The organism is Nocardia noduli, assembly GCF_019038455.1.
In the GTDB taxonomy this organism is placed as follows: domain Bacteria; phylum Actinomycetota; class Actinomycetes; order Mycobacteriales; family Mycobacteriaceae; genus Nocardia; species Nocardia noduli.
Genome location: NZ_JAFMPL010000025.1, coordinates 1 through 56,514 on the forward strand (window position 1 = coordinate 1; position 56,514 = coordinate 56,514).

The 56,514-nt window shown below is 68.2% G+C and carries 57 protein-coding genes and 1 pseudogene (1 of these 58 only partly in view); 29 read left to right on the forward strand and 29 right to left on the reverse strand.

Annotated elements, in window-relative coordinates:
* The 3 genes from JZ792_RS16385 to JZ792_RS16395 all read left to right on the forward strand — a co-directional run.
* A partial coding sequence (locus tag JZ792_RS16385; protein WP_216911329.1) for a PIG-L deacetylase family protein occupies positions 1-511 on the forward strand: 511 nt, incomplete at its 5' end.
* Positions 508-1,086 (forward strand): class I SAM-dependent methyltransferase, encoded by a 579-nt coding sequence (locus JZ792_RS16390; RefSeq protein ID WP_216911330.1) that lies wholly within the window; start codon positions 508-510, stop codon positions 1,084-1,086. The genes JZ792_RS16385 and JZ792_RS16390, both read left to right, overlap by 4 nt.
* Before the next feature lie 118 nt (positions 1,087-1,204).
* Complete coding sequence (locus JZ792_RS16395) at positions 1,205-1,918, forward strand: inositol monophosphatase family protein (protein ID WP_216911331.1); 714 nt, start codon at positions 1,205-1,207, stop codon at positions 1,916-1,918.
* A gap of 30 nt (positions 1,919-1,948) precedes the next feature.
* Here the strand turns inward: JZ792_RS16395 and JZ792_RS16400 are convergent, their stop codons facing one another.
* Entirely contained in the window at positions 1,949-2,695 is a 747-nt protein-coding gene (locus tag JZ792_RS16400; RefSeq protein ID WP_216911332.1) for an SDR family oxidoreductase, read from the reverse strand.
* Positions 2,696-3,277: 582 nt separating this feature from the next.
* Here JZ792_RS16400 and JZ792_RS16405 point away from each other — a divergent pair.
* The 7 genes from JZ792_RS16405 (at position 3,278) to JZ792_RS16435 (ending at position 10,902) form a co-directional block, all read left to right on the forward strand.
* Positions 3,278-4,903, forward strand: coding sequence for an ABC-F family ATP-binding cassette domain-containing protein (locus JZ792_RS16405; protein ID WP_216911333.1), 1,626 nt, complete (start codon positions 3,278-3,280; stop codon positions 4,901-4,903).
* Positions 4,904-5,001: 98 nt separating this feature from the next.
* A complete protein-coding gene (locus JZ792_RS16410) occupies positions 5,002-7,746 on the forward strand; it encodes a helix-turn-helix transcriptional regulator (RefSeq protein WP_216911334.1) in 2,745 nt (914 codons plus the stop codon).
* Between the two features lie 331 nt (positions 7,747-8,077).
* Positions 8,078-8,506, forward strand: coding sequence for a hypothetical protein (locus JZ792_RS16415; protein ID WP_216911335.1), 429 nt, complete (start codon positions 8,078-8,080; stop codon positions 8,504-8,506).
* 62 nt (positions 8,507-8,568) lie between these two features.
* Positions 8,569-9,396 carry an SDR family NAD(P)-dependent oxidoreductase gene (locus JZ792_RS16420; RefSeq protein WP_216911336.1) on the forward strand — a complete coding sequence of 276 codons (828 nt, stop codon included), beginning with the start codon at positions 8,569-8,571 and terminating at the stop codon, positions 9,394-9,396.
* A gap of 111 nt (positions 9,397-9,507) precedes the next feature.
* Complete coding sequence (locus tag JZ792_RS16425) at positions 9,508-9,729, forward strand: hypothetical protein (RefSeq protein WP_216911337.1); 222 nt, start codon at positions 9,508-9,510, stop codon at positions 9,727-9,729.
* A 22-nt stretch (positions 9,730-9,751) separates the two neighbouring features.
* Positions 9,752-10,606, forward strand: coding sequence for an ABC transporter permease (locus JZ792_RS16430; protein WP_308165326.1), 855 nt, complete (start codon positions 9,752-9,754; stop codon positions 10,604-10,606).
* Complete coding sequence (locus JZ792_RS16435; protein ID WP_216911338.1) at positions 10,603-10,902, forward strand: hypothetical protein; 300 nt, start codon at positions 10,603-10,605, stop codon at positions 10,900-10,902. Before JZ792_RS16430 ends, JZ792_RS16435 begins: the two co-directional genes overlap by 4 nt.
* A 1,114-nt stretch (positions 10,903-12,016) precedes the next feature.
* Here JZ792_RS16435 and JZ792_RS16440 read toward each other — a convergent pair.
* The 5 genes from JZ792_RS16440 to JZ792_RS16460 form a co-directional block, all read right to left on the reverse strand.
* Positions 12,017-12,676 carry a response regulator gene (locus JZ792_RS16440; RefSeq protein WP_216911339.1) on the reverse strand — a complete coding sequence of 220 codons (660 nt, stop codon included), beginning with the start codon at positions 12,674-12,676 and terminating at the stop codon, positions 12,017-12,019.
* Entirely contained in the window at positions 12,673-13,788 is a 1,116-nt protein-coding gene (locus JZ792_RS16445) for a sensor histidine kinase (protein ID WP_216911340.1), read from the reverse strand. The genes JZ792_RS16440 and JZ792_RS16445 overlap by 4 nt, the downstream gene beginning before the upstream one ends.
* Complete coding sequence (locus tag JZ792_RS16450) at positions 13,785-14,525, reverse strand: ABC transporter permease subunit (protein ID WP_216911341.1); 741 nt, start codon at positions 14,523-14,525, stop codon at positions 13,785-13,787. Before JZ792_RS16450 ends, JZ792_RS16445 begins: the two co-directional genes overlap by 4 nt.
* Positions 14,525-15,433, reverse strand: a complete 909-nt coding sequence (locus JZ792_RS16455; RefSeq protein ID WP_216911342.1) for an ABC transporter ATP-binding protein — start codon at positions 15,431-15,433, stop codon at positions 14,525-14,527. The genes JZ792_RS16450 and JZ792_RS16455 overlap by 1 nt, the downstream gene beginning before the upstream one ends.
* 101 nt (positions 15,434-15,534) lie before the next feature.
* On the reverse strand, positions 15,535-16,047 hold the full coding sequence (locus JZ792_RS16460) for an alpha/beta fold hydrolase (RefSeq protein ID WP_216911343.1): 513 nt from the start codon (positions 16,045-16,047) through the stop codon (positions 15,535-15,537).
* 187 nt (positions 16,048-16,234) lie between these two features.
* Here JZ792_RS16460 and JZ792_RS16465 point away from each other — a divergent pair, with 187 nt between their 5' ends.
* On the forward strand, positions 16,235-18,439 hold the full coding sequence (locus JZ792_RS16465; RefSeq protein WP_216911344.1) for a molybdopterin-dependent oxidoreductase: 2,205 nt from the start codon (positions 16,235-16,237) through the stop codon (positions 18,437-18,439).
* Between the two features lie 3 nt (positions 18,440-18,442).
* On the opposite strand, the gene JZ792_RS16470 is transcribed toward JZ792_RS16465, so the two are convergent.
* On the reverse strand, positions 18,443-18,829 hold the full coding sequence (locus tag JZ792_RS16470) for a hypothetical protein (protein WP_216911345.1): 387 nt from the start codon (positions 18,827-18,829) through the stop codon (positions 18,443-18,445).
* A gap of 90 nt (positions 18,830-18,919) precedes the next feature.
* Positions 18,920-19,813 carry an alpha/beta fold hydrolase gene (locus JZ792_RS16475; protein ID WP_216911346.1) on the reverse strand — a complete coding sequence of 298 codons (894 nt, stop codon included), beginning with the start codon at positions 19,811-19,813 and terminating at the stop codon, positions 18,920-18,922.
* A 189-nt stretch (positions 19,814-20,002) separates the two neighbouring features.
* On the opposite strand from JZ792_RS16475, the gene JZ792_RS16480 reads away from it, so the two are divergent.
* Entirely contained in the window at positions 20,003-21,865 is a 1,863-nt protein-coding gene (locus tag JZ792_RS16480) for a Na+/H+ antiporter (protein WP_216911347.1), read from the forward strand.
* Positions 21,866-21,905: 40 nt separating this feature from the next.
* Here JZ792_RS16480 and JZ792_RS16485 read toward each other — a convergent pair whose 3' ends face one another.
* The gene (locus tag JZ792_RS16485; RefSeq protein WP_216911348.1) at positions 21,906-22,454 is read right to left on the reverse strand and encodes a TetR/AcrR family transcriptional regulator; all 549 of its coding nucleotides are present in this window, start codon (positions 22,452-22,454) and stop codon (positions 21,906-21,908) included.
* Positions 22,455-22,657: 203 nt separating this feature from the next.
* Between JZ792_RS16485 and JZ792_RS16490 the strand changes: the two genes are divergently transcribed.
* Both JZ792_RS16490 and JZ792_RS16495 read left to right on the forward strand, forming a co-directional pair.
* Entirely contained in the window at positions 22,658-23,302 is a 645-nt protein-coding gene (locus JZ792_RS16490; protein ID WP_216911349.1) for a TetR/AcrR family transcriptional regulator, read from the forward strand.
* Between the two features lie 47 nt (positions 23,303-23,349).
* A complete protein-coding gene (locus JZ792_RS16495; RefSeq protein WP_216911350.1) occupies positions 23,350-24,006 on the forward strand; it encodes an enoyl-CoA hydratase-related protein in 657 nt (218 codons plus the stop codon).
* 30 nt (positions 24,007-24,036) lie between these two features.
* On the opposite strand, the gene JZ792_RS16500 is transcribed toward JZ792_RS16495, so the two are convergent.
* Positions 24,037-24,750, reverse strand: coding sequence for a dienelactone hydrolase family protein (locus JZ792_RS16500; RefSeq protein WP_216911351.1), 714 nt, complete (start codon positions 24,748-24,750; stop codon positions 24,037-24,039).
* A 141-nt stretch (positions 24,751-24,891) separates the two neighbouring features.
* Between JZ792_RS16500 and JZ792_RS16505 the strand changes: the two genes are divergently transcribed.
* Positions 24,892-25,380 carry an FBP domain-containing protein gene (locus JZ792_RS16505; RefSeq protein WP_216911352.1) on the forward strand — a complete coding sequence of 163 codons (489 nt, stop codon included), beginning with the start codon at positions 24,892-24,894 and terminating at the stop codon, positions 25,378-25,380.
* 220 nt (positions 25,381-25,600) lie between these two features.
* Here JZ792_RS16505 and JZ792_RS16510 read toward each other — a convergent pair.
* The 4 genes and pseudogenes from JZ792_RS16510 to JZ792_RS16525 all read right to left on the reverse strand — a co-directional run.
* Positions 25,601-26,560 (reverse strand): annotated as a pseudogene (locus JZ792_RS16510) (alpha/beta fold hydrolase); the annotation flags it as partial.
* A 10-nt stretch (positions 26,561-26,570) separates the two neighbouring features.
* Positions 26,571-27,962 (reverse strand): RNA polymerase sigma factor, encoded by a 1,392-nt coding sequence (locus JZ792_RS16515; protein ID WP_438804337.1) that lies wholly within the window; start codon positions 27,960-27,962, stop codon positions 26,571-26,573.
* A complete protein-coding gene (locus JZ792_RS16520) occupies positions 27,959-28,315 on the reverse strand; it encodes a YciI family protein (protein WP_216911354.1) in 357 nt (118 codons plus the stop codon). Before JZ792_RS16520 ends, JZ792_RS16515 begins: the two co-directional genes overlap by 4 nt.
* Entirely contained in the window at positions 28,312-28,692 is a 381-nt protein-coding gene (locus JZ792_RS16525) for a YciI family protein (RefSeq protein WP_216911355.1), read from the reverse strand. Before JZ792_RS16525 ends, JZ792_RS16520 begins: the two co-directional genes overlap by 4 nt.
* Positions 28,693-28,871: 179 nt before the next feature.
* Here JZ792_RS16525 and JZ792_RS16530 point away from each other — a divergent pair, with 179 nt between their 5' ends.
* Entirely contained in the window at positions 28,872-29,831 is a 960-nt protein-coding gene (locus JZ792_RS16530; protein ID WP_216911356.1) for a TIGR03619 family F420-dependent LLM class oxidoreductase, read from the forward strand.
* Positions 29,832-29,860: 29 nt separating this feature from the next.
* Here JZ792_RS16530 and JZ792_RS16535 read toward each other — a convergent pair whose 3' ends face one another.
* The gene (locus tag JZ792_RS16535; protein ID WP_216911402.1) at positions 29,861-30,802 is read right to left on the reverse strand and encodes an ATP-dependent DNA ligase; all 942 of its coding nucleotides are present in this window, start codon (positions 30,800-30,802) and stop codon (positions 29,861-29,863) included.
* A 305-nt stretch (positions 30,803-31,107) separates the two neighbouring features.
* Here JZ792_RS16535 and JZ792_RS16540 point away from each other — a divergent pair, with 305 nt between their 5' ends.
* Both JZ792_RS16540 and JZ792_RS16545 read left to right on the forward strand, forming a co-directional pair.
* Entirely contained in the window at positions 31,108-31,782 is a 675-nt protein-coding gene (locus JZ792_RS16540; protein ID WP_216911357.1) for a GAP family protein, read from the forward strand.
* A gap of 53 nt (positions 31,783-31,835) precedes the next feature.
* On the forward strand, positions 31,836-32,129 hold the full coding sequence (locus JZ792_RS16545) for a hypothetical protein (RefSeq protein WP_216911358.1): 294 nt from the start codon (positions 31,836-31,838) through the stop codon (positions 32,127-32,129).
* 143 nt (positions 32,130-32,272) lie between these two features.
* On the opposite strand, the gene mshC is transcribed toward JZ792_RS16545, so the two are convergent.
* The 5 genes from mshC to JZ792_RS16570 form a co-directional block, all read right to left on the reverse strand.
* Positions 32,273-33,511 carry a cysteine--1-D-myo-inosityl 2-amino-2-deoxy-alpha-D-glucopyranoside ligase gene (mshC, locus tag JZ792_RS16550; RefSeq protein WP_216911359.1) on the reverse strand — a complete coding sequence of 413 codons (1,239 nt, stop codon included), beginning with the start codon at positions 33,509-33,511 and terminating at the stop codon, positions 32,273-32,275.
* A 427-nt stretch (positions 33,512-33,938) separates the two neighbouring features.
* Positions 33,939-34,778, reverse strand: coding sequence for an SCO1664 family protein (locus JZ792_RS16555; protein ID WP_438804338.1), 840 nt, complete (start codon positions 34,776-34,778; stop codon positions 33,939-33,941).
* Between the two features lie 3 nt (positions 34,779-34,781).
* On the reverse strand, positions 34,782-35,366 hold the full coding sequence (locus JZ792_RS16560) for a DUF3090 domain-containing protein (protein ID WP_109525945.1): 585 nt from the start codon (positions 35,364-35,366) through the stop codon (positions 34,782-34,784).
* Positions 35,367-35,449: 83 nt separating this feature from the next.
* Positions 35,450-36,181: a histidine phosphatase family protein gene (locus JZ792_RS16565; protein ID WP_216911360.1), complete on the reverse strand. Its 732-nt coding sequence runs from the start codon at positions 36,179-36,181 to the stop codon at positions 35,450-35,452.
* Positions 36,182-36,233: 52 nt separating this feature from the next.
* Positions 36,234-37,169 carry an undecaprenyl-diphosphate phosphatase gene (locus JZ792_RS16570; protein ID WP_216911361.1) on the reverse strand — a complete coding sequence of 312 codons (936 nt, stop codon included), beginning with the start codon at positions 37,167-37,169 and terminating at the stop codon, positions 36,234-36,236.
* Between the two features lie 470 nt (positions 37,170-37,639).
* Between JZ792_RS16570 and JZ792_RS16575 the strand changes: the two genes are divergently transcribed.
* The 4 genes from JZ792_RS16575 to JZ792_RS16590 are packed head-to-tail and all read left to right on the forward strand — an operon-like array spanning position 37,640 to position 41,734.
* Positions 37,640-38,620, forward strand: a complete 981-nt coding sequence (locus tag JZ792_RS16575; RefSeq protein ID WP_216911362.1) for an aldo/keto reductase — start codon at positions 37,640-37,642, stop codon at positions 38,618-38,620.
* Positions 38,621-38,640: 20 nt separating this feature from the next.
* Positions 38,641-39,714, forward strand: coding sequence for a heme/hemin ABC transporter substrate-binding protein (locus JZ792_RS16580; protein ID WP_216911363.1), 1,074 nt, complete (start codon positions 38,641-38,643; stop codon positions 39,712-39,714).
* The gene (locus tag JZ792_RS16585) at positions 39,711-40,883 is read left to right on the forward strand and encodes a FecCD family ABC transporter permease (protein WP_254189922.1); all 1,173 of its coding nucleotides are present in this window, start codon (positions 39,711-39,713) and stop codon (positions 40,881-40,883) included. Before JZ792_RS16580 ends, JZ792_RS16585 begins: the two co-directional genes overlap by 4 nt.
* The gene (locus tag JZ792_RS16590; RefSeq protein WP_216911404.1) at positions 40,874-41,734 is read left to right on the forward strand and encodes a heme ABC transporter ATP-binding protein; all 861 of its coding nucleotides are present in this window, start codon (positions 40,874-40,876) and stop codon (positions 41,732-41,734) included. The genes JZ792_RS16585 and JZ792_RS16590 overlap by 10 nt, the downstream gene beginning before the upstream one ends.
* 22 nt (positions 41,735-41,756) lie before the next feature.
* Here the strand turns inward: JZ792_RS16590 and JZ792_RS16595 are convergent, their stop codons facing one another.
* Genes JZ792_RS16595 through JZ792_RS16610 form a run of 4 tightly spaced genes read right to left on the reverse strand, consistent with a single transcriptional unit; the run spans position 41,757 to position 45,194 of the window.
* Positions 41,757-42,143 carry a YrdB family protein gene (locus JZ792_RS16595; RefSeq protein WP_216911364.1) on the reverse strand — a complete coding sequence of 129 codons (387 nt, stop codon included), beginning with the start codon at positions 42,141-42,143 and terminating at the stop codon, positions 41,757-41,759.
* An 11-nt stretch (positions 42,144-42,154) separates the two neighbouring features.
* Entirely contained in the window at positions 42,155-44,296 is a 2,142-nt protein-coding gene (locus JZ792_RS16600) for an MMPL family transporter (protein WP_216911365.1), read from the reverse strand.
* 7 nt (positions 44,297-44,303) lie between these two features.
* Positions 44,304-44,831 carry a WKL family lipoprotein gene (locus JZ792_RS16605; protein WP_216911366.1) on the reverse strand — a complete coding sequence of 176 codons (528 nt, stop codon included), beginning with the start codon at positions 44,829-44,831 and terminating at the stop codon, positions 44,304-44,306.
* Between the two features lie 6 nt (positions 44,832-44,837).
* Positions 44,838-45,194, reverse strand: a complete 357-nt coding sequence (locus tag JZ792_RS16610) for a hypothetical protein (RefSeq protein ID WP_216911367.1) — start codon at positions 45,192-45,194, stop codon at positions 44,838-44,840.
* 205 nt (positions 45,195-45,399) lie between these two features.
* Between JZ792_RS16610 and JZ792_RS16615 the strand changes: the two genes are divergently transcribed.
* The 3 genes from JZ792_RS16615 to JZ792_RS16625 are packed head-to-tail and all read left to right on the forward strand — an operon-like array spanning position 45,400 to position 47,759.
* Entirely contained in the window at positions 45,400-46,425 is a 1,026-nt protein-coding gene (locus JZ792_RS16615) for a hypothetical protein (protein WP_216911368.1), read from the forward strand.
* Positions 46,426-46,674, forward strand: coding sequence for a DUF5703 family protein (locus tag JZ792_RS16620; RefSeq protein WP_109525935.1), 249 nt, complete (start codon positions 46,426-46,428; stop codon positions 46,672-46,674). It abuts the gene before it with no gap.
* Between the two features lie 8 nt (positions 46,675-46,682).
* Complete coding sequence (locus JZ792_RS16625) at positions 46,683-47,759, forward strand: quinone-dependent dihydroorotate dehydrogenase (protein WP_216911369.1); 1,077 nt, start codon at positions 46,683-46,685, stop codon at positions 47,757-47,759.
* A 5-nt stretch (positions 47,760-47,764) separates the two neighbouring features.
* Here the strand turns inward: JZ792_RS16625 and JZ792_RS16630 are convergent, their stop codons facing one another.
* A complete protein-coding gene (locus JZ792_RS16630; RefSeq protein ID WP_216911370.1) occupies positions 47,765-48,106 on the reverse strand; it encodes a hypothetical protein in 342 nt (113 codons plus the stop codon).
* 551 nt (positions 48,107-48,657) lie between these two features.
* On the opposite strand from JZ792_RS16630, the gene JZ792_RS16635 reads away from it, so the two are divergent.
* The gene (locus JZ792_RS16635; protein WP_216911371.1) at positions 48,658-50,142 is read left to right on the forward strand and encodes a PfkB family carbohydrate kinase; all 1,485 of its coding nucleotides are present in this window, start codon (positions 48,658-48,660) and stop codon (positions 50,140-50,142) included.
* A gap of 34 nt (positions 50,143-50,176) precedes the next feature.
* Here the strand turns inward: JZ792_RS16635 and JZ792_RS16640 are convergent, their stop codons facing one another.
* Together JZ792_RS16640 and JZ792_RS16645 are read right to left on the reverse strand one after the other, a co-directional pair.
* Positions 50,177-50,485: a hypothetical protein gene (locus JZ792_RS16640; RefSeq protein ID WP_216911372.1), complete on the reverse strand. Its 309-nt coding sequence runs from the start codon at positions 50,483-50,485 to the stop codon at positions 50,177-50,179.
* On the reverse strand, positions 50,485-50,757 hold the full coding sequence (locus JZ792_RS16645) for a hypothetical protein (RefSeq protein ID WP_109525932.1): 273 nt from the start codon (positions 50,755-50,757) through the stop codon (positions 50,485-50,487). Before JZ792_RS16645 ends, JZ792_RS16640 begins: the two co-directional genes overlap by 1 nt.
* 463 nt (positions 50,758-51,220) lie before the next feature.
* On the opposite strand from JZ792_RS16645, the gene JZ792_RS16650 reads away from it, so the two are divergent.
* The 3 genes from JZ792_RS16650 (at position 51,221) to JZ792_RS16660 (ending at position 55,507) form a co-directional block, all read left to right on the forward strand.
* Positions 51,221-52,726: a PfkB family carbohydrate kinase gene (locus JZ792_RS16650; RefSeq protein ID WP_216911373.1), complete on the forward strand. Its 1,506-nt coding sequence runs from the start codon at positions 51,221-51,223 to the stop codon at positions 52,724-52,726.
* A 131-nt stretch (positions 52,727-52,857) separates the two neighbouring features.
* The gene (locus JZ792_RS16655) at positions 52,858-53,454 is read left to right on the forward strand and encodes a GTP cyclohydrolase II (RefSeq protein ID WP_254189923.1); all 597 of its coding nucleotides are present in this window, start codon (positions 52,858-52,860) and stop codon (positions 53,452-53,454) included.
* A 223-nt stretch (positions 53,455-53,677) separates the two neighbouring features.
* Positions 53,678-55,507 carry an AMP-dependent synthetase/ligase gene (locus JZ792_RS16660; RefSeq protein ID WP_216911374.1) on the forward strand — a complete coding sequence of 610 codons (1,830 nt, stop codon included), beginning with the start codon at positions 53,678-53,680 and terminating at the stop codon, positions 55,505-55,507.
* A 54-nt stretch (positions 55,508-55,561) separates the two neighbouring features.
* Here JZ792_RS16660 and JZ792_RS16665 read toward each other — a convergent pair whose 3' ends face one another.
* Positions 55,562-56,098, reverse strand: a complete 537-nt coding sequence (locus tag JZ792_RS16665) for a YbhB/YbcL family Raf kinase inhibitor-like protein (protein ID WP_216911375.1) — start codon at positions 56,096-56,098, stop codon at positions 55,562-55,564.
* Between the two features lie 45 nt (positions 56,099-56,143).
* Positions 56,144-56,514: the end of a M20/M25/M40 family metallo-hydrolase gene (locus JZ792_RS16670; protein WP_216911376.1), read on the reverse strand. It continues 994 nt past the right edge of the window; 371 of the gene's 1,365 nt are visible here — the last part of the coding sequence; its start codon lies beyond the right edge, outside the window; the stop codon is at positions 56,144-56,146.

Sequence of the window (56,514 nt, forward strand, 5' to 3'; positions counted from 1 at the left end):
CACCGGCTCCCCCACCCGCACACCGGCCGATCTGGCCGCGGTGCGCCGACAAGAGTCCGAGCGGGCCGCCCGGGTGCTCGGCATCGACGACATCACCCACCTGGGGCTACCGGACGGGCGGGTCGGCGACAACGAGGACCGGCTCGTCGCCCTGCTGAGCGAGCGGATCACGGTCGGCGCGACCGTGGCCGCACCGCTGCGCGACGACGGACATCCCGACCACGAAGCGACCGCACGCGCGGCCATCACGGCCGCACGCCGGCGTGGCGCCCGCGTCATCGAATATCCGATCTGGATGTGGCACTGGTCATTTCCCGCCGACCCCGCCATCGACTGGCCGCGCGCACGACGACTGGAACTACCGTCGACCACCGCCGCGCGCAAACGCGAAGCCGCCGAACACTTCCGGACCCAGACCGAGCCGCTGTCACCCGCTCCGGCCGACCGCGCCGTCCTCCCACCCCATGTTCTCGAACGCCTCCTCGGCCTGGACGAGGTCGTACTGCTATGAGTCCCCGCAGCGATCCGGAATTCTTCGACGCCAAATACCGGGCAGATCCCGACCCCTGGAATTTCGACACCGACTGGTACGAGATCCGCAAACGCACCCTCCTACTGGCGATGCTGCCGCACCCCCACTATCGGGCCGCGCTCGAACCCGGCTGCGCCAACGGACACATCACCACCGAACTCGCCCGACGATGCGACCATGTGACAGCGACCGACATCGCACCGCGCGCCGTGGAATTGACCCGCGCCCGCTGTCGCCAACAACCCAACGTCGACGTCCGAAACTGGGGCCTGGGCCGAATGTGGCACTGGGAGAGGATCTTCGACCTCGTCCTCCTCAGCGAAGTCGCCTACTACCTCCCCACCGACGCGCTCACCCTCGCGATCGAAGACATGGCCGCACACCTCCGACCGCACACCACCGTCGTCCTCTCCCACTGGCGTCACACCGAGAAGGACCACCATCTCGACGGCGACGAGGCGACCGGGATCGCGCTCGCCGCCTTGCCGCACCGATCCGTGGCGCGATATGTCGATGACGATGTGCGCATCGAAGTGGTCACCACGGTCCCGTGAATCCGCCACGTGAACACCCACGGTGGGCATATCACCGAACAGCCGACCAGACAGGGTGATAGAACCATTTGCGGCAGGTGGGGAGTTCTCGATCCCGATAGCGAACGGTAGGAACCGCGTGGACGATCATGATCTGGCAGCAGCGCTCGCGGCTGAGGCCGGGGAATTACTGTGCGATATTCGCGCGGAAGGTGGCGAGGTCGGCGACCGGCGCGCCAACGCGTTGCTGCTGGAACGGCTGGCTCGGGAGCGGCCCGACGACGCGGTGCTGTCGGAGGAGGCGCCCGACGATCCGATTCGCCTCACCCGATCGCGGGTGTGGATCGTCGATCCGCTCGACGGGACCCGCGAATACGGCGAGCCGCCGAGGCAGGACTGGGCCGTGCACGTCGCCCTCGCGGTCGACGGAGTGGCGGTCGTGGGCGCGGTCGCGCTGCCCGCGGTCGGGCTGGTGTTGCATACCGGCTCGGCTCCCGCGCTTCCGGTGGCCGGGCCGGGACCGATCCGGGTCGCGGTCTCGCGGAGCAGGCAGTCCGAGCAGGTGAAACACCTGGTCGACGCGCTGGGCGCGACCACGGTGCCGATGGGGTCGGCGGGGGCCAAGGCCATGGCCGTCGTGCGCGGTGACGCCGACGTGTACGCCCATTCCGGTGGCCAGTACGAATGGGATTCCTGCGCACCGGTCGCGGTCGCGGCGGCCGCGGGACTGCACGTCTCGCGTCTGGACGGGTCGCCGCTGCGCTACAACCGCCCCGACCCCTACCTGCCGGACCTGCTCATCTGCCGACCCGAGCTGGCCGACGACGTCCTGGCGCACGTGCGAGGCCACTGATCCACGGCGCCAAGCCCGCGCGATGTCCGCTCAGACCAGGCCGCCGTTGATCCGAATATTCTGGCCGTTGACCCAGTGCCCGGCCGGACCGGCCAGGAACGCGACGACTTCGGCGATATCGGCCGGGGTGCCGAGCCGTTCGAGCGGGACAGCGGCGGCAAGTCGTGCCACGGTCTGCTCGTCCTTCCCGTCCAGGAACAGTTCCGTGGCGGTGGGGCCGGGCGCGACGGCGTTGACCGTCACGTCGCGGCCGCGCAATTCGCGGGCCAGGATCATGGTGATCGCCTCCACCGCGCCCTTGCTGGCGGCGTAGGCGCTGTATTCCGGGAACGAGGTGCCCACGACCGAGGTCGAGAAGTTGATGATCGCCCCGCCCGGGCGCACCCGGCGGGCGGCCTGCTGATCGACGACGAAGGTGCCGCGGATATTGGTGCGATGCAGGTCGTCGAGTGCGGCCAGGTCGAGGTCGACCAGTGGGCCGAGCACCATGCGGCCCGCGGCGTGCACGACGACGTCGACGCCGCCGAAGGTTTCCTCGGCACGGTCGAAGACGGCGGCGACGGCGACCTCGTCCGCGACGTCTGCCCGCACGGCGATCGCGGTACCGCTCTCGGCCGCCACGGCGGCGACCGCGTCCTCGGCGCCGGACTTGCTCCCGGCGTAGTTCACCACGACGCGGTACCCGTCCCTGGCCAGCCGTTCGACGGTCTGCCTGCCAATGCCCCGCGATCCGCCGGTGACCACGGCGACCCGGTCGACGTGCTGATCATCGGTCATCAAGCGCCTCGTCTCTGTCGGTCGAACACGCGATTGCGGCCGGTCGATCGGTCCGATGCCCGGTGACCATTCTGCGCGTCGCGTCGGCGTCGGTCCACCGTCGGAGAACTCCGAGGCGGCTCCCGCGCAGCGCCGACGACCCCGTCGGCCATCGGAGCGGCGATGTTAGAGTTCGCTCGTGCTCATCGAGGTCGACAGACTCTAGCCGCCACTCGAGGCGGCGGACCCGGGTTGTGCGTTCACCGTGGTGGTGAACGTGTGCAGGCGCGTGCCCTCTTCCGGAGGCGCGACCGCCGACTCGGTCCCGGATCTGCACCGATGCTCACCTGGCGATAGGCCCGATCCCGGCGCCGATCAGCCACGGGAAATCCACCATCGCGCCCTGTCCCCGTCGCCCGGGTTCCCGATCCTTCGCACGGTATTCGCCTGTCGCACTTGTGATTCCGCCATCGGAACATCACCCGGGCGAGACCGCGCGCATCACCTTCCCGAACATCGTCCGGTGCCGCTTCCGCACGCGCGCAGTGCGCCACCCGGGCGAGAACTCGACTGCCCGCACGCGGGCACAAGGAGACAAACGGCATGCCGACCTCATCTGGCATTTCCCTACAGAACGTGTCGTTCGAATGGCCGGACGGCACCACCGCCCTGCACCGGATCGACGGCTTCCTCCCGAACGGGCGTACCGGTGTGGTCGGACGCAACGGCGCGGGCAAATCGACGCTGCTGCGCCTGATCGCGGGGATTCTCACGCCCACCTCCGGGCGTATCGACGTCGCGGGATCCGTCGGATACCTGCCGCAGACATTGACGCTCGGCGTCGACGACACGATCGCGGACCTGCTCGGCATCGCCGACGCGCTCGCCGCCCTCCACGCGATCGAATCCGGCGACGCGGGCGAACACCATTTCGAGGCGATCGGCGACGACTGGGACCTCGAGGCCCGCGCCGAATCAGCCTTGCACGAGATCGGTTTCGGCGCCGCCGATCTCGATCGCCGGGTGGGTGAGATCTCGGGCGGCGAGGCCGTCCTCGTCGCGATCACCGGACTGCGCCTGCGACGCGCCGCCGTCACCCTGCTCGATGAGCCGACGAACAATCTCGATCGCGCGGGACGCGCCCGATTGGCGACCTTCGTCGATTCCTGGCCGGGAGCCTTGGTCGTGGTCAGCCACGATCGCGAACTGCTGGAACGGATGGACCACACCGCGGAGCTGCACGTCGGACGACTGGAGATCTTCGGCGGGCCCTACAGCGCGTGGAAGCACCACGTCGAACAGCGAACGGCCGCGGCCGAGCAGGCCGCCCGCTCCGCCGCGCAGACGCTCAAAGTCGAGAAACGCCAACGGATCGAGGCCGAGACCAAACTCGCCCGCCGGGAACGCTCCGCCAAGGCGACACAGCGACACGGCGGCATCCCGCGCATTCTGGCGGGCAACCGCGCGAGTAAGGCACAGAATTCGGCGGCGACACTGCGCGGCGACCACGACGCGAAGGTGCGCACCGCCGAACAGGCGCTCGACGCGGCAGCCGCACGGGTGCGCCGCGAGGAACACATCCATCTCGAACTGCCCGATCCCGACGTGCCCGCGGGCAGGCGCATCGCCGAACTCCGGGACGGGTCGAGCACCATCGTGGTCCAGGGGCCGGAACGGGTCGCGCTCGTGGGCCCCAACGGCGCCGGGAAGACGACCCTGATCGAGACTCTGCTCGGCATGCGGACCCCGACGACGGGACGTCCGAGCGGCACCCTGTTCACCGACCGGGTCGGCTACCTGCCACAGCGACTGGACGGACTCGTCGAACACGACAGCGCCGTGGAGAACGTGCACGCCGTGGCGACGGCAACCCCGCCCGCGACCATCCGCAATCAACTGGCCCGGCTGCTGCTGCGCGGCGACAGCGTCGACCGGCCGGTGTCGACATTGTCGGGCGGTGAACGTTTCCGGGTCTCGCTGGCGCGGCTGCTGCTCGCCGATCCACCCGCCCAGCTGCTGATACTCGACGAGCCGACCAACAACCTCGACATCGCCAGTGTCGAGCAGTTGGTGGCGGCGCTGGCCGACTATCGGGGCGCGATCCTGGTCGTCGGTCACGACGAGGCGTTCCTCGCCGACATCGGGACCGACATCGTCGTCGAGATCGGCGCGGACGGCGGTCTGCGCCGACTCACCCCGGACGAGGCGTTCGGCGACCGACCGGCGTAATCCCCCGCCACGGCTCGATCGGCCGTGACCGGCTCGCGAGTAGGGTCCACCACGGGGACCAGCCGTCCCCCGTGGACCCGGAGGAGGAGTGCCGCATCATGTCGCTGTTCGGGCGTGACACCGAGCTGAAAGACCTGGCCGCACTCCTCTACGGTCCGCACGACCGCGGTGGCGCCCTGATCGTGGGCGAAGCGGGAATCGGCAAATCCGCGCTGGCGGAGGAGACGGTCGCGGCCGCGGCCGTCGCGGGTGTACGGGTGCTGCGCACCGCGGGAACCGAAGCCGAGCAGTATTTCGGCTACGCCGGATTGCATCGACTGCTGCACCCGCTGCGGGGCGCGTTCGACACCCTGCCGAAACGCCAATACGACGCACTGGCAGCCGCTTTCGGCCTCGCGGACACCGCGGACGAGCCGAGCGTCTACCTGGTCGCGCTCGCGACGCTGACACTGCTGGTCGACGCGGGCGCCGAGCGTCCGCTGCTCGTCGTCGCCGAGGACGTGCAGTGGCTCGACGCGGCCACCGTCGAGGTGATCGCCTTCCTGTCGCGGCGCATCGATACCGAGCCCGTCGTCGTGATCGCCACGCTGCGCGCCGGCGGTTCCTCGGCCCTCGACGACACCGGATTGACCCCGGTGCGTCTGGAAGGTCTGTCCGACGAACACGCGAGGGCCCTGCTGAACGTCACCGCGCCGGGACTTACGGCGCCGGTCCGTGACCGGCTGCTGGCCGAGGCGGCCGGAAATCCACTCGCGCTGACCGAACTGGCCTCTGCCGCCGCCGATCTCGATGAACTTCCGACAGCGATGCCACTCACCGAACGGTTGCGCCGCGCATTCGCCGCCCGAGGTCTCGCACTCCCCGAGTCGACCCGTTCGGCACTGCTCGTCGCCGCGCTGAACGACAGCGATTCGATCGCCGAGACGCTGGCCGCGACCGCCGCCGTCGTCGGGTCCGCGCCGAGCGAAGGCGAAACCCTCGGCCCCGCGATCGACGCCGGGATGGTCACCGCCGACGCGGGCACCGTGACCTTCCGGCATCCGCTGATGCGGTCGGCGATCATCTCCTCGGCCACCGACGAGCAGCGCGGGCGGGTGCACTCGGCGCTCGCCGAGATCCTCGGTCACACGCCGGACCGTCGCATCTGGCATCGGGCCGCGAGTGTGTCCGGTCCCGACGAACAGGTGGCGGTCGAACTGGACGGCGTCGCCGAACGAGCCAGACATCCCGGTGCCGCGGTCGCGGCCCGGCAACGGGCGGCCGAGCTGAGCGCCGACGCGGGCCGACGCGTGGATCGCCTACTCGAAGCGGCGGAGGCGGCAGTGCAGGCCGGGCGTCGCGACACCGCCGAACAGTTGGTGCGCACCACGGGCACACTGTCGCCGACGCCGAGGCAGCACGCCACCGCGCACTGGCTGCTCAGCGGATTCGAGGACGGACTGCGCGAAGATCTCTCCCGCATCGGCGAATTGGCCACATTGGCGAGTTCGGTCGCCGCCGACGGCTACACCGACGCGGCGATGCGCATCCTCTGGGGTGCCGCGATGCGCTGTTTCTGGTCCGAGCCCGGCGCCGATATCCGACGGAGATTGCTCGCCGTCGCCGACGGCCTTCCCGTGCCCGACGATGATCCGCGACTGGTCGCGGTCGCCGCCTACGTCGCGCCCGTCGAGCGCGGAGCTCGCGTGCTGGGACATCTGCGCGTGTTGGCCGCCGATACCGGACGCGATCCGGAGGTCGACCGGTTCCTCGGTAGCGCGGCGTTGCAGGTCGGCGCGTTCGACCTCGCCGCCCGTTTCGCGGCCGCGGCCGCACCCGGACTGCGCGCCGGGGGCCGACTCGGGGCGCTGCCGCGTGCGCTCACCGTGCTGGCGTGGAGTTCGGCGCGCCTCGGCGATCTCGCCGCCGCGGCGCCCGTCGCGGCGGAGGCCGAAGCACTCGCCCAGGAGACCGGCCAACCGTTCATGCACGGGCTCGCCGTCGCGGTGCGCGCCGAGATCGCCGCGCTGCACGGCGACTACGCGCGGTCGGCGACCCTCGCCGCGGACGCCGAACGCATCGGACTCGCGGCGGGCGCGCGGCCGGTGCTGGCCACCGCCGCTCTGGCGCGCGGACTGGCGGCGCTGGGTGAGGGCCGGTTCGACGACGCCTTCGCCGAATTGCGCCGGATACACGACCCGGCCGATCCCGCCTACACACCCGCGCTGCGCTCGTACTTCCTCGCCGAACTGACCGAGGCCGCGGTGCGCGGCGGGCAGTCCGACGCCGTGCGGGAGCTGTTGGCCGAGCTGGAACCGACCACGAGGACGACGCCGTCACCCGCGTTGCACATCGGATTCCGCTACGCGCGCGCCCTGCTCGCCACCGAGGACGCCGAGGGCTTGTTCACCGCGGCACTGGCCGCCGATCTCACCGGCTGGCCCGCCGAACGCGCCCGGCTACAGCTGGCCTACGGCGAATGGCTGCGCAGGCAACGCAGGGTGGTCGAATCCCGCGCCCGCCTGCGCGCCGCCAGGCAGACTTTCGACGCACTCGGCTTCGCCGCCTGGAGCGAACGAGCCCGGCTCGAATTGCGCGGCGCGGGCGAGTCCAGTCCGGACCGAAGCCCCGACGCGGGCGAACGGCTGACCCCGCACGAATTCAGCATCGCGCGACTGGCGGCCCAGGGCCTGACGAACCGGGAGATCGGACAGCGACTGTTCCTGTCGCACCGCACCGTCAGCACCCACCTGCACCGGATCTTCCCCAAACTCGGAGTCAGCTCACGGACCGATCTGGCCGCACTCCTCCCCGACCCGCCGGGTACGCCGCAACGACCACTCGTGGGCGATGACGGACGGTGACGTCCGCGGGTGACTACGTCATCCGACGCCACCGCGCGCCCACCGGTGTCGTCGGCCGGTTCGACCCCTGTCCGGCACATCTTCGGCGGGCTGATCCGGCACGATGCCCGATCCGGCACTCGACCTCGACACGCCGGACATGACCGAGCCGTTCATCCGATCGGCCGCGACAGGCGGCGAAGATACGTCATCGCGGCGTCATCCGACGGATTCGCCGGGGTGTCCGAAAGAGCGATGCTCGACAGGCATCCGGACCCACCGCCCGGAACCGCAGACGACATCAACCCGGTCCGACGACACGGCCGCGACCACCATTTTCGAGGAGCACGCCATGACCACCGTCCGTTTCCACCTCGTGTCGACCCTGTCCCCGGCCGAGGTCGTCCAGGTGCTCACCGACTTCGGACCCACCCGCGCCGACACGTGGCCGACGATCGACGCCGACCATTTCGTCGTCCACGACCGTGGCGAGAGCTGGGCCGAGGTCACCGAGGGCACCGCGGCGGCCTGGGAACGCGCCCGCTACGAATGGGATCCGGCCCGGGGCATCGTCACCATCGCGACCCTGGATTCCAAACTCTTCGGCGCGGGCGGCGGCTGGGTCTTCCTGGCACGCCGCGAATCGGCGGGCACCCGCGTCGACGTCGAACTGACGCGCACGCCACGCGCCGTCAAAGGCAAGGTGCTGGCGGCGCTGCTGCCCCTGGTCGGTCCGTCCGCCCTGCGCAAATCCTTCGCGGGTCCGCTGCGCGCGGCCTGACACCCGGTCGGAACCCCGGACAAGCCACCACCGGTTGGTGGCCCGACGAAACGGAGAAAGCTGTGGCGAAAACGTGGCTCGTCACCGGAACCTCACGAGGGTTCGGCCGTGAGCTCGCCCGAGCCGTCCTCACGCGCGGTGACAACCTCGTCGCGACCGCGCGGCGACCGGAAGAACTGACCTTCGTCGGCGACAACGTTCGCACGTTCGAACTCGATGTCACCGACGCGAACGCGGCACGTGCCGCCGTCGACTTCACCCTTGCCGAATTCGGCGCCCTCGACGTGGTGGTCAACAACGCTGGGTACGCGAACAGCGCGCCCATCGAGGAGATGGACGACACCGACTTCCGGAATCAGATCGAAACGAATTTCTTCGGCGTGGTCAACCTCACCCGCGCCGCACTGCCCGTGCTGCGACGACAGCGCTCGGGGTGGTTCGTGCAGTTCTCCTCCGTCGGCGGACGTGTCGGCGGCACACCGGGCATGGGCGCCTACCAGTCCGCGAAATTCGCCGTGGAGGGCTTCTCGGAGGTGCTGGCCAACGAGGTACGGCCCTTCGGCGTGCAGGTCCTGATCGTCGAGCCTGGAGCCTTTCGCACCGACTGGCAGGGTTCGTCGATGCGGTTACCCGCCGTGGGAGCCGACTACGAGTCCACCGTGGGCGAGATCAACCGCTACCGGCGCGACAACGACGGCACGCAGCCGGGCGATCCCGCTCGCGCGGCGAACGTGATCATCGATGTGATCGAATCCGACGATCCCCCACGACGACTTCTCCTCGGCGCCGGGGCCGTCGAGATGGCCCGCGAATCGTCCGTCGAACGCGCGGCGGAGGCCGAGAGGTGGGCGGCCATGAGCCGATCCGCGGACTTTCCCGCCGAACGGTAGCGATCGGCGCCGAACTCGATCTCGCCGTCCGCGGGGCGGCGGCACCCGGTCCGCGCCGGAGCCGAGTTCTGTGGGTCGGTGACCTCACGATGTGCAGGAGGTGGTAGACCATTGTTCCCCGAGGACTGGCTCCCGGCCGAAGGTGATGTGCACCTGCGTATCTGGCTGGACGAGATGTGCGCCGACTACACGGCCAGCGTCGAGGCGGCACGACATCTGATCCGCGACTGGTGGCGAAGGCATTGGTGCACAATCGAATTGGTTCGGCCGACCGGCGGCGGCCATCATCCGTTCCCACGCCTGCCGTACGAGCGACTGTTCCTCGAACCATGAGCGCGTCGCGGACGGTCGCGCGGTGAACACGGTGGCGACGCCCGGGGTGGCTCTCGTGGTCCTGTGCGCGGTCATGGTCGCGGCGACCGCCGTGGTGTACCGGGTGGCTCGATTGGGATCGGTCACGGTGGCCCCCGCCGCCGCGCTGCGCGGGGCCGCCCAACTCACCGCGGTGGCGTTTATCCTGGCGGCGGCACTGGCGCATCTGTGGTCCTCGATCGCGGTGCTGGTGGTGATGTTCGGCGCCGCGGTGGCGACCTCGGCGCGCAGGGCGGATGCGGGATGGTCGGCGATATGGCTGACCCTCGCACTGGGCGCCGGACTCACGGCCGTGCTTCCGGCCATGCTGCTCAGCGGGGTGGTTCCGCTCGAGGGCGTCGCGCTGGTCCCGATCGGGGGAATCGTGCTCGGCGGCACCATGAGCGCGACATCGCTGGCGGCGCGAAAGGCACTGGACACGATCGAACAGCGTTGGGGCGAGGTGGAGGCCGCGCTGAGCCTCGGACTGTCCGAACGCGACGCACGACTGGAGGTCGTCCGCGCCACCGCCGCCGACGCGCTGCTGCCCGGCGTCGATCAGATGCGCACGGTCGGATTGGTCACGTTACCGGGCGCTTTCGTCGGCGTACTCGTCGCGAGCGGTTCCGCGACGCAGGCGGGAGCCGTGCAGATCCTGGTACTCGTCGGCCTGCTGCTCGCCCAGTCCTGCGCTGTCGCCGTCACAATCGAGCTGATCGCCCGCGTCAAGGTACACCGCTCTGCGGCGCATCCCGGCGTCCGACCGCGAGCAGCCTCGAGGAAACCGCCGCCCACGCCTGTGTTTGGGGCGCTCGTGCCCGGGTATCGCGGCGCGACACAGTCGAGCCGATCGGGATGAGTATGGCGAACAGGGAACTCGCGGTCACGGTGACCATGGACGAACACGACTGGCTTCTGCTCGAGCAAGCGGCCGACTGCGCCGGAATGACGGTACCGGCCTATATCAGTTGGAACGCCCGCCTCCTGGCCCAACAGGCACGGCCCGGCGCGGGCGCTGCGCGTCGACGCCTGCCCGCACGCGCACGGCGCGCTCGTAGGGTGGCCGACGAGACCGAGGAACAAGCATGGGCGCAATCGTTCTCCGAGCGTTTGACCCGCCGCACGGACCTCTACCGCGACGAACCGTACCGCTGATTCCGGCTCGGATATCAGCGCCACGTATGCACCAGGTATTGCGCGTGTCACTCCGAAGTTGCCGTCGACGGCACCGTAATGATCTTCACCGAGGCCCGAACCGCTCCGGCCTAAGTCGCCCACCCGGTGTCGAACCGCGCCGCCCGGTCCGATCCGTCGGCCGCGACCCACCCGGCTCCCGACGCGAAACCAATTGCCCCCACGGCACGTCGACCGGTCGGGTGGGCTCCCGAACACGCGAATATCGCGAATGCGCCGCGATTCGGGTATCAGTTACGATGATGCATCATGATTCACAGTCGTACAGCTGGCATTTCAGTTGCCAGGTGTTTACGGTGAATGGTGTTGGTATTCCAGCATTGCTCGATCTCTGGAAAGGAGGGCTTCATGGTCTTCACCCTTCGTGTACCGAGTGCCATTGCCCAAAGGCCCACCTGGTCACGTGTCGTCTCGATCCTCGGAAGCGCGTCCGCGCCGCGGACTCCGTCGACGGCGAACGAATCCGCCCACGTCACGGTCGGTATTCGCGAGACCGCCGCCCACTGAGGTCGCACCGAGGGCAGCGCACGCGATTCGTCCGTGTACCAGCCGAACTCGGGAATTCCGCAGCACAGACGCCGGGCGAGCCCCGCAACGGTGCGATCGCCGCCACGTCGACACCGCGCGACCTCATCCCGCCTATCACGACCCCGCTCGAAATATTCGAGCGGGGTTCGCGCATTCCACCAACCCCCGAACCGGGTTCCGCGCGGTCGGCAGCTCCGCGTCGAGACCGATGCCCGCACCGGCAGCATGGGCCCGGCGCGACAATACGGTCGTACTAGGCGAACTCAGCCCACACGCCCGGATCACCCTGCCCACAGAGCCGTCTCGACATCTTCCGGCACATCGTTGCATTCGACGCATCCACGCGTGCCGTGCCGGAATATCGACCACGACAACGGTGCATCGAATGTCGAAACGATACCGGGACGTCACGATTCGGCATCGATGTCGTTGGCGCACCGCGAGATCGATCCGCCCACGACCGGTTCTCGCTCGAACACTTGCCGGCCACTCGACGTCGACATGCTCGCGGCCGCGGGATCTGTTGCCACATGAAGATTCGCCGCGGTCAGCCCGGTTGTACGAGTCTGGTTTCATAGGCGTAGATCGCCGCCTGTGTGCGATCACGCAGGCGCAATTTGTCCAGGACGCGCCCGACGTGGGTTTTCACGGTCTGCTCGGATATGACCAGTTCCGCGGCGATTTCGGCATTGGAAAGACCGCGTGCGATCAAGGTCAGCACGGTGGTCTCGCGCGCGGTCAGTCGCGCAGGCGGCGCGACCTCCGGTCTGTGGCCGGGCGGGCGACGGGCGATCTCGGCCAAAAGCCTGCGGGTGACCGAGGGCGCGAGCATGGCCTCACCCCGGGTCACGACGCGGATCGCTTCGGCCAGAGCGGACGCGGAAGCATCCTTGAGCAGAAATCCACTGGCACCGGCCCGCAACGCCGCATAGACGTATTCGTCGAGATCGAAGGTGGTGAGCATGATGATCTTCGCGGAATTGCCCGAAACGGTCAGCCGCTCGGTCGCCGCCACGCCGTCCAGGACCGGCATGCGCACGTCCATGAGGACGATGTCGGGTCGCAGTTCTTCGGCGGCATCGACAGCCGCGGCGCCGTCGACGGCCTGACCGACCACCTCGATTCCCGGTTGGGCGTCGATCAGTACCGCGAGTCCTTCCCGCACCAAACGCTGATCGTCGGCGATCAGCACGCGGATCGTGGTCATCGCGGGTCCGTGACCGGCAGCGTCGCGGCCACCCGGAACTGTCCGCTGGGCGTCGGGCCGACGGTCATGGTGCCGCCGTGCAACGAAACACGTTCACGCATACCGATCAGCCCATGACCCGCGCCGGAGTCGATGACCGGCACGCCGTCGTTGTCGACTTCGATGCGCACCTCGTCATCGGCCACCACGACACACACCCGGATCGCGGTGCCGGGAGCGTGCCGGACCGCATTGCTCATCGCCTCCTGCACGATTCGATACGCCGACAGTTCGACACCGGGGGTCAGCGACTCATACCTTCCGCTGACTTCCATGTCGACGCTGGTTCCGGTAGCGCGCACGGAGTCGGCCAATCGGTCCACCTCCGCCAGGGTCGGTTGCGGCAGGACCCCCGTGTCCTCGGAACGCAGTACGCCCAGTATCCGCCTCATCTCGCCCAACGCGGTGACCGCGCTTTCGCGAATGGCCACCAGTGTCTGCGGTGTCGTCGCCGGATCCCGGAACCGCGCCGCCTCGGCCTGGATCGCGATCACCGACATATGGTGTGCCACCACGTCGTGGAGTTCGCGGGCGATTTTCGCCCGTTCGGCCAGCACCGCCGAATGTGCGCGTTCGTGGCGCAGACTGCGCCGCGCCGCGGTCAGCCCGTGCACCGCGGCCCCGGCGACCATGACGAGGCCTGCCAGCACACCCAGTTCCAGCACACCCGAAATTCCGTCGGGTGGCCGCATTCCGACCGCCAGCGCCCCGCCTGCGGCGACCGTCGCGGCCCAACATCCCGCCGCGCCCCGCACACCGACCCGCAGCGACACCACACCGAGGACGATCAGGTAGCTGTTGAACATCGCGTCGACCCACAGGCTCCCACTCACCCACACCGAGGACGACACGACGGCGGCTGTCGACGTCGCCCACGCGGCGGGCGGCACCCGCAATGCGAGCACCACCGACAATGCCTGTACCAGCGCGGCGCCGAGCGCTTGCCGGTCCGACAGGGCGGTGTCGGAGTCCAAGGTGTGCAACACGATCGCGAAGACCCCCACCGCCGCCGCCAGGGTGGCAGCGACGAGTGCCGCACCGGGTGCCGACGCTGCCACGACGTGGCGTTTCATACGTCCCTGGCCTCGAACAGCCGGACCGCGCCCACGAATCCGATCACGACGAATCCGCACAGCGCCACGAGGGCACCCCACCCGCCGAGCCACCCGGCCGCGACGGTGGGCGCGTCCGAACCGCTCGCCAATTCGGCGACCACGGCCGCCGGGCCGGAACCCGAAATCCAGCGCCCCGACTCTCCGAACAGCGGACCGATCAGATCCGGCAGGATCGGCACGGCGAGCATGATCGCCACCGCAGCGGCCGAGCTGCGCACGAGCGCGGCGACCGCCACACCGAGGCAGGCCGACGCGGTGTAGCAGAACGCGATACCGAACAGTGCGGGAAAGACCGCGCCGGTCGGATATCTCGTCGAGTCGAGCACCGCCCTCCCGAGCAGCACCGCCGCACCGGTGGCCGCGCAACCGACGATCGTCGCGACCGACGCCGCCACCGCCGCTTTCGCGCCGAGCACGACGAAACGACGCGGGGTCGCCGCCAGCACCGCGCGCATCGTTCCCGCCGAATACTCCGTAGTCACCAGCAGCGCGCCCCACCCGCCGATCAGAGCGACGCCCAGCACGGCACCGCTCGACGCACCGCCGAAAACGGTGTCGTCGGGCGGCAGACTCTCGGTCAGCCCGACCAGGACAGCGACCGCGGGAGCGACGCAGAACGCGATCACCGGCAGCACGGCCAGCGAACGGACCGAGACCATCTTGGCCACCTCGGACCGGATCTGCGCCCACCACATCACGCCACCTCCCCATGTCGGTACTGCCCGTGCGGTGCGACCATCTCGGTGTAGACGTCTTCGAGCGTCGCCCGGACCGTTGCCAATTCGGTGACGACGATGCCGAGTTCGACGGCCCTGGCACCGATAGTCGCCACCGGTAACCCGTGCACCAGCAGTCCGTCGCCGTCACGTTCGACAGTCGCGCCGTCCACGATCAGCGCCGCCGTCAGGCGATCGTCCGCGAGACTGCGAACGCGGACGGTGTGCGGCGAATGCCTGGCGAGGAAATCCGCCATCGGTTCGTCGGCCAGTATTCTGCCCGCCCCGATGACCAGTAGACGATCGGCGCTCGATTGCATTTCACTCATGACGTGACCGGCGACCAATACCGTGCGGCCCTGCGCCGCCATCTCGTGTAGCAGCGTGCGCAGCCATCGGATGCCTTCGGTGTCGAGCCCGTTCATCGGCTCGTCCAGGATCAGTATCTCCGGATCCCCCAGCAGCGCCGCCGCGATACCGAGTCGCTGCCGCATACCGAGCGAGAACCCGCCGACCCGACGCCGTGCGACCGATGTCAATCCCACGAGTTCGAGCACTTCGTCGACACGCCGGGCACGGATCGCGTTGCTGTGCGCGAGCATCACCAGGTGCGCCCGCGCGGTGCGCCCGCCGTGCACCGCGCCCGCGTCGAGCAGCGCGCCGACGGTGCGCAGCGGGTGACGCAATTCGCGATAGTGCCGCCCGCCGACGCGTACCGCGCCCGCACTCGGACGGTCGAGGTCCAGCATCATTCGCATGGTCGTCGATTTGCCGGACCCGTTCGGACCGAGAAATCCGGTCACCGTGCCCGGGCCGACCCGGAACGTCACACCGGACACCGCCGGTGTGCCGCCGAAGACTTTCGTGAGATTCGTTGCCTCGATCACCCGGTCAACGCTAGAAAACCGGGAACGCGAGCACATCCCGCGCGGGAGTGGTTTCCTGATGTCCCTCTCAGGTATCACACGCGCCCGGCGCTCCGGTTGGCTCAGTTCTTCCGGAAATGGGTCAGGAGGTATTCGGCGACCGTTCCCGGACGTTCGGCCTGGAGGAAATGGCCGCATCGGGGTATGAGCACCGATTCCGCGCCGACGCTGTCGGACAGCGCCCGCTGCAAGCAGGGATGCACGCATCCGTCGTCGGCGCCCGCGAGAGCCAGGGTGGGCAGGGCGGCGGGTGGGGCGGTGAGTACCCGGTAGAAATCGCGGGTTTCGGGGCGGTGCGCGCGAAACAGCGCGCGGTAGTACCTGGTGGTGGCCCAGCCGAGGCGACGGTCGTTGAAGACGGCGCGGACCGGGGCGAATTGGGTTTCGGTGAACGCCCATCCCGGCGACCAACGCGACCAGAGCGCGCGCACGAGCGCCGCGTCCGAACGCGCGAGCAGGCGCGGCGACAGCCCGGACTGCGTCAGACCGATATAGGACGACATCACCGCCTGTTTCGGCAGATACGGCAGCGAACGCGCCCCAGTCGTGGCCGACCAGATGCGCGGGCGCGCCACCGAGGCAGCGGTGCCAGATCGCGATGTCCTCGGCCGCGGCGGGTATGTCGTAGCGCGCGCCGCGGTCGTAGCCGCCGAGCCTGTCCGGGTGACACACCGGCAGATCATCGGCCGAAACCGGGCCCGGGGACTTCGGTGCGCGCGGTAGCCTGTTGGCAAGCGACTCCAGAAGAAGAGGCACTAACTTATGGGCGCCACAACGATTGCGCGACAATGCACTCTGTGTGAAGCACACTGCGGAATTCTGGTCAGCGTCGAAGACGATCGGGTCACGCGGATCGAAGGTAACCCCGACGATGTGCTGTCCAAGGGCTACATCTGCCCGAAGGCGACGGCGATGGGCGGGCTGCACCACGATCCCGATCGATTGCGCACGCCGGTGCGCCGGGTCGGTGACGGATTCGAACCGATCGGGTGGGACGAGGCGTTCCGGGAGATCGGCCGACGTCTGCGCCGCGTGCGCGCCGAACACGGAAACAGCGCCATCGGCATGTACCTCGGCAATCCCGCCGCGCACAGTTCGTCGGTGATCTACGGCGGCCTGCTGCGCATGGTGCTGCTGACCAAGAATTTCTACACCGCCTCCTCCATCGACCAGTTCCCGCAGGAATTCGTGGCGTGGCGGATGTTCGGATCGAATGTGCTGATGCCGGTCACCGATATCGACCGCACCCACCGCCTGGTGGTGCTCGGCGCGAATCCCGCGGTGTCGAACGGGTCGATCACGACCATGCCCGGCGCGAAACAGCGCATCAAGGATGTCCGAGGTCGGGGCGGGACCGTGGTGGTCATCGATCCCCGCCGCACCGAGACCGCGCGCCTGGCCGACGAACACGTCGCGGTCACGCCGGGCGGTGACCCCTACCTGCTGCTCGCGATGCTGCACGTGCTCGTCACCGAGAAATTGTGCGACGAGCGCAGGATCGCCGCCATGTGCTCGGGTTGGGGCGATATCAGGGCCCTGGTCGCGGGTTTCACACCGGAACAGGCGGCCCCGCACGCGGGCGTCGACGCCGACACGATCCGACGGCTGGCGCGCGACCACGCGGCCGCGCCGTCCGCGGTGATGTACGGCCGGATCGGGGTCTGCCAGACGGTGACCGGCACGCTCACCCACTGGCTCATCAACACCATCAACGCCGTCACCGGAAATCTCGACCGGCCGGGCGGGCAGATGTTCACCACGCCGCCGGTGGACGCGACACGCTTCGGCAAATACCTGCCGGTCGCGCACGGGGCCTGGACCGATGATTCGGGCACCTTCAAATCGTTCCGGTCGGAACTGCCGGTGGGGGCGCTCGCCGATCAGATCCTCGGCGACGGCGACACCAAGATCCGCGCGATGATCACCTACGCGGGCAATCCCGTGCTGTCGACACCTCAGCGCGGGCGACTCGCCTCGGCGCTGGACACGCTCGATTTCTATGTGGCCGTCGATATGTATGTCACCGAGACCAGCAGGCACGCCGACATCATCCTGCCGCCGATCTCACCCCTGGAACGCGAAGACCTCGACATTCTGATGCCGGTGTTCAGCGTGCGCAACAATCTGCGCTACAACCGACGGGTCTTCGAACCGCCCGCGGACGGCTTGGAGGACTGGGAGATCATGGCGCGGCTGGTGAGCGAGCTGCTGCCGCTGCCTGCTCGCGCGCTGACCACCCGGTTCGTGAACTCTCTGTTCGACAAAGTGAGTCCGCTGCGCCTGTCGGCGCTGGGGATCGCGGCCGGTCCGTACGGGGTACTGCGACGTGGGCCGTCCGGGCTCACGGTCGCCAAGGTGCGCGAGAGCGCGGGCGGCATCGATCTCGGACCGCTGCTGCCGAGGCTGCGCACGCTCATCGGCACCCGCGACCGCAAGGTGCGCTTGGCTCCCGAGGATTTCGTGACCGCCGCGGCGGCGCTCATCGAGTCGGCCGGCGACGAACCGGGCGCGGTCCACATCGCGGACGGATTCGACCTGAGACTGATCGGCCGCCGCCACCTGCGCAGCAACAATTCGTGGCTGCACAACCTTCCGTCCATGATGAAGGGCCGCCCACGCTGCACCGCGCTGATGCATTCCGGCGACGCCGCCGATCGCGGACTCGATGACGGCGCACCGGTGACCGTCACCTCGAAACACGGCGCGATCGTGGTGCCGCTGGAGATCAGCGACGACATCCGGCGCGGCACGGTGGCGATACCGCACGGGTGGGGTCACGCCGAACCCGGTGTCGGCTGGTCGGTGGCGGCGGCGCAGCCGGGCGCGAACGTCAATCTGTTGCACGATCCCGCGGCCGTGGACACTTTCTCCGGAAACGCGGCGGTCAACAGCACGTGGGTGGCGGTGAACGCCGCGCCGCCGCAGACCGCCTCCACGACCGTGACCGCGGTGTCGACGGTCGGGTGATCGTCACACCGTAGCCACGGTCACCCGGTAGGCGACACGGATCTCACGTCCGATATGCGCGCCGCCGAACAGATTCAGCCATTTGCTCGTGCCGCCGCGCGGATCGGGCAGGTAGGCGGCGCGTACCCATTCGACCCCGAACGGGTACGCCCCGGATGCGGCGGTGGCGGTGCCCGTCATCAATGACGCCTCGGCCCAGACGCGCGGCTCGTCGGCGTCACCGATGAGCGGTGGCGCGTCGGGCAGGGCGAACCCGAACGAGTCGGCGGGCGCACCCGAGGACTGGAACATGATGCCGGTCACGAACATGCGCACGGTTCCGCTGTACACCAGACAGTCCGGCGTCAACTGGAGAGGCAGGGCGGGCTGCAGTTCGAAACGGAACGCCATGTGCCGACTGTACGACGACCGGCGGCGATTGTCCGGACAAACAGCCGCGCCCTATGCCGAATAGCGCACGGGGGCACGGTAACTCGCGATTCACCGCACCCGTGTGCCGTGGAACTCCAGGATCGCCTGCAATGTCTGCTCCGCGGCCTCCAACTGGGGGTAGTGCCCGACCTCGGGCAGTTCGACCACGTCCGGGTCCGGGATCAGTTCGCGATACCGCTCGACCATGTGCGCGCCGGACACCGGATCGAGCGATCCGTCGATCAGGCGTAGCGGCACGGTCGTCTCACGCAGCGCGCCCACCCATCGCTCACGAAACTTCCTGCGTTCGGCCATGTACCGGATCAACTTGTGCCCGTTACGTTTTCCGTGCTTGCTGCACCAGAGAATCCAGAACTGGGCGAGTGCCTCGGCGTCGGGTTTGGTCTCCGGACCGAAAACCCCGGCCAGGCTGCGCGCGAAGGTGCGTTCGGAGCCGAGCACACCCACCAGCGGACCGGCCGGGCCCGCGAGCAGTCGTTGCACCGGGCGCGGACGATGTGTCTCCGGGAAGAGTCCGCCGTTGAGCAGGCAGACCGATTCGACGACGAGGGAATCGTCACCGTGGCCGCGGCGGTCGTCGGCGCGAGCGAGCAGTTCCTGCGCCACGGTGTCGCCGTAATCGTGCGCCAGGATGTGGTAGCGACCGATCCCGTGTTCGCGGAGCAACTGTTCGTGCAGGTCGGCCTGATCGGCGATGGTGTAGTCGTAGTTGCGGGGTTTGGCCGACCAGCCGAAGCCGATCATGTCGGCGGCGATCACCCGGGCGAATCGGGTGCACAGGCCCGGCCAGATCGCGTGCCAGTCCCAGGACGCGGTCGGGAAACCGTGGATACAGAGTAGGACGTCACCGTCGGTTCCGGTGCCGCCGTCACGCCAGAAGATCTGATGGCCGCGATGGGTGAATCGGCGTCCGGTAGCCCGCCAGGATGCGAATTCCTCCATTCTTGCCTCCTTGTATGTACCGACTTCGACTTGGTGTACCGATAAGCATCGCGCGCGCGTCCCCGCCGCCACAGCGGTTCGGGCGGACGCGGCGGATGTCGTTCAGTGGATCGAATTCGTCGGCGACGCACCCGCCGTTTGCCAGGCGCTGCCGGTCGCCGACTCGCGAAGATCATCGGCTCTGGAAGAATGCGACCGGTGCATGTCGCGATCGAGCTGGTTGCCCTTGTTGCCACGGCGACGGCCCTGGCAGCGCTCGCGCGGCGGTTCGGGATATCCGAACCGCTCGTGCTGACGCTCGCCGGGGTTGCCGCGTCGTATCTGCCGTTCGTCCCCGAGGTTCATCTCGATCCGGAGATAGTACTGCTCGGACTGCTGCCGCCGTTGCTTTATACGGCGGCGATCCGAACCTCGCTCGTCGATTTCCGTGCCGATATGCGCAATATCGCGCTGCTGTCGGTCGGATTGGTGTTGTTCAGCGCCTTCGCGGTCGGCGTCGTCGTGTGGTGGTTGCTTCCGGTGCCGTTCGCGGTCGCCGTCGCACTCGGCGCGGTGGTGGCCCCGCCCGACGCGGTCGCCGCGACGGCGGTGGCGCGACGGATCGGGATGCCGCGGCGGATCGTCACCCTGCTCGAGGGCGAATCGCTGTTCAACGACGCGACGGCGCTGGTGACGCTGCGTACCGCCATCGCGGCCGCGGCGGGCACCTACGAGATGTGGCGCGCCGGGCTCGACTTCCTGGTGGCCGCGGGTGGTGGCGCGGCTGTCGGTGTCGCGGTGGCCTATCTGCTCGCGCTGTTGCGGCGGCGGATCTCCGATCCGGTACTCGACACCACGCTGTCGTTCCTCGCGCCGTTCCTGGCGTATCTGCCCGCCGAGGAGTTGGGCGCGTCCGGTGTCATCGCGGTGGTCGTCTGCGGCATCATCCTCGGGCACAACGCCCCGGTCTGGCAGAGCGCGGCCTCGCGTATCGCCGAACGCACCAACTGGAACACCATCCAGTTCATCCTGGAGAGTTCGGTCTTCCTCATCATCGGCCTACAGGTGCGGGCGATCCTGGAGGGTGCGTGGTCCAGCGGGCTCGATCGCGGCACACTCGTCGTCACGGCGGTCGCGGTGCTGGCGACGGTCGTACTAGCCCGTCCGCTCTGGATATTCCCGTGGGCGCTGCTGTGGCGGGTGACCGGCAGCGACGACACACCGATGACCTATCCGGCGGTGGTGTCGTGGGCGGGGATGCGCGGTGTGGTCACGCTGGCGGCGGTCCTGCTGCTGCCCGAGGACACCCCGCAGCTTCCCGTCCTGAAGATGCTCGCCCTGGTCGTGGTCGCGGGAACGCTACTGCTACAGGGGACTTCGCTGCCGTGGCTGGTGCGATTGCTGAAATTGCGCGGTCCGAGCCGGGCCGAGGACGCGCTACAGAAGGCGAGTCTGCTCCAGCAGGCGGTGTCGGCGGGGCTGGCGGAACTGGATCGGCGGATCACCCCGGAGACACCGGAGGCGGTCGTCCTGTCGTTGCGCGAGCGTGTCACCTGGCAGACCAACGCCGCCTGGGAGCGGCTGGGCCGGTCCGAATCCGAACAGGTGACGCCGACCGCCGAATACCGTCGCCTGCGGTTGGCGATGTTGCGCGTCGAGCGGGAAACCGTACTGCGGGTGCGTGATTCGGGCACCCTCGACTACGAGATCCTGCAACATGTGCTGGCCAGGCTCGATCTGGAGGAATCCATGATCGACCGGTTCGACGAGGCCGAGGAGGAAACCGCCGAGACGCTGAGCGGGCCGGGCACGACGGAGAACTGCGAGCACCTGCTCGCCGCACCGATGTTCTTGCGCCAGGACGGACCGGACGAATGCGCCGAATGTCTGGCCGAGGGTCTGGTCTGGGTGCATCTGCGCATGTGCCTGACGTGCGGGCATATCGCCTGCTGCGATTCCTCGCCGGGAAATCACGCGACGGTGCATTACGGCTCCACCGCGCATCCGGTGATGCGCAGCGTGGAGCCCGGCGAAGCGTGGCGGTGGTGCTACGCAGACGAACTATTGGGCTGAACGGTTCGTAACCTGTTGTGCCACTTCGGTCGTCGTCCGGTCAGCGGCGCGCGTAGGAATAGATGAGCCTGGCGTATTGCGCGAGGAGTTGTTCCAACGACACGTCCTCGCCGCGCGCGGTGAGCTGCTGGTGGCCGACCAGCATCGCCATGCCAAGCGAGGTCACGACAGCGGTGGTCTCGTCGTCGCCGACGACGCCCTTGATCGCCTTGTGCACGGTGCGGCGACGGGATTCGTCGACTCGCTTGAGCGCCAGGCCGACCGACTCGTCGTTGCCCGCCCACGCCCTGATGGCGGCCTCGGCCGCGTGATGCAGGCCCGAGGCCAGATCCGACATCGCGCGGATGTCGTCGTCGGGGTTGCCCTGGTTGAACCGCAGCGTGCGCAGGATCAGCACCTGGCGGTTCTCCCAGTGCTCGAGCAGTGCGTCGACGAAACCCTGCCAGCTGCCGAAGTGGTGGTAGAACGACCCGCTGGTGACGCCGAGTCTGCGGCACAGCACCCCGATATTGAGGCCCTTGAAGCCGAGTTCGGCCAGCACCGCCAGTGCGGTGTCGAAGTACTGCTCCTTGGTGACCACTCGTGACATTCGGGTGCCGTTCTGTGCGTGCGGACGGGGGGCAGAGGCCCGAACAGTACCCCATCGTACTGTCCGCGTATTCACACATAACGAAATCGATGGTGCGCCTCTTCGAGCCGCCGAGTTAGCTGTTACCGAATGAAATATCCAGCGCCAGTAGACAAGAGGAGTCGATTTTTATAACAGAGCAACTGCTCTGTTATAGTCGTGCCATGCCCCGCCCCCGGATCCACGACCCCCGCGCCGTCCTCGACGCCGCGGAGTCGATCGCCGCGCGATCCGGACCCGCCGCCGTCACGATTCGCGCCGTCGCCCAGGCCACCGGCATGTCCAACGGCGCGCTCTACCACAACTTCGGATCACGGGCGGAAGTACTGGGCCACACCTGGTTACGCGCCGCGCGGCGCTTTCTCGCCGTGCAGACGGAACTGGTCGAGCCGGACGATGCCGCCGCGCCTTCCGGGCGGCGGCACCCCGCCGATTCACCCGACGCCGCCGTCGAGGCGATCGTCGCCGCGGCGCTGGCACCGGCGGTGTTCACCGAGCGATTCCCGGATTCGTCCCGCCTGCTGCTCACGGTGTCGCGGGAGCAGTTGCTCGACGAGGAACTACCCGAGGCGCTCGCCGCCGAACTCGCCGACGCCGACAAGGCGCTGGTGCGACTACTGGTCCGATTGGCGCGCCGACTGTGGGGGCGCGGTGACCGGCGCGCCGTCGCGGTCGTCACCACCTGCGTGGTCGACCTGCCCACCGCGATCCTGCTGCGTCGCGAACGCCTGGCCGACCCGTTCGCCCTCGAACAACTCGGCGCCGCCGTGCGTGCCGTACTCGCCGTCGGACCTCCGCCCCGATCCTGAACGACCAGTCCCCCATCGACTTTCGCCCACGACACACAGGAGTGCACATGACCGGCCTCGATTACCACGACAAGATCGCCGTCCTCGACCTCGGCGCCGACGAGAACCGTTTCTCGCCGGATTTCCTCGACGAGGTGAACGCCCATCTCGACACCGTCCTCGCCGACGGAGCCACGGGCCTGGTGACGACCGCGAGCGGCAAGTTCTACTCCAACGGACTCGACCTGGACTGGCTCGGCGCCAACGCGGACCGCACCTCCTGGTACGTGGGCCGGGTGCAGGCGCTGTTCGCCCGCGTTCTCACCCTGCCGATCCCGACCGCGGCGGCCCTTCCCGGCCACGCGTTCGGCGCGGGCGCGATGCTGGCCATCGCCCACGACTACCGGGTGATGCGCGCCGACCGCGGCTACTTCTGCTTTCCCGAGGTCGACATCCACATCCCGTTCACCCCGGGAATGGCCGCGCTCGTGCAGGCCAAGCTGTCACCGAAGACGGCCGTCGCGTCCATGACGACCGGTCGCCGCTTCGGTGGCGCCGACGCCTCCGCGGTCGACATCGTCGACGCTACGGCCGGTGAGGGCGAGGTCACCACCGCGGCCATCGCGATGCTCGCGCCGTTGGGCGCGAAGGACCAGGCCACACTCGGCGCGATCAAGAACACGATGTTCGCGTCGGCGGCGGCGGCATTGACCGCCGATTCCTAGCCGCGCGAACAACTGCTCGGGCGCGTCGTGTCATTCCGGGGAATCTCCCGGTGTCGAGGTGAGGTGGGTGTCGAAGAAGTCGAAGATGCGACGCCAGGCATCCCTGGTCGCGTCCTCGTCGTGGCCGATTCCCGCCACCCGGAGCAGTCGATCACCGGGAAAGACGTTCGCGAATCCGTGCGTCACGCCGGGATAGGTCTTGATGTCGTGGGCGACGCCCTGCGCGGTGAGCACGGCATCGAGGCGGTCCGCGGCCCCGATCAACGACGGATCGAGCGCGGCGTAACTGGCCACCACCGGGCAGGAGCCCTCCAGTAGTTCGCGGTAGTCGCCGTACAGACCGGGATAGAACGGGGCCGAGGCGTCGAAACCGCGCGGCGCGGTCAGCAGCGCGAATCCACCGCCGAGGCAGAATCCGATGACGGCGGTGCGTCCGGTGCACTGCGGATCGGCGACGAGATGGTCGCGAGCACGCAGGATATCGCGGACCGGCGCACCGGAGCCGGTGAACATCAGGGCACGCACGATCGCCCGGATACAGCGAACATGTCCGCGCGAGAACAGATTCGGCGCCACCGCGAGATAGCCGTAGTCGGCGAGCATCTCGACGGTGCCGCGGACATCCGCGTTCGGCCCCAAGGCGTCGTGCAGCACGACCACGCCCGGCCAGGGACCGTCACCGGTCGGGCGCGCCACGATCGCTTCGATGGGTCCGTCGGGCGCGTCGAGCACGATGGTGTTCATATCCCCCGAACCTATTGGACTGTCTCAGACGTGTACAGCGCGACATACCCGATTCGGTGCGGCGGAAAATGCTTTGTCCCGGGGCCGGACCGGCCGTAACGTCTTGGGGGTTTGTCCACCGACCGAAAGGATCGATACAGCATGGAACCCGTCACCGAACGCGACATCAGGTCGTCGTTCGTCAACTGCTCGAAGGGGGACGCGAAGCGACTACCGGTGCCGAGGGATCTCGACGATCGTCCCTGGGACGACCTCGATTTCCTCGGCTGGAGCGATCCCTCGCTACCCGGCCGCTGCTATCTGGTCACCCCGAACGACGAGGGACTCGTCGGCGTCGCGTTGCGCTACGAAACAGGCGGCTCGGGCCGCACCCAGATGTGCGCGATCTGCCTGACCAGCCACACCGGCGGCGGTGTGTCGCTGCTCACCGCGGCCAAGGCGGGCGAATCCGGGCGGCGCGGCAATTCGATCGGCACCTACATGTGTACCGATCTGGCCTGTTCGCTCTACGCCCGCGGGATCAAGAAGCCCGCGCTGGGCAACCGCTATCGCGAGGATCTGACGCCGGAGGCCAAGATCGATCGCGTCGTCGTGAATCTGAACGCCTTCCTCACGCGCCTCTACGCCTGAGCCACCCCGCGGCCACGCCGCCCACCCGAACGGAGGTAGATGCCATGTGCCGACACTCAGCGACGGGGCAGAGCCCGCACCCCGGGCCACGAAATTCCCGGGGTGCCACCGGCTCCTCGTCGGTCGAGAAGGCCCGGTCGTACCGGACCCTCTCGTGCGCCGAGGATCACCCGAACGGATTTCCGCGTACACGAGAGCAATTCGCGCCGGCCCGTGCGGGTCACAAGTGGTCCGCGTCGATGATCGCCCGGGCGAACTGGCGTGGGGCCTCCTGCGGGACGTTGTGTCCGATGCCGTCCAGGACGCGGTGTTCGTATTCTCCGGTGAACTTGTCACGGTAGGTCTTGCCGTCTCGGGCGGCGCCGTCGAAGTCGCTGGCCAGGGTGATCGCCGGAACGGAGATGGCGGGTCCCGTCGCGAGCAGGCGCTCGTAGGCGTCGTATCGAGGTTCACCCGGTGCGAGGGTCAAGCGCCATCGGTAGTTGGAGATGACGACGTCGACGTGGTCCGGATTGTCGAAGGCCGCGGCACTGCGGTCATAGGTGGCATCGTCGAAATTCCACCGGGGCGAAGCACGGTTCCAGATGAGCCTGTTGAACTCGTACCGGTTGCGGGTGTAGCCGAGGCGGCCCCGTTCGGTGGCGAAATAGTACTGATACCACCAGCCGAGTTCGGCTTCCGGCGACAGTGGTTGCCGCTGCGCCACCTGCTCGGTGACGATATATCCGCTCACCGCGACGATCGCCTTGCAGCGCTGCGGCCACAATGCCGCGATGATGTCGACAGCTCTTGCGCCCCAATCGAATCCACCGAGCACGGCGCTGTCGATGCGCAATGCGTCCATGAAAGCGACGATGTCGCGGGCGATCGCCGACTGCTGACCGTTGCGGACGGCCAGCGGCGACAGAAAAGTGGTCGGGCCGTAGCCGCGCAGGAACGGGACGAGCACCCTGTACCCGGCGTCTGCCAGCAGCGGGCCCACCTCGGCGTAGCTGTGCGGGTCGTAGGGCCAGCCGTGCAGCAGGATGACGGGCCGCCCGGTGGCGGGACCGAATTCGGCGTAACCGACGTCGAGCACACCGGCCTCGATCTGCTTGATCGGACCGAGGGTCGCGAAGGCTGGTGTCATCGACATGGTTGGCATCCTTGGAAGCTGAGTGTTCGGCGCGCGAGCAGGGTCGGGTCAGCAACTAGGACAGGTCATCTCGATGAAATGTGACATCGCCCCGCGTGGCCTCTTCGGACAGGCGAGGCACGCGGCGGAGGTCGCCGAGCGCGACATCGGCAGCCGCGCTGTCTTCGGTGTCGCGACCGGCCCGGTCGAAGGTGGCGGTGCCAGTGCGCAGCCGGTCGGCCCGATCGAGCAGGTAGCGCTGTTCGGGCAGGCTCGTGGTCCGTCGCGCGGCGGCGAGGTAGGTGTCGTAGGCGCGGGAGTTGTCGCCGCTCAACTCCAGCAGGTGCGCGCGGACCGCGTACAGGCGATGATGTCCGGCCATCCGGGCGTCGGTGTCCAAACCGTCCAGCAGTTCCAGACCGGCGTGCGGGCCGTCCGTCATCGCGACGGCCACGGCGTGGTTGAGCGTCACCATCGGGTTCGGCGCGATGCGGCCGAGGATTCCGTAGAGCGTGCGGATCTGCTTCCAGTCGGTGTCCTCGGCGCGCGGCGCCTCGACGTGCAGCGCCGCGATCGCGGCCTGGAGTTGGTACGGTCCGAGCGCCGAGCGCCGCATGGCGTCGGTGACCAGCGCCACGCCTTCCTCGATCGCCTCGGTGTCCCAGTGGGAGCGATCCTGTTCGGCGAGCGGGATCAGACCGCCGTCGGCGTCGACGCGTGCCTGTCGGCGTGCGTCGGTCATCAGCATCAACGCGAGGAGGCCCGCCACCTCGCCGTCGTCGGGGAGTGCGTGGTGCACCGCGCGGGTGAGTCGGATCGCCTCGGAGGTCAGGTCGTCGCGCCGCAGATCGGGGCCGGAACTCGCGGTGTAGCCCTCGTTGAAGATCAGATACAGCACGTGCAGGACGGCGCCCAACCGTTCGGCGTATTCCTCACCCTCGGGCATCCGGAAGCTCGACCCCGCGGCCCGAATCCGCTGTTTGGCGCGACTGATCCGCGGTCCCATCGTCGCCTCCGGCACGAGGAAGGCACGCGCTATCTCGGCGGTTCCGAGTCCACCGACCGCGCGCAGGGTGAGCGCGATCCGCGACGCTTCGGTCAACGTCGGATGGCAACACAGGAACAGCAGGGTCAGCGTGTCGTCGCGGTCGCCGGGACCGGTTTCGTCGGGTGGTGGGGCGAGAAGCGCTTCCGGGCCGTCGCGGACGGCGGCGACCTCCTCGCGTCGGCGACGCGCTTGTTCACTGCGGACGTGGTCGACCACTCGGCGGGAGGCGACCGTGACCAGCCAGGCCCGCGGGTCCTCGGGCGTCCCGTCGACCGGCCACTGCTTCACGGCCGCCACCAGCGCTTCCTGGACGGCGTCCTCGCAGGTGTCGAACGCGTCGTATCGACGCAGCAGCGCCCCGAGGACCCGCGGCGCCAGCTCGCGCAGCAGGATTCCCAGATCCTCGGGGGCCACCGTCACATCTCCCAGCCCGCGGCGCTCATCAGCGGCCGTATCTCCACCGCGTGCAGTCGCGTCGCCGGATGCGAGGCGGCCAGTTCCACCGCACGCGCGAGATCCTCGCAGCCGAGCACGTAGCAGCTCGTCGCGTAGGTCGCCCCGACGTACGGTCCGTCGGAGACGAGCAGAGCGCCGTCGCGGGATCGGACGACCGTGTTCGTCGACGGGTCGGCGAACACGTGTGCGTCGACCAGTTCGCCCGACCTCGCCACCGTGGCGGCGAACTCCTCGTCGTCGGCGGCACGGACGCGGTGCGGCACGGCCGGTGCGTCCGGGTCCACCGCGTCCAGGTACACGTTCAGCAAGAACTTCACGGCATGTCCAGATCGGCCCGATCACTGGAGAAGACCACCTGGCGCACCTCTATGCCGAGTCCTTCCACCGCGGCGTCCGGGATCATCCCGGCCAGTTCCAGCGCGCGCTCCCGGCTCTCGCACTCGACCAGGTAATAGCCGCCCAGGTGCTCCTTGGCCTCCAGGTAGGGGCCGTCGGTCACCGTCCGCGCACCGTTCCTGACGCCGACAACGACAGTGTCGGAGATATCGGCCAACGCGGCGGTGCCGAGCATCTCCCCGGACTCCTTGATGGTGTCCATGAACGCGCCGTGCCCGCTCATGACCTCCTGGCGCTCGGCGTCTGTGAGCGCGTCCCAGATCAGCGGATTCATATGCATGATCAGCATGAACTTCATCGTGTCTCTTCCCTTGCCGATGCGGTGCCCCGACGGCCCCGCTCACCGATGAGTCGTAGCGGCCGCATCGATCTTGACATCCGCCTCGAATTCGATCGGCGCAAGTTTCGCGGGTTCGTTCCGACCTCGATAGGGGCGACGCTCAGGACGCCCACATCCCACCGAAGCGGAGAATCACGATGAACGTTCCGAGAATTGGTATCGGCCTGCCGACTTTCGGCCCGCACGCCGGTCCCGACGCGATCACCCTGGTGGCCCGCGCGGCAGAGCGCTTCGGCTATCACGCCGTGTCGGTCAGCGAACGGCTTCTCATGCCGGTGTCGCCGACCACGGCACTCAAGGACGGCCTGCCCGAATCGCACGTGTGGGATCCGTTGGAGGCCCTGACGTGGGCCGCCGCGCACACCGACCGGATCCGCGTGATGTCCGGAGTCGTGAACTCGATCTTCCAGCCACCGATCGTGCTCGCGCGCAGACTCGCCACCCTCGATCGTCTGTCCCGAGGTCGACTCGACGCCGGTATCGGACAGGGCGGCGGAGGCACGGCCGACTCGTCCTGGATGATCCCGGAAGAATTCGAGGCGGCGGGTGTTCCGCTCGATCGCCGCGGTGCCGGGTTCGTCGAGCACGTCGCGGCGATGCGCGCCTGCTGGCGCAGCGACCCGGTGGAGTTCGACGGCGCGTATTACCGCATTCCGAACGCCGCGGTCGGCCCCAAACCGTGGGCGGACACGATCCCGCTGTATTTCGGCGCGATGGTCCGCTCGACGATCGAACGGGCGGCGACCCTCGCGGACGGATTCGTCACCGTCGCGCTGGACTGGGACGAGACCCGCACCAGAGTCGGCTGGTATCGGGACGCGGGAGGTAGCGGAACCGTCGTCGTCAACACCTTCCAGCTCTACCCCGGCGGTGAACCCGACAGCCCGACCATGTTCATCGACGCCGTACTCGCGGACCTCGACCGGGCCGCGAAGATCGGGGCCGACGACATGCACATCACGCTCAACCTGGCCTCCGTTCATCCGGAACGCCAGGTGGAACTGCTGGGTGCACTCGCGGACACGCTCGGTCGGGGAACACAGGGGCCGCCGTCGGACTCCACGCCTGTGACGCGCGCCGGAAAGCCCGCAGGCTGAGGGAGACCTTCTTCGAGCGAACTCCGATGCTATACGGGCCATTTCACGTCGTCGGGGGTCTTGTCGATCCGTATCCCGCGCCAGCTCGGGTGACGTAGGCCGTCGCGGCTCGCTTCCCGGTACTCGATATCGGCGACGATACTCGGGGTCACCCAATGCGCGACGCGGGCAACGGGTTTCGGTGGATCGATATCGAAGGGACTGTCGGATCGAGCGAGCCGGTCCAGGCGCGCTTGCAGGGTGCGGCGATCCGACATCGTCCACCCGGTGCCGACATTCCCGATATGCACGAGTCGCCCGGCATCGTCGTGGGCTCCGAGGACGACCGAGCCGAAGGTCGTCGATAACCGTCCGGAACCTGGCAGCCAGCCCGCCACGATGGCCTCCGTGGTGCGCCGCAGGGCGGTCTTTATCCACGCGGGCGATCGAGTGCCGGGACGGTACACGGAGGTGACGAGTTTGCTGACGATACCTTCCAGGCCGTGTTCGCCTGCCGTGGCGAGCATGGTCGCGGCGTCGACATCCGACCAGAACGGCGGGGTACGCACCCGGGGACCGGACAGTCCGAGGGTGTCGAGGTGTTCGCGACGTGCCAGATACGGCGATCCCATCACCGGATCCCCGTCGATCTCGAGCACATCGAAGGCCAGGTATTCCACGGGAAACTCGCGCAGCAGATCGGGTTTCGGATCAGCGACGTGCATCCGCCGCTGCAATCGCGCGAACGACGGCGCGCCGGTGCTGCGGTCGGGTGCGACGATCTCGCCGTCGGCCAGCACATCGCGTCCGCCGAGCACCGATCCCAGCGCCGCGACCAGTTCCGGAAATGATCCGCTGATATCGCGCCCGTTCCTGCCGTAGAACCGACAGCCTCCCCGGGCGGATCGCATGATCGCCCTGATGCCGTCCCATTTCAGTTCGATCGCCCATCGACCGGGGTCGTCGGGCGGCCGCCCAGCGGTCGCCAGCATCGGAGCCGGCACAGACACCACACCCACGAGCGTATCCACAGCAAACTTTACTGTCCGCATTTCCGGCTTTGCCACATTCTGCCGCGCTGAATGCAGAGAGAACACATCAGGCCATTTCACACCCGATTATCGGCTCACATCCGGCGCGCTCGGATACCGGAACATCGAAGGAAGACGGGATCGAATCCCGCGACAGAGGGGTATTCCGCACTCATTTGGTTACCGGTATTGCCTGTGCGGCCCGGCCGAACGCACCCCGGAACGCGATTTCCCGCCCGGGGCGTCTCACATAGGCTGGCCGGGCCATGCTCACTCTTCTCCTGGCCCTCGCGGGCTTCGCCTTCCTCGACTCCCTCGATGTGCTGTTGGTAGGAGTGACGACCGCGGTCGTGGCCGACAGCAGACTGGCGAGACGGTCACCGATACCGGGCGGAGCCAGTTTCCTCGGCGGGGTGTTCGCGGTCACCACGACCTTCGGGCTGTGCACGGTACTCGGCATCACCTTCCTCACCGATCTCGTGGATTTCGAACTCACACCGACACTGCGGTACTGGGGTGAACTGGTCATCGGCCTGACCCTGATCGGGCTCGCGTGTGTGCGGGTCACGGCGAACGCCGAACCGCCCGCCTGGGCCAAGGAAGTACGGCGACGGCCGTGGGTGCTCGGATTGATGGGCGTGGCGATCGGGCTGGCGCAGGCTCCGACGGCGGTCCCCTACCTGGCCGCACTCGCGATGATTTCGGCCAGGCATCCCCCGCTGTGGCCGCTGATCATCGTCGTCTACTGCGCGCTGGCCCTGGTACCACCACTGCTGGTACTGCTGCTGTCGGTGCGCCGGTCACCGCGCGCGCGGCGCGTCTATCGCGGCGTCGTCCGGTTCTTCAGTCGTTTCGGTCCGCTGTCGGTCCGCATCCTGTTCGCGCTCTTGGGACTGGGGCTGATCATCGATGTCATCCGGCATGCCGGTCGGCTGTGGTGACGGGACGGTCGCCGCGCGGATCCGGGAGGCGAAGCCGCCGCAGTGACACGGCGTTGAGGGCGACGATCACGCTCGACCCCGACATGGCCATGGCCGCGATCTCCGGGCGCAAGGTGAGTCCGAACGCGTGGCGCGTCGGCGAGCACGACGATCGCGGCGGCGACACCGTCCACCGCGACCAGCACGGCCGTATGTCCACCGTCGGCGCGGCGGTCGTATTCGGCGGTGAGCGCGGTGACGTCGACGCCCTCCCGATCGAGCAGACGCCGGTTGCCGACCGCGACGCGGCGACCGTCGACCGTGGCGATCGCACCGTGGCCGGGCACATTCTCGAATGCCGTCGCTGAGTACTCCCCCGCGCCGGAACTCTCGGCGTGCCGCACGATGGCCGATGCCAGCGGATGTTCCAGTGGGTACCGAGTTCGGAGCTGGATGGTGACCGGTTTCGCTACCCGGACCGTCGCCGCGGTCCGGGTCGGTGTGTTCGGGATCAGAGGCGGATGCCCAGGAGCGCGTCCACCGCGGTGGCGATCGCCCGGGGGGCGTCGGTATCGGGGCCGCCGTATTCGAGTGCCTGCTGGGCCCAGTTGTCCACGGCGGCAAGCGCCTTGGGGGTGTCCAGATCGTCGGCGAGGTGTTGGCGCAGCCGGGCGACGGTGTCGGCGGCCGCGGGTCCGGTGGGTAACGTCGAAGCGCGACACCAGAGGTCGAGGCGGCGCTCGGCGTCGGCGAGCACCTCGTCGGTCCACATCCGGTCCTGCCGGTAGTGGCCCGCGAACAGTCCCAGGCGGATCGCGTCGGGGTCGGTGCCCGCGCGGCGCAGCTTGGAGACGAACACCAGATTGCCCTTGGATTTGGACATCTTCTCGCCGTCGAGCCCGATGAGTCCGGCGTGTACGTAGTGGCGTGCGAAGCGGCGTCCGGTCTCCAGCGCTTCGGCGTGCGCGGCCGAGTATTCGTGATGCGGGTAGATCAGATCGCTGCCGCCGCCCTGGATGTCGAATCCGGTGGAGATCCGGTTCAGGGCGATCGCCGCGCATTCGATATGCCAACCGGGCCTGCCCGCGCCGAAGGGGGCGGGCCACGACGGCTCGTCCGGGCGGGCCGCGCGCCACAGCAGGGCGTCGATGGTGTCGTGTTTGCCGGGGCGGTCGGGGTCGCCGCCGCGCTCGGCGAACAGTCGTTCCATGGTGGCCCGGTCGTAACCGGACTCGTAGCCGAACTGCTCGTTGGCATCGACGCGGAAGTAGATATCCGGGTATTCGGTGTCGTCGACGATGTACGCGGCGCCCGAGGCGAGCAATTTCTCGACCAGTTCGACGACCTCGTCCACCGATTCGACCGCGCCGATGTACTCGCGCGGTGGGATGACCCGCAGTGCCGACATGTCCTCACGGAACAGATCGATCTCGCGGGCGCCCAGGTCGCGCCAGTCGATGCCGTCGCGGGCGGCGCGTTCGAACAGCGGATCGTCCACGTCGGTCACGTTCTGCACGTAGTGCACATCGTGGCCCGCGTCGCGCCAGAGGCGGTTGACCAGATCGAAGGCGAGGTAGGTGGCGGCGTGCCCGAGGTGCGTGGCGTCGTACGGGGTGATCCCGCAGACGTACATCGTGGCCGTCGGGCCGGGGGTGACCGGGCGAACCTGCCGGTCGGCGGTGTCGTACAACCGCAAGGGCGGACCTGTTCCGGGAACGGACGGGAGGGCGGTATCGGACCAGGACTGCATGATTCGAGGGTAAAGGTGTGGTCGCGGTCATCACCTGCCGCCCCGGCCCGGACGTGCCGACGCACCCGCGGAACGTCGGCGCGGACCTGCGTGAATGCGCCATGTTTCCGGGATGTCAACTGTTGAGGTCCCGAGGAACCGAAAATCGCGGGACCTGCGGAAATTGTCGACCGACCGGTCCGAAATCTGCCCGGCACGACGCGAAACGGATGCCACCAAATTGCCGCAGACCCGGGCCACTCGCAACCCTTCGGAGGGTGACCCGCGCCACGCGAGGGTATCGGGTCGGAGACCGCGCCGATACCCCGGGGTCGCACAGCGGACTCCGATACGGAGCCGGTCGGCTTCCTGCGCTTCGCGGGCGAACGGGTACGCCCACCGCTGGACCGAACGGCAGTCCGCGCATGCGTGCACAGACTGCCGCGATTCAGAAAGCGGGCCAGGGTATCGGGCGGGCGCTGTGCGGCAACGGCATCGTGCGGTGTTCGAGCAGATCCTCGGTGCGCGCGACGAGGGCGTCGATCTCGGCGTCGGTGATATGCGGTGACAGCGCGTCCGCGACCGGGCCGGGCAGGATCTCGGCGAAGGTCTCGATATCGGCGAGCAATCCGTCCGGCACCGTGGCGCCCGCCCATCCCCACAGCACGGTGCGCAGTTTGTCCTCGGTGTGCAGGCAGATACCGTGGTCGACCCCGTAGACCTGTCCGTCGCGGCCCTCGAGCGCGTGACCGCCCTTGCGGTCGGCGTTGTTGATCAGGACGTCGAGCACCGCCATCCGCTGTAGTCGCGGGTCGTCGGCGTGGATGAGCGAGACCTCCTCGCCCGCGCCGTCCAGTGCACGCAGCACTTCGGTGAAACCCTCGGGGACAGCGCCGGGAGCGCACAGGTCGACCAGGTCGAGCCGGTCGCCGCGGTCGGTGTGGTTGTCCGCCGATTCGATCCAGCGCTGCACCATGCCCGGCCCGTACGGGCCGTCACGCAGGATCGTCTCCGGGATGACCTCCCAGCCCAGCGCGTCGGAGACCAGGTAGGAGCCCACTTCGCGACCCGCGAGCGTGCCGTCGGGGAAATCCCAGAGCGGGCGTTCGCCGCGCACCGGTTTGTACACCACGCGCAGCGGTCCGGAATCCGCGCCGTCGTCGATATCGCAGACCAGCGTGACGTTACTGGCGACGTTGACCCGTCCGATCACCGTCATCTCCCCGGTACGCAGCCGCGCCCCGTCGACGGCGCCCGCCCGGTCGCTTCGCTCCTGCTCGACGGCCACGCACTACTCCTCTAGCTCGGCCGTGCCGAAGATCTCGCCGCGCTTGTACCCGTTGGTGCGCACACACATGTGTCCCCGCGACGACAGCGGTTCACCGCACAGCGGGCACGGCGGACGTCCGGCCGCGATCACGCGGGTCGAGCGCAGCGCGAATTCCCGTGCCTGGATGGGGGTCAGGAAGACCCGTACCGCGTCCGGTCCTTCTTCGGTGTCGTCGAGCACGACCGATTCGTCGACCTCGGTCTCGGTGATGGCGAGCAGTTCCACCACCACCGCGCCCGCGTCGGCGTCCCAGCCCAGGCCCATGGTGCCGACCCGGAATTCGGCGTCGATCGGCGTGACCAACGGGTCGACGTCGCTGACGTCCTCGGCCTGCGGCGGCACGGTGGCACCGAAACGGCGCGCGACCTCGTCCAGGAGCAGACCCATCCGGTCGGCGAGTACCTTCACCTGCTGCTTCTCCAGCAGCACGCTCACCACCCTCGGCTCCTGCACGGCTTGGAGATAGAACGCGCGATCGCCCGGCTCACCGACGGTCCCGGCGACGAAACGATCGGGGGTGCGAAATACATGGATTTCTCGTGCCATCTGCACCTCCTGATACGTGACCCTGATCGACTACCCACGGCGCCCGGTGTTCCCACACGCCACTCATACGTTGAGAAGCAATCTCATTGCTTCGCATTCCCATTATCCGCACCGGAGTCGCCGCTTATCTCTCCGCCGGGAACCGGGCCGCTCGTCGCGGCGGGTGCCGAACCGCCGTGACGTTCCGGTGGAGCCAGCGCGCTCAGATCCGCCCCGGTGTCGTTGAGCCGCCACACATAGGGGGCGGTCGGCGTGTAGCGGATCACACTGATCGACGCGGGTTCGACCACGATGCGCTGGAATCCGTCGAGATGGATCCCGAACGCGTCGGCGAGCACGGACTTGATCACGTCACCGTGCGTGCAGGCCACCCACAGCACGTCACGGCCGTGTTTCTCGGCGTAGGCGCGCTCACGTTCGCGGATCGCGGCCACCGCGCGGGACTGCACCTGCGCCAAACCCTCCCCGTTGGGGAACACCGCGCCGGAGGCGTGTTGCTGCACGACCTTCCACAGCGGTTCGGTGAGCAGATCCGCGATCGGCTTGCCGGTCCAGTCGCCGTAGTCGACTTCGATGATGCGGTCGTCGTACTCCGGTTCCAGCCCGAACTTCTCGGCGAGCGGCCCGACTGTTCGCTGACAGCGCAACAGCGGTGAGTGCACGATGTACTCGATCGGCAGCCCCGCGAGACGTTCGGCCACAGCCCGTGCCTGCTCGCTGCCTCGCTCGGTCAGTTCGACCCCGGCGCTGCGACCTGCGAGAGTGCGGGCGGTGTTCGATGTGGACACGCCGTGCCGCAGCAGGATCACCGTCATCGGTACAGCCTAATCGGCGCGGCGGGGTGCGGTCGGATCGCCGTGGCGGTACTCACGTCGCCGACACCACCCCGCCCGCGAGCAGACCCATGATGATCAAGCCGAGCACGATTCGGTAAGCGCCGAACCAGTTCAGCGAATACCGCGCTACGAACTTCAGCAGCCATGCCACCGACGCGTAGCCGACCGCGAAGGCCACCAGCGTCGCGACCAGCAACTGCGCGCCACTGGCGTTGAGACCCTCACCTGCGGGTTCGAAGGCGTCGGGCAGACTGAACAGACCCGAAGCCGTCACCGCCGGGATCGCGAGCAGGAACGAGAACCGCACCGCCGCTTCGCGTTCGAGCCCGAGGAAAAGGCCCGCCGAGGAGGTGGCGCCGGAGCGGGATACCCCCGGTATGAGTGCCAGGCACTGGGCCAGACCCATGACGAGGCCGTCGCGGGTGGTCAACTGCTCGATCGGGCGGTTCTTGCGGCCGTAGTACTCGGCGGCCGCGATCACCAGCGCGAAGGCGATGAGCATGAACGACACCAGCCACAGATTGCGCGCGCCGGTGCGGATCTGATCCTTGAACACGAATCCGATGACGCCGATCGGAATGGTCGCGATGATGACGTACCAGCCGATGCGGTAGTCGAGTTCGCGCTGCGAATCCTCGTCGTTGCGGAAGTCGGCCGCGTAATCGCCGGTGATGACGGGCAATTTCCGCGTCGGCTGCTCCGACAGCGGCACGGTCTGTCCCGACCGTTCCCGCAGCCGCATGGCAATGGTGCTGAACCAGGCGCGCACGATCCGCGCGATGTCCTTGGCGAAGTACACCAGGACCGCCGCTTCGGTGCCGAGCTGGGTGACGGCGGTGAAGGACGCGCCCGCGTCGTCGCCGAAGAACACCGCCGACACGATGCGCAGATGCGCGGAGGAGGACACCGGGAGAAATTCGGTGAGGCCCTGGACCAGGCCAAGTATCAGCGCCTGTACCCAGGTCATCGACTCGCCCACTGGTCTCCTCCGTTCCGCGCGGTACTCGGCCGCTCGCGGCCCGCCTCGCACCTGTTCTACCCGGTGCCCGAAATATCTGTTCCGAGTAAGCAATTGGTCAACCGTGTGATCGAGCCGGTGTGAGCACCGGCGCAATCCCGCAGCGACAGTACATGCCGGAGCTGCCCATCCGCCCCCCGGGCGTGTCCTCGGATCCGGCGGCCGCGAATACCCCGCGAATATCGGTCGACGGCCGCGCGACCGTCATCGATGCGCGCACCACCCGATATCGGCGCGTCGCGACGCGCCCACCGTCACCGCGGTCGGGGACGACTCGGTAAAACCGCTGCTCACACTGTGGCTCACCGCCGAACCCTGCCGAGAGTCCCGGTTTCCTCGGCCCGCCGCGCGACAGGAGACGGACTTCGGGGTGCGCCGCGCATTACTCTTGGCGCCGTGACGAATGCGCGGACACGGTGATGGAACAGCGGACGGTCGGTTGCAGCGGCCTTCGGGTGTCCCGGATCGGACTGGCGACCCACACCTGGGGTTCGCAGACGGATTCCGACGACGCCGCCGGACAATTGGTCGCGTTCGCGGAAGCGGGCGGCACCCTGGTCGAGACCTCACCCGCCTACTCCGGCGGTATCGCGCAACGAATACTCGCCGATCTGTTCGGCGATGTGATCGGCCGCGACGAATTCGTCCTCAGCGGCAGCGCCGGAGTGGTCGCGCAGATCGACGCGCCCCTGGTCGAGTTGGAATCGGGGGTGCCGACCCCCGAGACCACGCGACCGACGATCGACGCCTCGCGCCGGACCCTGCTGCGTCAATTGGACCGGACCCTGCTCGACCTCGGCACCGACCACCTCGATATCTGGACCGTCGCCGCCTGGGATCCGCGCACCCCGCTCGACGAGATCGCCGCGACCCTCGACTACGCCGTGCGGTCCGGGCGGGTCCGCTACGCGGGCGTCAGCGGATTCGGCGCGTGGCAGTTGGCGAGCCTGGCGGCGATCGCGCCGGTCGTCGTCGCGCAGACCGCGTACTCGCTGCTGGCCAGGGAGGCGGAGGACGATTTCGTTCCGGCCGCGCGCCACCACGGTGTCGGCGTCATAGCGACCGCGCCGCTGTCCGGCGGCATCCTGACCGGCAAATACCGCAACGGTGTTCCCGCCGATTCGCGCGGCGCGGACGAGGCGACCGCCGCCGAGATCCGGCTGCGGCTCGACGATCGCGCCACCCGGGTGGTCGACGCGCTGGTCACCGCGGCCGACGGTCTCGGCACGTCCCCGCTCGCGGTGGCACTCGCCTGGATCCGGGACCGGGTCGGCATCGCGAGCATGTTCGTCGGCGCCCGCGATATCGGACAGCTGACCGGGGTGATGGCCGCCGAGACCCTGGAGCTGCCAAGGGCCATCGCGGCGGCACTGGACGACGTGAGCGCACGCGCGGAATGACGCGGATTAGGCTTGCCTACATGAGTGCGAGTCCAGGAGTTCCGTTCGTCCCGGCGCGGGGCACCCGCAGCGCCCGATCCGGCCTGCCGAGGTCGGTCGTCGCGGTACTCGCACTGGTCCTGCTCATCGGTTCCGCGGCCTGTGGCACCGACAGTTCGGCGACCGGTTCCGGGCAGGCCGGTCCGACCACCGCCGTGATCCAGAATCAGGATCCGGTACCGATCGGACCGGCGCCGACGCCGACCCTGCCCGCGACGGTGCGTTCCTTCGACGGCGGGGAAGTCACCGTCACCTCCGCCGATCGCATCATCGCGGCAGACCGCTACGGCACCCTCGCGCAGACCGTGTGGGCGTTGGGGCTCGGTCCGAAACTCGTCGGCCGCAGCACCGCCGCCGCCTTCCCCGCCGTGGCGCAGGTGCCCAACGTCACCGGCGGCAACGGCTCGCTGAATGTGGAATCCGTGCTGGCGCTGCGGCCGACGGTATTCCTCACCGACACGACCAGTGCGGCGCCCGCTGTCCGCGAACAGTTGAAGGCCGCCGGTGTGACGGTGGTCTACTTCGATCCGCAGCGAACCATGGAGGGTGTCGTCCCGCAGATCCAGGCCGTGGCGGGCGCCCTCGGTGTGCCCGCGGCCGGACAGGCGCTGGCTCAGCGCACGACCGAAGAGATCGCCGCGGCGAGCGCGGCGGTGCCCGAGCAGGACACACCCCCCAACATCGCCTTCCTCTACCTGCGCAGTACCGCCATCACGATGATCGCCGGACCGGGTTCGGGCGCCGATGCCCTGATCGCCGCACTCGGGGCGAACGACGCGGGCACCGCCGCCGGACTGAAGGAGCCGTTCACCGCGATCACCTCCGAGGCGATGATCAGCGCCGCGCCCGACGTCCTGCTCGTCATGTCCGACGGGCTCACCTCGGTCGGCGGTATCGACGGACTCGAGAAGGTCCCCGGGATCGCGCAGACCCCGGCGGGCCGCAACAGGCGGGTCATCGATATGGCCGACTCGGTCCTGCTCAGCTTCGGTCCGAATACCGGCCGCGTCGTCGCCGCGCTCAGCGACGCCGTGTACGGCGCCCGCCCCGCATGATCGAAGCCGCTTCAGCGGGACCCGATCGCGGTAGCCGGGTCGGCGAGACCCCGCGGCCCGACGCCGCAGCGGTGTCGACGACCGTCACGACCGACCGCGATCCCGAACCCGCGGCAGCTCCCCCGAAATCCCGGGGTCGGTCCCGCGTCACGATCGTCTTCGCGGTATCGGTGACCACCCTGGTGCTGCTGGCGCTGGCCTCGGCCGCGATCGGTCAGGTGCCGACGACACCGCTCGAGGTCGCGGGCAGTGTGCTGCACCGCATCGGGCTGGACTGGGGTCCGATGCCCGCCCATCCCGCGGGCGAGGTGACGCTCTGGGAGGTCAGGTTCCCGCGTGTCGTGCTCGCGATGCTGGTCGGCGCGGCCCTGGCCACCGCGGGCGCGCTGCTCCAGGGCGTCTTCGCGAATCCGCTGGCCGAACCGGGAGTGATCGGCGTCTCGGCCGGAGCCGCGGTCGGCGCGGGCACGGTCATCGTGGTCGGCGGCGCGTTCGTCGCGGCCTGGTCGGTGGCGGCGGCGGCCTTCGTCGCCGGACTGATCACCACCGCGCTCGTCTACGCGCTGTCACGCTCGGGCGGACGGACCGAAGTGGTGACCCTGGTCCTCACCGGTGTCGCGATCAACGCGTTCGCGGGCGGGCTGATCGCGTTCCTGTTGTTCGTCGCCACCCCCGCGGCACGCGATCAGATCGTGTTCTGGCAGCTGGGCAGTCTCAACGGCGCCACCTGGCAGGCGGTGGGCGTGGTCACGCCGCTGGCCTTCGCCGGGGTGGCCGCCGCGATCCTCGTCGCACCCAGGCTCGACCTGCTCGCGCTCGGCGAATCGGCCGCCCGTCATCTCGGCGTCGACGTGGAACGGCTGCGCCGCAATGTGATCGTCATCGTCGCGGTCCTGACCACGGCGGGCGTCGCGTTCACCGGGATCATCCTGTTCGTCGGGCTGATCGTGCCGCACGTGGTCCGGATGCTGGTCGGACCGGCACATCGGGTGCTCATCCCACTCAGCGCGATACTGGGCGCGGTCGTGCTGCTCGCCGCCGATGTGGCCGCCCGATCCCTGGTCGACAACGCGGATCTGCCGCTGGGCATGCTGACCTCGCTGATCGGCGGCCCGTTCTTCTTCTGGCTGCTGCGCCGGACCAGGGCACGCGCGGGAGGCTGGGCGTGAGCGTGCTCAGAGGGAGCCTCGGCGTATTCGGCCGGGTGCACGAGCTGCCGACGGCACCGGCACCGGGCACGGTGACACTGCGCTCGGCCGGGGTCAGCGTCGATCGGCGCGCGGAATCGCGGACGCGGCGGGTACTCGACACCGTGGATTTCGAGGTGGTCGCCGGGCAGGTGGTGGCGCTCGTCGGGCCCAACGGCGCGGGCAAATCGACGCTACTGGCCGCGCTCGCCGGTGAACTCGCACCCACCGAGGGTGTCGTGGAACTCGACGGGCGAGGGCTCGATCGGTGGACGCCGCTGGATATGGCGCGCCGACGCGCGGTGCTGCCGCAGAGTCACACCGTCGGATTCCCTTTCACCGCCCGCGAAGTCGTCGCGATGGGCAGGGCGCCGTGGGCACGCACCGAACGCGACGCGCACGACGACGAACAGATCCGCGCGGCGCTGGCCGCCGCCGATGTCGAACATCTCGCGGCGCGGGCGTTTCCGACGCTGTCCGGTGGTGAGCGGGCCCGTGTCGCGCTGGCGCGCGTACTCGCCCAGGACACCGCGACACTGCTGCTCGACGAACCGACCGCCGCGCTCGATCTCGGCCACCAGGAGTCGGTGCTGCGCCTGGCGTCGGCCAGGGCCGCGGCGGGTGCCGCGGTCGTCGTGGTGTTGCACGATCTCGGTATCGCGGCCGCCTACGCCGACCGCGTCGCCGTCCTCGAATCGGGCCGCGTCGCGGCCGACGGTCCGCCGCGCGAAGTGCTCACCACCGAACTGCTCACCCGCGTCTATCAGCATCCGGTCGAAGTCATCGACCACCCGGTGACGGGCGCTCAGCTCGTCCTTCCGGTACGGCGCTGAGGAATTCCGGGCATCGCCCGGATCACAGCACCTCGGCCGGTCGGCGTGCGCCGGTCTCGACGATCAGACTTCCCTCCAGCGCGTATCGCGCGACCGCGTCGGCGGCCCACAGCGCGAAGAACACCAGCCCGGCCACGGTGGAGACAGCGACGGCCCAGGTGACGGCTCCGCCGCCGAACCAGATGATCTCCAACGCGATTCGCCACGGCCCGCGCAGCCGGAAGCGTGCGTCGCGGGCCGCTCCGAACAGCGCCCACATCATGATGAACAGCAGTGGCGCGACCACTCCGGCGACGATCCGCAGCACCGGCGCGCCGTCCAGGGTGAAACCCCAGACCGCCGCGCCCGCGATCACCCCCAGTTCCAGCAGGAACATCAGGAACAGGGCTGCGCCCTTGGCGATTCGCACGGCAGATCTCCTCAGCGCCAGATCAGTTTGAGCACCGCCGGTGTCAGCAGCATGCGGATCACCGTGGCGTCGAGGATCAGCGCGGCGATCATGCCATAGGCGATGTACTTCATCAGCACGAGGTCGGAGAACCCGAACGCGCCGGTGACCACGATGAGAATCGCTGCGGCAGAAGTGATCACGCCGCCGGTGTGGGCGATGCCGTAGCGGATCGACTCGGGCGGATCGGCCCCGCCCGCTCTGGCCTCCGCGACCCGGGACAGCAGGAACACCTCGTAGTCGGTGGACAGACCGAACACCACGGTGACGATCAGGGCCAGCACCGCGAACATCAGCGGACCCGGCGTGAAGTGGAAGAGTTCCGATCCGTGCCCCTCCACGAAGATCCAGGTGAGCACGCCCAACGTCGCGACGAGACTCAACGCGCTCATCGCCACGGCCTTGAGCGCCAGGATGATCGACCGGAACGCCGCGTACATCAGCAGCAACGCGGCCAGTGCCAGCAGCGCCACCAGCAACGGCAGCCCCTCGAGCAGTCCGTTGATACTGTCACGTTCCAACGCGGGCACCCCGGCGACCATCACCTCGACACCGGGTGGTTCCGGTATCGCGCGCAACGCGTCGATCACGCGGTCGGCGTCGCGTTTGTCGCCGAGCCCGGCGTTGAGGACGTTCACGCCGTCCTTGGTCGTGGCACTGGGTTCGAAACGCCCGGTGAGTCCGGGCACCTGGTTGGCCTCATAGCGGATATCGCTGAGCTGCTGCGGATTCGCGCCGACGATCACCAGTTTCAGCGGTTCGGTGCGGAAACTCGGGAACAGTTCGTCGAATCGTTCCTGGGCGATCCTGGCCGGGTTCTCGGAGGCCAGGTACTTCTCGCTGATACCGCCGAATTCGATATGCCGGAACGGGATCGCGAGCGCGAGCAGCGCCAGCACGATCGGAATCGTCACCGCCCACGGCCGCCGCATCGCCCAGCGAGCGAGCCGGGAGAAGAATCCGGCGTCGATCTGCTCCTCGGTCTTGGTCCGCGAGAATCGCTTCCAGCCGAGGAAATCGATACGGCGACCGGCGATACCGAGCGCCGCGGGCAGCGCCGTCACCGAGAGCAACGCGGCCAGCAGCACCGAACTGATACCGCCGTAGGGCACCGATCTGAGTACACCGTTGGGGAAGATGAACAGCGCGGCGAGACTGATGGCGATGATCCCGGCGGAGAACATCACGGTGCGTCCCGCCGTCGCCACGGTGCGCGCGGTGGCCTCCTCCACGGTGCGGCCCGCGGCGATCTCCTCGCGGAATCTGGTCACCGTGAACAATCCGTAGTCGATCGCCAGACCGAGACTGACCAGGGTCATGACGGTACTGGCGAAGACGTTCACGTCGATGATCCCGGTCAGCACCCGCATGATGCCCGCGGTGCCGAGGATGGTCATCCCGCCGATCAGCACCGGCAGCAGCGCGCCGACCATGCCGCCGAAGACGAAATACAACAGGATCGCCACCAGTGGCAACGCGATGAGTTCGGCCCGGTGGATATCGTTCTGCATCCCGGTGTTCAGACCGGCCAGGATCGGCTGTAATCCGGCCGTCTGCACGGTGGTGCCGCCCGGGCCCGTGCCGGGACCGCCCGCGCCCAGATCGTCCTTGATCGCCGCGTAGTTCTCGACGGTCGCGGTGCCTTCGCCCCGCAATCCCACGCTCGCGAAGGCGTGCTTACGCGTGGCGTCGGTGGCATTGGCGGCGAACGGGCTGTCCCAATAGCTGTCGATCTTCAGGATTCGATCTGGATACTCGGCGAGCAACCCGGCCAGCGCGCCGGTGACGGCCGCGCGGACCTCGGGATCGTCGACCGTCGCGCCCTCGGGCGCGGTGTAGAGCAGGATCAGGTCGCTGTCGGTATCGCGGCCGAAGGTGTCGTCGGCGATCTTCGACGCGGCCACCGATTCGCTGCTCTCGTCGAACCAGCCCTCCTGTGTCAACCGTCCGGCCAGGTCACGTCCGTACCAGCCCGACAGCAGCACCGTGAGCACGAAGACGGCCAGCACCAGATAGCGGTTGCGGTAGACGAAATATCCCCAGCGCAGGGATTTCGAATCCGGTCCCGCCGACGACGAGGACGCCGAACGCGACCGAACCCGCAGATTCACCATCACTGGGCTATCCGCAGGCCGGGGTGCGGTAGTCGGCCGAGCGCAGGATGCCGCACAGATCGGTCCTCGAGATCTTCCATTTGCCGTCGATCAGCACGAAATGCACGATGGTGGTGCGGATGACGGTGCCGCTGCCGTCCTTGTCCAAACGCATGGTCGCGGTCAGCGTGCCGTCGCGATTGTCGAACACCGGATCGGTCACGCCGTAGATGGCGCGCGGATTGTCCTGCAACGCCTTGTACATATCGGGGATGGCGTCCTTGAAGACGTTGCCGTCCTCGATCAGATCGGTACGTTCGCTGTCGGGCAGCGCCGGATCCAGCGCCCGCTTGATCTGCGCGTCGAGTTGCGCCGCCGACGGCAACGGCGGATGCGCCGCGCTCGACGACGCCGCCACCGACGAGGACAGCGATTGGTTGGCGCGCGAACGCGCGGCGTCGACGGACGCCTCGTCCGAACTGGAGTCGCAGGCCGAGACCACGGCCAGGACACCGGCCACGGCGAGGACGAATCGGGCGAGTCGTGTGGGTCGCATCACTTCCTAGATACCATCTATGACGGATCCGATCCGCCCCAGCAGGGCGCGCACGGTCGTGACGTCCCGGTCCGCGACGGATTCGACCGGCGCGGCGTCGGGGATCATATCCCGGACAAGTGCCACGACACTGCGTTCGTCGTCGAGATCGACATCGGTGACCCGCACCGTGGCCACCGCGACCACGTCCTCCGGCCCCGGCACATCGGTGGTGAGATCGGCCCGGTAGATCTCGAGCGTGAGCGTGGACCTGACCGTACGGAACGCGTAGGGCCTGCCGTCGGCCGTGGTACCGAATCCGTGCGCGTACCGGCCGACGGTGATGTCGTCGACGGCGAATTCCGGATGGTGGTCGGATTTCAACCGTGGCTCCCTCTCGGTGGCGTCGCGTGACGGTGGCTGGTGCTCGGATCGGACCGGTACTGCGTCGTTCGGGTATTCCAACTTTAAGGTAACGCGGGTCACCGACAATCCGTGACCGCCCCGACCCCGGTCCGCCACGGTGTCGCCCCGACATGGTCAGATGGTGTCGGTTCGGGATGTCACCTCGGTAGTTAGGAGTCGGTGGATGCGCCGTCGCGGCTCGGTTCCCTGTGCGCTGGTGGGCGCGGCGGTACTGGCTTTGCTGGCCGGATGCTCCTCCGACGGGGACACACCCGACCTGCCCACCCGCGATCCCGCCGTCGCCGCGGTCGCCCCCGCGACGACGGTGAAACCGGCGGGCCAGGTGACGGCCCGCACCGGTCCGGTCGGCGCGCTGCTGACCGAATCGGGTACCGGGCAACTCGTCGCACTCGATGCGAACACGCTCTTCGTGCTCGATCCGGCGAATTTCCAGGGTGGCGCCCAGGCTGGCAGACCGCTCGCGCTCCCCGCCCCGGGCACGGCACTGGCGCAGGGTAAACCGGGCGAAGTCCTGATTCCCGCCCGTGACCGCGTCCTGCGCGTGGACCTCGCGACCGGAGTGAGCACCCAGATCACCGTCGACGGCGACGTCAGGTCGGTGGCGTACCGGCCCGACGGCACCCTGGTCGTCGGCACCGCCGACGGGAAGGTCCGCACCCTCGCCGCCACCGGGGAGGTGCTGGAGACCGTGTCGGGTCTGGCTTCGGCCGACGTCCTCGCCCAGACCCCCGACCACCTCACGGTTCTCGACCGACGCCAGACCTCGATCACCGAGATCGACCCGGGCAAGGATCGGCTCGGACTGGCCCTGCGCGCGGGCGACGGCGCCACCGACATGATCGCCGACCACTTCGGCCGGATCATCGTGACCGATACCGCGGGCGGCGAACTCCTGGTCTACACGACCGGACCTCTCGTACTGCGCCAGCGTTTCCCGGTAGGATCGTCGCCTTACGCACTCGCCTACGATCGACGGTCCGAGACCGTGTGGGTGACGTGCACGCAGAGCAACGAAGTCGTCGGATTCGATCTGTCGACGGGTATACCGAAGGAAGTGGGCCGCTTTCCGACCGTGCGCCAACCCGATTCGGTGACCGTCGACGAACGCACCGGTGATCTGTTCGTCGGATCCGCGACCGGTGACGGTCTGCAGCGGATTCCCGCGGACGAGCGGAAGAGAGGGCAGTAGATGGCGCCGAACACCTCCCGCGGGGCACTACCGGCGAGCTGGGAGACCACCAGCGACGATTACGAGTATGTGCCGCTGCGACTACCCAAGGACGTGAACCGGGTCACCGCGTCGATGCGCCTGGCGATCCAGGCCGAATTCGGCGGCTGGGAGCTCTCACGGGTGCGCGCGTACACCGACGGGAGTCGTCGGGTGTTGTTGCGCCGCCGAAAATCGGCGACGCAACCCCAGTCAGAGCCGGGGATGTGACGCGGCCGATGTACACACTGGTGCTTCGCTTGATGTTCCTGGTTCCGCCGGAGCGGATCCATCATCTCGTCTTCGCCGCGATGCGCCTGGCAGCGCGTTTCGCACCCGCACGCTGGGTATTGAACTGGCTGCTGGTGTCCGACGACCCGATCCTGCGCAACACCGCGTTCGGTGTCGACTTCCCCGCACCGCTCGGTCTGGCCGCCGGTTTCGACAAGAACGCCGACGGCGTCGATGTGTGGGGTCCGCTCGGCTGGGGTTTCGCCGAGGTCGGCACCGTCACGGCGCAGGCGCAACCGGGTAATCCGGCGCCTCGGCTGTTCCGGCTGCCCGCCGATCACGCGCTCATCAACCGGATGGGGTTCAACAATCACGGTGCGGCGCGCGCCGCCGGACAACTGCGGGCGCGGACCAGCACGGTGCCGATCGGCGCCAATATCGGCAAGACCAAGATCGTCGAACCCGCCGACGCGGCCGCCGACTACGCGACGAGCGCGGCACTGCTCGGACCGCTCGCCGATTTCGTCGTCGTGAACGTCAGCTCGCCCAATACGCCGGGCCTGCGCGATCTACAGGCCGTCGAATCCCTGCGGCCGGTGCTACAGGCGGTACTCGACGAGGTCCGGGTTCCCGTCCTGGTCAAGATCGCCCCCGATCTGTCCGACGACGATATCGACGCCGTGGCCGACCTCGCGGTCGAACTCGGGCTCGCGGGCATCGTGGCCACCAACACCACCATCCGCCGCGACGGCCTGCGCACCGACGCCGCCGAGGTCGCCGCGATGGGGGCGGGCGGTCTGTCGGGCGCGCCGGTGGCCGACCGTTCCCTCGAGGTACTGCGCCGTCTCTACCGCCGGGTCGGTGACCGCGTCGTCCTGGTCTCGGTGGGCGGCATCGAAACTCCCGACCAGGCCTTCGAGCGCATCCTCGCCGGGGCCACCCTGTTGCAGGGGTACACCGGTTTCATCTACGGCGGACTCTTCTGGACCCGCAAGGTCCACCGCGGGATCGCCGACCGCCTGCGCGAGCGTGGTTTCTCCTCGATCGCGGAGGCGGTCGGCGCCGAGCACGTGACGCAGGCCTGACTCCCCTACCCGCGCACTCGCGGTGGTTCGATCACCCGTCGCCCGAACCCGGGGCCGCCCGCGCGCCGACGGGGTGACTGCTCGTCCCTCTCGTCGTTCATCCGGCCCAGGATCTGTGTCGCCAGCAGGATCAGCGCCTGTTCCACGGTCAGACCGAGCGCGGCGGCACGAATCTCGGCGGCGGCGTGCAGGGCCGGATCGTGCACCCTGGCCAGATCGCTGAGCATTTCGTCGAGTTCCATGCCTGCCAGCGCCTGGTCCCGGGTGAGCTCACGGTCCGGCAGCCAGCTCAGCCGCCAGACCTCCTCGTCCGATCTTGTTGTCCGGCGCGCCGATTCGGGTGTCACGCCGCTGATCATCATTCGTGTGGTGATGTGTAACTTCATCACTGCCTTCGGGTCTCACAGCAGAGCAGGAACTGCTCGAGGGAATTCGTGGTCGTCCGGCACTACCCGGTGACCGCGCGAAGGTCATCGGTGCGTGTCGGAATGCCTGGGTGCTGACGGTTTCGCGGAACCGTCCCCGCGGGTGCTCGAGTGCTGTCGCCGGTGGCATATCCACCGGTCACTTCGGCGGCCACGAATGTCCTCGTCGATCCTGATCCCGTGGCACCGGCCCGCCCGCGTCGACGCGCTCGGTGCACCGTGGATCACGGCCCTGTGGATCACGGTGATCACCAGATCCTCCCTGACTGGTGGACGACGTAATCGCCTGACTCCCAGTGTGTCCGGTGCCGCGGCGAGATGCCACCGATTTCCGGGCAGTTGCCGAGGACGTTCAGGGCAATTGCCCCCGCCACGTGGGTGTTTGCCGGAAAAGGTGTGGCCTAGCCCCCTTACGCGGAATATCGTTGGGGCAGGCGCATATCGGCCGAACGCCAGAAAGGCGGATCGCGCGCATGACATCGCAGGACGCCCGAACGGTGATGATTCGCGACATCCTCACGCGCCTGTGCACCTACTACGGCCTCAAACCGGAACGCCTCGGCAGCACCGAGATCGACGTCGGGCCGCTGCTGGAACTGGCCGTGGTCCGCGAGCACGCGCGCAGGACCGGGACATCGCCGGGCGCCTCCATGCTGCCGGTGGTGCGCGACACGGCCAGGATGCTGCCGCCGACCGATCTGCTGATCGCCGACGCCACGCTCTCACTGGGCCATTTCCGCGGGAACCCGCCCGATGGCATCGATCTGGACCAGCTCTACGCCGACCGTCTCGGCACCCGCCGGGAATATCTCGTCCAACAGTGGCGGCCCCTGCACGAGGCATTGCACGCCGAAACCATCCCGGCGACACCGACGGTCAAACGACTGCGGACCACAACCGAGAGCGACACGTTCACCGCACTGGCGACACTGCTGGCGACCGGCTCCGGTCACGTCCCCGGCACCGCCGCGAGCGGCAAAATCCTGGTTTCCCTACCGGATTCGATGCCGCGCGCGGGACAGGTGACCGTCATCGGCGATACCGTCATCGACGACATCTACCGCGTGGACCGCTTTCCCTCGGTCGAGACACCCGCCGAGGCCGACTACATCGGTCATCCCGGCGGCAAGGGACTCAATCGCGCGGTGGCCGCCGCGCGGCTCGGCCTCGACGTGCACCTGCTCTCGGTACTCGGCGACGACGACAGCGGCCGCGATATCCTCGACTACCTGGCCCGCGAGGGTGTGCGCCGGGATCTGATCAAGATCGCGCGCGGCGGAGCGACGGCACGGACGGCCGTGATCATGAACGCCAGCGGCGACACCCTGCTCATCGGCTCCCGCGACGAACGCAGCACCCTGGAGTTCGCCGACGTCGACACCTCGGCCACCGTCGCCGTGATGGAAAGTTCCGATGTCGTCCTGCTGACCTTCGAACATCCCAGGGGCATCACCGAACGTGTGCTCGCGATGTTGCGCCGGATGCACCCCGCGCCGCAGGTGATCCTGTGCCCCACACCGAGTGTGGCGGTGCCGCAGGATCTCTACCGTTACCTCGACGCGGTCGACTACATCGTCGCGACCCCGACCGAACTCGCCAGGATGCTGCCCGACCAGCCCCCGGCGAGCAGCGCCGACAGCGCGCGCAGACTGCGCGGCCTCGGCGTGCGGGTGGTCTGCGCCATCGAGGAATTCCGGTGCGCGGTCTGGTCGGAAGAGGTCACCCTCGACATCGCGCATTTCCAGGGCGCGCTCAAACAGGCTCCGGGCGCCACCGCGGCCTTCGCCGCCGCCCTGGCCTATCGCATCGCGGTCTCGGACGGTCCGCTCGGGCGCGACGACATCGTCTGGGCGACCGCAGCGATGATCCCGACCCAGAAACTGGGCCCGGCGGCGGCGACCATGCCGGAGAAGAGCCAGGTCGACGCGATCGTCGCCCTGGCGGGCGATCGCGGCTGACGCCCGACGGCGACAGCGCCGGAATACCCGACTGTTACGCGACTTCCGCCGCGCGCAGCCGGGCGACCATCCGCTCGGTCAACAGCAACAGCGCGTCCTGCCAACCGATCTCGAGTACATCCGCGCGATCGGCGATCGCCGCGTGCGCGATCGAATCGTGGACCAGATCGGGGTCGCTGAGGAATTCGTCGAGTTCCATCCCCGCCAGTGCTTCCTCGCGGAGCAGCAGGCGGCCGGGCAGCCAGCTCAGGCACCAGGGACGACTGGACCGGAGGGGCCGACGGTAGGCGAATTCGGGGGAAAGATCGCTGGTCATCTTCCAGGCGGTCGCGTGCACGGTCATTACTGCTCCGGTATCAGGTCCAGCTGCTCGAGTGGGATTCCGAGTTGTCCGGCGGTGTGGACGGCCCGTAGGAACGTGGCGTTGTCGTACCGGAACGATCGGGTGCTGACGATCTCCGCGAGATCCATCCCCGCGAGGGCCTGCTCACGGGTGAGCAGGCGATCCGGCAGCCAGCTCAGCCGCCACGATTTGAGCCACTTGTCGGCGACGCGATGCGCCCCGTGCTCGGTGATATCGCTGGTCATCGACCAGTCGGTGACGAATATGGTCACGAATTGCTCCTATCGAGCATCCGCAGGTAAGCGATCATTGTCCGAATATCCACGCCGACAGGACTTTCCGGCGGGAGAGCGTTCGAGTTGCCGCGGCCGGGAATCCGGCCGGACGTTCCGCGTCGACGGCACCGGCGAGCGATCGGCTCAGCCTGGGAAGTTCGACTCCGCTTCGCTGCCGGGGCGGTGCTGTCCACGCCGCCGATTACGTCGCTTCACGAGATTCATTCTGATCACCAGACCCTCCCGAGCTGCTGGTGGGCGATGTTCCGCTGATACCAGTGTGGCTGGTTCCGCGGACAATCGCTACTACCTATTTGCCAATTGACATCTCAACTATGTCAATTGGCATGACACACTTATGGTGTTCACCGTCAATAGTCTGGATAAACCAGCAAATGCCGCCTATGGTGGGCGCGGACACCGAAAGAACGCTTCGCCACGGGGAGGAGTCGATCGACCGATGGCGGCCCAGGACTCGGCGACCGTCGCCGTACGCAACGTCCTCGCCCGGCTCGGCAAGCACCGAGGTCTCGCGGAGGGCGCCGACCGGCTCCGCACCACGCAGGTCGACATCGCCCCCCTCTTGGAACTACCGGTCGTCGAGGACCGCGCGCGGCGCGACGACCTGCCTCCGAACGAAGTCGTGCTGTCGGTTGTGCGAGAATTCGCCCGGCGACTGGCACCCACCGACCGCCTCATCGCCGACGCGGCGCTGGCCCTGGGCCTGCTTCGTGAAAACCCTCCGGTCGGTATAGATTTCGATCTCCTCTACGCCGCCGATCTCGGCGCACGCCGGGAGTATCTGACGCAACAGTGGCTTCCACTCCACGAGAGTCTGGGCGCCACAGCGATTCCGACCCGGCCGACCGTCCGAACCCTGCGCGCGACACCGGAGCGACGTGCGTTCACCGCCCTGGCCGCATTGCTGGCCGCCGGTATCGAGGTCGAGCCCGAAGATCTTGCTCCGCGCGCCGATTCGGCGTCGACGACCTTGGGAACGGTCACGGTGATCGGCGCCGCGGTGATCGACCACACCTACCGCACCGATCACATTCCCACCGCCGACGGCAGGCCCGCGCTCGGACGGTTCAAGGAACAGATCGGCGGGAAAGGTCTCAACCGGGCCGTCGCCGTGGCGCGTCTGGGTTTCCAGGTCCGGCTGATCGCGGCTGTCGGCGACGATCCCGCGGGCAGGCGTATCCTGCGCTACCTCCGCAAGGAGGGCGTCGATACCGAACTGGTCAAGATCGTGCCCGGTGAAGCGACCCCGGTGGCCGCGGTCATCATGGCGGGCAATGGGGCCAGCGCCGTCATCGGCAACGTGGACGACGCCGTCCGGATCGATCGGGAAGATCTGAACGCACCCGCGGCACGCCGTGCGATCACCGAGGCCGACGCGGTGCTGATGACCTTCGAACAGCCGATGACGATCATCGAACACACGCTGGAGATCTTGCGCTCGGTCCCGGACGGACCGTGGCTGCTGGTGCAGCCGACGCCGTCGATCCCGTTTCCGCAATACCTGTACGAATTCTTCGATCGCATCGACTACCTGATCGGCAGCGAGCAGGAGTTGCGCGGACTGTTGTCGAAATCCCGTACCAAATCAGATGATTCGGGCAACTCGCCGGATATTCCCGAGCAGCTGCTCACCCTCGGTGTCGAAACAGTCTGCACCGTACAGGGATTCGAGTGCACGGTGCATTCCACCGACAAGAACGTCATCGACATCCGGCGCTTCGCCGCCGCCCAACTCGACGAATCACTGGGCGCGCGAGCCGCGTTCATGGCGGCCCTCGTGCACCGACTGGTCACCCGGGACCGGCGCGCCGATCGCGAAGCCTTCCGGTGGGCGACCGCCGCCATGGTCGCGACCCAGTCGTTCGGCGACATTCCGGGCGCGATGCCCGACACCGGCCGCATCGATCGCATCGCGCGATCACCGATGGACGACGGCGGCGGCTGAGAGAACCCGGCGACGCACCGTGCGAATCGGAAACCTCCGCATGCTCAGTCGGTCACAATGTCGTCACAATCTGGCAATATCGTCTCGCCCAACCCATCCGGGAGAAGTCCCGTTCACGATTCGGAGGAGCATTGACCATATCCGGGTGCAGTCTCGGAGATACCGAACACCGGTTGACGCGCAAGGGGCGCGAACTGGTGATTCGGGTCGCGGAACTGCCCGACCCTCACGACGGCGGGCATGTTCTCGTGATCGGCGATATCGCCGACAATTGCCTGGTACGGATACATTCTCGATGCCTCTACGGAGACGCGCTACAGTCCGACGACTGCGACTGCGGGCCCGAACTGGACCTGGCCATGGACCTCATCCAGGACGAGGGTTCCGGCGTGCTCGTCTACCTCGAACAGGAAGGTCGCGGCGCCGGGCTGATTCGCAAGGCGATGGGCCTGCACACCAGCGAACAGGCGGGACTCGACACCTACGAGAGCTACGCGCGGCTCGGCATTCCGCTGGATTCCCGACGCTACGACGCCGCCGCCAAGCAACTGTTCGATCTGGGCCTGAGCCAGATCCGTTTGCTCACCAACAATCCCGCCAAGGTGGACGCTCTGCGGGCGTCGGGTGTGCGAGTGTCGGTGGTGCCGTTGGTGACTGAACCCAAGAGCGAACGGGCACGCCGATACCTGCGGGCCAAACGCGACTTCGGGATGCACTGGCTGCCGTGAGGATCTCCGGTCGCTCTACGTACTTCCGCCGCCCGATTCGCGAATAACGGACACCATTTGTCCCATTCTCTGGCTACGATAAGTGAGCCGCGCCACTCGATGACGCGCCGACCCGCGAGACGATGACAAACGCACCGCCACATTCTGTCGTGGTTGCGGGTCCAGCCGGCACACTGCGGGCGCATCGAGATCGGCTCACGACAGAGTTACCGGGACAGGGAAGATGAGCACAACAGAAATCGGTTTCGCACACGAGTCCGGCAAGACGGTGTACACCGTGCCCGAGGCATTCCAGGAGACAGCGAGATTGCGGCCGGATCAGGTCGCGTTGCGCACGGTCGGCGGCACCCTGGAGATCACCTGGAAGCAGTACGCGGAGCGGGTCGAGGCGCTCGCCACGGGGCTCGCCGCCCTCGGCGTCGGGCCCGGTGACACGGTCGGCATCATGCTCACCAACCGGCCCGAGTTCAACCTGATCGACACCGCCGCGCTGCACGTGGGCGCGACGCCGTTCTCGATCTACAACACCAGCTCACCCGAGCAGATCACCCATTTGTTCACCAACGCGGAGAACAAGGTCGTCGTCACCGAGAACGCCTTCCTCGACGTGATCAAGGCCGCCGGGGTGCCCCTCGAGCACATCGTGCTGGTGGACGGGCAGGCCGAGGGTACGGTGTCGCTGGCCGATCTGGAATCGACCCCGGCCCCCGACTTCGACTTCGCCGCCGCCTGGCAGGCGGTGAAACCGGAAGATCTGGCGACCCTGATCTACACCTCGGGCACCACCGGCCCGTCGAAGGGTGTCGAGATCACCCACCGCAATGTGCTCGCCCAGATCATCGCGCTCGTCAAGGGGCCGCTTCCGGTCGGACTGGACGACCGCGCGATCTCCTATCTGCCCGCCGCCCATGTCGCCGACCGCATCTCCGGGCATTCGATCAGCCTGCTGACCGGCATCCTGATCACCACGGTGCCCGATCCTCGCGAGATCGCCGTCGCGCTGCCCGATGCCCGCCCCACAGTGTTCTTCGGTGTTCCGCGCGTGTGGCAGAAGATCAAGGCCGGTATCGACGGCAAGCTGGCCACCGAGGCGAGCCCGGTCAAGAAGGCGCTCGCGCAATGGGCGGTCGAGACCGGCGTCGCCGCCGCGCGGGCCGACCTGTCGGGCAAGGGCCGCGGCCTCGTGCTGGGAGTGCAGTACAAGATCGCGGACGCGCTGGTGCTGTCCAAGCTGCGGCACGCGCTCGGCCTGCAGAACCTCAAGGTGGCGGCGTCGGGTGCGGCGGCGATCCCGCCGGAGACGCTTCAATACTTCCTCGGACTCGGACTCGCCGTGAGCGAGGTCTGGGGTATGTCGGAGACGACCGGCGTCGGCACCTTCACCGAATTGGACAAGCCGCGACCGGGTTCGGTCGGCCGCGCGGTCGACGGGCTGGAGATCCGGCTCGGCGAGGACGGTGAACTGCTGGTACGCGGCGCGATCGTCACCCCGGGCTACCGCAAGCAGCCGGACAAGACCAAGGAAGCGCTCGACTCCGACGGTTGGCTCGCGACCGGTGACGTGGCGACCATCGACGCGGACGGCTACGTGCGCATCGTCGACCGCAAGAAGGAACTGATCATCAACGAGGCCGGGAAGAACATCTCCCCGACCAATATCGAGAACGCGGTCAAGGCGGGATCGTCGCTGGTCGGCCAGGTGGTCGCGATCGGCGAGGCCAAGCCCTATATCTCGGCGCTCATCGTGCTCGACCCGGATACCGCGGCCATCCGCGCCAAGGAATTCGATGCCCCCGCCGACGATCTGATCGCGCTGGCGAGCCGTAAGGAGATCATCGACGAGATCCTCGCGGCGGTCGTCGCCGGGAACAAGAAGTTGTCGCGGGTGGAGCAGATCAAGCGCTTCACGGTGGTCGGCACGCCGTGGGAGCCGGGCGGGGACGAGTTGACCCCGACCATGAAGCTCAAGCGCAATCCGATCGCCGCGAAATACGCCGAGGAGATCGTCTCCCTCTACGCCGATCCGTTGCCCGAGACCGTGATCAACGTCTGAACCGACGACAAGGGCGGTGGCACCGAGCGCTCGGTGCCACCGCCCTTCGGTCTACTACTTCTGTTCGTAGGTGGCGACCAGAACCGCGCGCGCCAGGGTGTGGGAGAACAGATTGAAGCCGAGGAACGCGGGCGTGGCCGTCGCTTCGATACCCAGGCTCTCCACGTCGACCGCGTGGACGACGATGAAATACCGGTGCGGGCCGTGTCCGGGCGGCGGGGCGGCGCCGACGTAACCGGCGAAACCGCCGTCGTTGTTCAGGGTGATCGCCCCGGTCGGCAGCGTGCCGCCCTCCGAACCCGATCCCGCGGCCAGCGAGGTGACATCGACCGGAATGTCGGCGACGGCCCAGTGCCAGAAACCCGAGGCGGTCGGCGCGTCCGGATCGTAGACGGTGACCGCGAAACTCTTGGTCCCCTCGGGGAATCCGGACCAGGACAGCTGCGGCGTGATGTCCTTGCCGCCCGCGCCGAACACTCCGCTGACCTGGTCGTTGCTCAGCGCGCCTCCGTCGGTCACGTTCTCGGAGGTCAGGGTGAAACTCGGGACCTGCGGGAGTGCGTCGTAGGGATTGTGGCGGTTGTCGGTCATCTTCTCTCTTCCGGGTTGTCGGTCAGCGGTGATGGTCGGGAGGATTCAGCTGTTGAGCAGGAAATGTTCGAGGACGCGGGTGCCGAACTCGAGCGCGTCGACCGGGACGCGTTCGTCGACGCCGTGGAACAGCGCGCTGAAATCCAGATCGGGCGGCAGCTGCAACGGCGCGAACCCGAAGCATCGAATTCCCAAGCGGGCGAACGCTTTCGCGTCGGTACCGCCGGACAGCATATAGGGCACGGTGCGGCCCTGGGGATCGTTGGCGAGGATCGCGGCGTTCATCGCGTCGACCAGGTGACCGTCGAAAGTCGTTTCGTAGGAATCGAGTTTGGTGATCCACTCGCGTTCGACATCGGGGCCGATCAGTTCGTCCACCTCGCGTTCGAACGCCTCCTGCCGTCCCGGCACCACGC

What these genes read in the sequence shown, in the direction of transcription:
- JZ792_RS16400 (WP_216911332.1), bottom strand. Translation starts at nt 2,695, where the DNA reads ATGACCGATGATCAGCACGTCGACCGGGTCGCCGTGGTCACCGGCGGA.
- JZ792_RS16580 (WP_216911363.1), top strand. Translation starts at nt 38,641, where the DNA reads ATGAGTGCGAGTCCAGGAGTTCCGTTCGTCCCGGCGCGGGGCACCCGC.
- JZ792_RS16525 (WP_216911355.1), bottom strand. Translation starts at nt 28,692, where the DNA reads ATGAAGTTCATGCTGATCATGCATATGAATCCGCTGATCTGGGACGCG.
- JZ792_RS16390 (WP_216911330.1), top strand. Translation starts at nt 508, where the DNA reads ATGAGTCCCCGCAGCGATCCGGAATTCTTCGACGCCAAATACCGGGCA.
- JZ792_RS16620 (WP_109525935.1), top strand. Translation starts at nt 46,426, where the DNA reads ATGGCGCCGAACACCTCCCGCGGGGCACTACCGGCGAGCTGGGAGACC.
- JZ792_RS16640 (WP_216911372.1), bottom strand. Translation starts at nt 50,485, where the DNA reads ATGACCGTGCACGCGACCGCCTGGAAGATGACCAGCGATCTTTCCCCC.
- JZ792_RS16585 (WP_254189922.1), top strand. Translation starts at nt 39,711, where the DNA reads ATGATCGAAGCCGCTTCAGCGGGACCCGATCGCGGTAGCCGGGTCGGC.
- JZ792_RS16450 (WP_216911341.1), bottom strand. Translation starts at nt 14,525, where the DNA reads ATGTGGTGGGCGCAGATCCGGTCCGAGGTGGCCAAGATGGTCTCGGTC.
- JZ792_RS16560 (WP_109525945.1), bottom strand. Translation starts at nt 35,366, where the DNA reads ATGGCACGAGAAATCCATGTATTTCGCACCCCCGATCGTTTCGTCGCC.
- JZ792_RS16650 (WP_216911373.1), top strand. Translation starts at nt 51,221, where the DNA reads ATGGCGGCCCAGGACTCGGCGACCGTCGCCGTACGCAACGTCCTCGCC.
- JZ792_RS16475 (WP_216911346.1), bottom strand. Translation starts at nt 19,813, where the DNA reads ATGGAGGAATTCGCATCCTGGCGGGCTACCGGACGCCGATTCACCCAT.
- JZ792_RS16410 (WP_216911334.1), top strand. Translation starts at nt 5,002, where the DNA reads ATGTCGCTGTTCGGGCGTGACACCGAGCTGAAAGACCTGGCCGCACTC.
- JZ792_RS16495 (WP_216911350.1), top strand. Translation starts at nt 23,350, where the DNA reads ATGACCGGCCTCGATTACCACGACAAGATCGCCGTCCTCGACCTCGGC.
- JZ792_RS16435 (WP_216911338.1), top strand. Translation starts at nt 10,603, where the DNA reads ATGAGTATGGCGAACAGGGAACTCGCGGTCACGGTGACCATGGACGAA.
- JZ792_RS16575 (WP_216911362.1), top strand. Translation starts at nt 37,640, where the DNA reads ATGGAACAGCGGACGGTCGGTTGCAGCGGCCTTCGGGTGTCCCGGATC.
- JZ792_RS16635 (WP_216911371.1), top strand. Translation starts at nt 48,658, where the DNA reads ATGACATCGCAGGACGCCCGAACGGTGATGATTCGCGACATCCTCACG.
- JZ792_RS16565 (WP_216911360.1), bottom strand. Translation starts at nt 36,181, where the DNA reads ATGACGGTGATCCTGCTGCGGCACGGCGTGTCCACATCGAACACCGCC.
- JZ792_RS16665 (WP_216911375.1), bottom strand. Translation starts at nt 56,098, where the DNA reads ATGACCGACAACCGCCACAATCCCTACGACGCACTCCCGCAGGTCCCG.
- JZ792_RS16415 (WP_216911335.1), top strand. Translation starts at nt 8,078, where the DNA reads ATGACCACCGTCCGTTTCCACCTCGTGTCGACCCTGTCCCCGGCCGAG.
- JZ792_RS16405 (WP_216911333.1), top strand. Translation starts at nt 3,278, where the DNA reads ATGCCGACCTCATCTGGCATTTCCCTACAGAACGTGTCGTTCGAATGG.
- JZ792_RS16470 (WP_216911345.1), bottom strand. Translation starts at nt 18,829, where the DNA reads ATGGCGTTCCGTTTCGAACTGCAGCCCGCCCTGCCTCTCCAGTTGACG.
- JZ792_RS16625 (WP_216911369.1), top strand. Translation starts at nt 46,683, where the DNA reads ATGTACACACTGGTGCTTCGCTTGATGTTCCTGGTTCCGCCGGAGCGG.
- mshC (WP_216911359.1), bottom strand. Translation starts at nt 33,511, where the DNA reads ATGCAGTCCTGGTCCGATACCGCCCTCCCGTCCGTTCCCGGAACAGGT.
- JZ792_RS16440 (WP_216911339.1), bottom strand. Translation starts at nt 12,676, where the DNA reads ATGACCACGATCCGCGTGCTGATCGCCGACGATCAGCGTTTGGTGCGG.
- JZ792_RS16540 (WP_216911357.1), top strand. Translation starts at nt 31,108, where the DNA reads ATGCTCACTCTTCTCCTGGCCCTCGCGGGCTTCGCCTTCCTCGACTCC.
- JZ792_RS16530 (WP_216911356.1), top strand. Translation starts at nt 28,872, where the DNA reads ATGAACGTTCCGAGAATTGGTATCGGCCTGCCGACTTTCGGCCCGCAC.
- JZ792_RS16600 (WP_216911365.1), bottom strand. Translation starts at nt 44,296, where the DNA reads ATGGTGAATCTGCGGGTTCGGTCGCGTTCGGCGTCCTCGTCGTCGGCG.
- JZ792_RS16505 (WP_216911352.1), top strand. Translation starts at nt 24,892, where the DNA reads ATGGAACCCGTCACCGAACGCGACATCAGGTCGTCGTTCGTCAACTGC.
- JZ792_RS16480 (WP_216911347.1), top strand. Translation starts at nt 20,003, where the DNA reads ATGCGACCGGTGCATGTCGCGATCGAGCTGGTTGCCCTTGTTGCCACG.
- JZ792_RS16660 (WP_216911374.1), top strand. Translation starts at nt 53,678, where the DNA reads ATGAGCACAACAGAAATCGGTTTCGCACACGAGTCCGGCAAGACGGTG.
- JZ792_RS16570 (WP_216911361.1), bottom strand. Translation starts at nt 37,169, where the DNA reads ATGACCTGGGTACAGGCGCTGATACTTGGCCTGGTCCAGGGCCTCACC.
- JZ792_RS16500 (WP_216911351.1), bottom strand. Translation starts at nt 24,750, where the DNA reads ATGAACACCATCGTGCTCGACGCGCCCGACGGACCCATCGAAGCGATC.
- JZ792_RS16485 (WP_216911348.1), bottom strand. Translation starts at nt 22,454, where the DNA reads ATGTCACGAGTGGTCACCAAGGAGCAGTACTTCGACACCGCACTGGCG.
- JZ792_RS16535 (WP_216911402.1), bottom strand. Translation starts at nt 30,802, where the DNA reads ATGCTGGCGACCGCTGGGCGGCCGCCCGACGACCCCGGTCGATGGGCG.
- JZ792_RS16615 (WP_216911368.1), top strand. Translation starts at nt 45,400, where the DNA reads ATGCGCCGTCGCGGCTCGGTTCCCTGTGCGCTGGTGGGCGCGGCGGTA.
- JZ792_RS16465 (WP_216911344.1), top strand. Translation starts at nt 16,235, where the DNA reads ATGGGCGCCACAACGATTGCGCGACAATGCACTCTGTGTGAAGCACAC.
- JZ792_RS16605 (WP_216911366.1), bottom strand. Translation starts at nt 44,831, where the DNA reads ATGCGACCCACACGACTCGCCCGATTCGTCCTCGCCGTGGCCGGTGTC.
- JZ792_RS16490 (WP_216911349.1), top strand. Translation starts at nt 22,658, where the DNA reads ATGCCCCGCCCCCGGATCCACGACCCCCGCGCCGTCCTCGACGCCGCG.
- JZ792_RS16445 (WP_216911340.1), bottom strand. Translation starts at nt 13,788, where the DNA reads ATGAAACGCCACGTCGTGGCAGCGTCGGCACCCGGTGCGGCACTCGTC.